The following is a 57,463-nucleotide window of genomic DNA, read 5'->3' on the forward strand; positions in this document are numbered from 1 at the left end:
CAAGCGGTACATGCACCACTACAACTTCCCGCCGTACTCGACCGGTGAAACCGGCCGGGTGGGCTCGCCCAAGCGGCGCGAGATCGGCCACGGCGCGCTGGCCGAGAGGGCCCTGATGCCGGTGCTGCCCAGCGTCGAGGAGTTCCCCTACGCCATCCGTCAGGTATCTGAGGCACTGGGCTCCAACGGCTCCACCTCGATGGGCTCGGTCTGTGCGTCCACGCTGGCGCTGCTGAACGCCGGGGTGCCGCTGAAGGCACCGGTGGCCGGCATCGCGATGGGCCTGGTGTCCGACGATATTGAAGTGGAGGGCGGGGAATCCGAGCGTCGTTTTGTGACCCTGACCGACATCCTGGGCGCCGAGGACGCGTTCGGCGACATGGACTTCAAATGCGCCGGCACCAAGGACTTCGTCACCGCGCTGCAGCTGGACACCAAGCTGGACGGCATCCCGTCCCAGGTGCTCGCGGGCGCCCTGGCCCAGGCAAAGGACGCACGCCTGACCATCCTCGAGGTGATGGCCGAGGCGATCGACGCCCCGGACGAGATGAGCCCCTACGCGCCGCGCGTCACCACCATCAAGGTGCCGGTCGACAAGATCGGCGAGGTCATCGGACCCAAGGGCAAGGTGATCAACGCGATCACCGAAGAGACCGGTGCGCAGATCTCCATCGAGGACGATGGCACGGTGTTCGTCGGGGCCACCGACGGGCCGTCCGCCCAGGCCGCGATCGACCGGATCAACGCCATCGCCAACCCGCAGCTGCCGACGGTGGGCGAGCGGTTCCTCGGAACCGTCGTCAAGACAACCGATTTCGGTGCATTCGTGTCGCTGCTGCCGGGTCGGGACGGCTTGGTTCACATCTCCAAGCTGGGCAAGGGCAAGCGCATCGCCAAGGTCGAGGACGTGGTCAACGTCGGCGACAAGCTGCGCGTGGAGATCGCCGATATCGACAAGCGGGGCAAGATCTCGCTGGTCTTGGTGGAAGAGGACGCGGCCGGCGCCGCGACCGCCGACTCCGGAGCAGCACCGGCCGCCGATGCCGCGACGGTCAGCAGCTGACCCCGGGGGCGCCCCGGCTCCGGAAAAAGGAGGAGTGCGCCGCACCACCCTGCCCGGCGGTCTGCGCGTCGTAACCGAATACCTGCCCGCGGTGCGGTCCGCGTCGGTCGGCGTCTGGGTCGGGGTGGGTTCGCGCGACGAGGGCACCACGGTGGCCGGGGCGGCGCACTTCCTCGAGCACCTGCTGTTCAAGTCGACTCCGACCCGCACGGCGGTGGACATCGCGCAAGCGATGGACGCCGTCGGCGGCGAGCTCAACGCGTTCACCGCCAAGGAGCACACCTGCTACTACGCGCACGTGCTGGACACTGACCTGGCACTGGCCGTCGACCTGGTCTCCGACGTGGTGCTCAACGGCCGGTGCGCGGCCGACGACGTCGAGTTGGAACGCGACGTCGTCCTCGAGGAAATCGCGATGCGCGACGATGATCCTGAGGACGCGCTGGCCGACATGTTCATGACGGCGCTGTTCGGGGACCACCCGGTGGGCCGGCCGGTGATCGGCAGCGCACAGTCGGTGTCGACGATGTCGCGGGCTCAGCTGCACTCGTTTCACCTGCGGCGCTACACCCCGGAGCGGATGGTTGTGGCGGTGGCCGGCAATGTCGATCACGACGAGGTCGTCGCGCTGGTGCGGACACACTTCACCGCCCGGTTGATCCGCGGCCATCGCCCGGTGGCGCCGCGCAAGGGGGCGGGCCGGATTGCCGGCAACCCGGGCCTGGTGCTGGGCAAGCGTGACGCCGAGCAGACCCATGTCTCGCTGGGCGTGCGCACCCCGGGGCGCGGCTGGGAGCACCGCTGGGCGCTCTCGGTTCTGCACACCGCGCTGGGCGGCGGGCTGAGTTCGCGGTTGTTCCAGGAGGTTCGCGAGTCGCGCGGACTGGCCTACTCGATCTACTCGGCGCTGGACATCTTCGCCGACAGCGGTGCGCTGTCGGTGTACGCGGCCTGCCTGCCGGACCGGTTCACCGATGTGATGCGGGTGACCACCGAGGTGCTGGAGTCCGTTGCGCGCGACGGGATCACCGAGGATGAATGCCGCATCGCAAAGGGTTCGCTGCGCGGCGGGCTGGTACTGGGTCTGGAGGATTCCGGGTCACGGATGAGCCGCATCGGCCGCAGTGAGCTGAACTACGGCGCCCATCGCACCATTGAGCACAACTTGCGCCAGATCGAACGTGTCACGCTCGACGAGGTCAACGCGGTGGCCCGGCGGCTGCTGAGCAAGCGCTTCGGCGCTGCCGTCCTGGGCCCGTACAGCGCGAAACGACAGCTGCCGCAACAACTTCGAGCGATGGTAAGTTAGCCCGATGGTATTGGGTTTTTGGGATATCGCTGCGCCCATCGTGGGTGCGCCGATGGCCGGCGGCCCGGGTACTCCCGCGCTGGCCGCGGCGGTGTCAAATGCGGGCGGCCTCGGCTTCGTCGCCGGTGGCTACCTGAGTGCCGAGCAGTTCGCCAAGGACATCGCTGCCGCGCGCGCGGCGACCACCGGCCCGATCGGGGCGAATCTGTTCGTGCCCCAGCCCAGCGTCGCGGACTGGGTGCAACTGGAGTACTACGCCGAAGACCTCGAAGAGGTTGCCGATCATTACCACGTCGAGGTGGGCCACCCAGTCCACGGCGACGACGACGATTGGGAACGCAAGCTCGAGGTGGTGGCCGACGTCCGCCCCGAGATGGTGTCCTTCACCTTCGGGTCGCCGCCACCAGACGTCATCCGCCGGCTGAGCGCGCTTGGGTTGCTGGTGTCGGTCACCGTGACTTCGGCCTACGAGGCCGGCGTTGCCGTTGCGGCCGGCGCGGACAACCTGGTGGTACAGGGCCCCGCGGCCGGCGGGCACCGCGGCACCTTCGCGCCTGATATGGAGCCGGGTACCGAGTCGCTGCACCAACTGCTCGACCGCATCGGCGCCGCCCACGACGTGCCGCTGATCGCGGCGGGCGGGTTGGGCACCGTGGAAGCCATCGCGGCGGTGCTGCGCCGGGGCGCGGTGGCCGCGCAGATCGGCACCGCGCTGCTGCTCGCCGACGAAGCCGGTACGCACCCCGCCTACCGCGTCGCGCTGAAGAACCCGGCATTCGACTCGACCGTGGTCACCCGCGCGTTCTCCGGCCGCTATGCCCGGGGTCTGGCCAACAACTTCACCCGTTTGCTGGATCATGTTGCGCCGCTGGGTTATCCGGAGGTGAACCAGATGACCAAGCCGATCCGGGCGGCGGCCATCCGCGAAGAGGACCCGCACGGCACGAATCTGTGGGCCGGCGAAGCCTACCGGGAGGCCGCCACCGGGCCGGCCGCCGATATCGTCACCGCGCTGGCACCGTACGTGCGGTAGGCGCTCAGGCCGCCAGCACGGAGGCCGGATCGGTGAACGGCAACTTCAGGTCGGCCGCCACCTGCTGCGACACCAGCGCTCCGTCGTGCGTCGAAAGTCCTTTGGCGAGCGCGGGATCCGAGCGGCAGGCGCCCTGCCAACCCTGGTCGGCCAGCTTGAGCACATAGGGCATGGTCGCGTTGGTCAACGCATAGGTCGACGTCTTGGGTACCGCGCTGGGCATGTTCGCCACGCAGTAGAACAGCGTGTCGTGCACCGCGAAGGTCGGGTCGTCGTGGGTGGTGGGCCGGGAATCCTGGAAGCAACCGCCCTGATCGATCGAGACATCCACCAGCACCGCCCCGGGCTTCATCTGTGCGACAAGGGAATTGGAGATTAAACTGGGGGCTTTGGCGCCCGGCACCAAGACCGCGCCGATCACCAGTTCGGCGCGTTTGACTGCACCTTCGAGCTCGTAGCGCGACGAGTAACGGGTGCTGATGCGGCCGGCGAACTCCGCGTCCAGCAACCGGAGCTTGTTGATGTTGACGTCGAGCAGCATGACCGACCCGCCCATGCCGCTGGCGACCCGAGCGGCGTTGTAACCGGCTGTGCCGCCGCCGATCACGACGATGTCGGCGGGCTTGACGCCCGGCACCCCGCCCATCAGTACGCCGCGCCCGCCCTGGGTGCGCATCAGGTGGTACGCGCCGACCTGAGCGGCCAGCCGTCCGGCCACCTCGCTCATCGGCGCCAGCAACGGCAACGCGCCGTCGGCCGTCTGCACGGTCTCGTAGGCGATCGACGTGGTTCCCGCCGACAGCAAGGCATCGGTGCAGGATCGCGACGCGGCGAGATGGAGATAGGTGAAGAGCGTCTGATGCCGCCGCAGGTTGCCGTATTCGGCGGGGATCGGCTCTTTCACCTTGAGAATCAAATCGGCGTCGGCCCACACCTGCGCGGCCGCCGCCAGCATCTGGGCGCCAGCAGCTTTGAATTCGGCGTCGGTGATCGACGATCCTTCACCGGCGCCGGCCTGGATCAGCACGTCGTGCCCGCGGTGGGTCAGCGCGGCGACGCCGGCGGGGGTGATGGCAACCCGGAACTCGTTGTTCTTGGCCTCGGTCGGAATGCCTACTCGCATGCTGGCCTCCTGCCGAAGATCGGGTTGTCCCCTCAATTGTGTAGAAGATCCCGCGGGTGCGCGACTCTCTCGCCGATCGGAGCCGTGGCTATGATCGGCCGATGAGCGAACCGTCAGCCTCCGCAAGCGTGCAGATCGCAGCGACTCCGGAGGCGGTGTACGGCATGATCACCGACCTTCCGACCCTGGCCGAATTGGCGGAGGAGGCGGTCTCGATGCAATGGCGCAAGGGCGACGCGGTCACCGAGGGCGCGGTGTTCGTCGGCCACAACGAAAACGGTCGCAAGCGCTGGACCACCAAGTGCACGGTGACCGACGCGGACCCGGGTCGCGCGTTCGCGTTCGAAGTGCGACACACGGTGCTGCCCATCGCGCGCTGGCAGTACGACATCGAGCCCCAGGCCGACGGCGGCTGCCGCGTCACCGAAAGCACCTGGGACCGGCGGCCCGGCTGGTTCCGCAAGCTCGCCAAACAGGCCACCGGCGTCGCGGACCGGGACGCTGAAAACCGCAAGAACATCGACATCACGCTGCAGCGCCTCAAGGAGCGCGCCGAGAAAAGGTAGTACCGCGGGTACCGCATACCTGCCCGTTTCAGTACACTTGCCTTCAAGCCAGGCAAGGGGGCCGCAATGTCGATCGTCGATGACCGGGCCGTGGGCCCACACTCCAGAGAATCGGACGCCGCTGACCACGAGCGGCTCGTCCTCGAAGCGCGCAACGTCGAATTCGACTGGTCTGACCTGCCGTTTCACTATGTTCCCGGCGAACCGTTGGCCACCCACGTGCTCAACGTCCTGCACCTGCTGCTGCCCGCCGGCGAGGAGTTTTTCGTCCAGGTCTTCAAGAAAACCCTGCCGTTGATCAAGGATGACCAGCTGCGGCTGGACGTCCAGGGCTTCATCGGCCAGGAAGCGATGCACTCGCAGGCGCATTCGGGGGTGTTGGCGCACTTCGACGCGCAAGGCATCGACCTGACCCCGTTCACCAACCAGATCAGGTGGCTGTTCGAGCAGTTGCTCGGCGAGCGGCCGCATCGCAGCGAGCGCCGCCAACACAGCTGGCTGCTTGAGCAGGTTGCGTTCATCTCGGCGATCGAGCACTACACCGCCGTGCTGGGGGAATGGATTCTGGATTCGCCGGCCCTGGACGCGGTGGGCGCGCATCCGGTGATGCTGGACATGTTGCGGTGGCACGGTGCCGAGGAAGTCGAGCACAAGGCCGTGGCGTTCGACACGATGAAGCATTTGCGGGCCGGGTATTGGCGGCAGGTGCGGGCTCAGTTCGCGGTGACACCGGTGTTGCTGCTGCTCTGGATCCGCGGCGTGAAGTTCATGTTCTCGGTGGACCCGTGCGTGCCGGCCGGCACCAAGGCCCGCTGGCGCGACTATTTCAAGGCGGCGCGCCGGGGTCTGGTCCCGGGACCCTTCCGGTTGATCCGGGTGGTCGGGTCTTATTACCGGCCCGGCTTCCACCCCTCCGAGCTGGGCGGGCTGGACCGCGCCGTGAACTACCTTGCCGTGTCGCCGGCTGCGCGGGCATCGCACTGACCAATGACGATCATTACCGCCTCCGACGGTGTCGCCCTGGCTGTGCACCGCTACAACGACATCGATCCCGACCGACCTACGATTCTGGCGATTCACGGCTATCCCGATAACCATCGGATCTGGGACGGCGTGGCCGACGCGCTGTCCCAGCGCTACAACGTGGTGGCCTACGACGTGCGTGGCGCCGGTGAATCATCAGCTCCTGCACAGCGTTCCGGATACCGGCTGCCGCAGCTGATATCCGATGTGGCCACGGTGATCGACAGCCTGGGCGTGGACCGGGTGCACCTGCTGGCGCACGACTGGGGTTCGGTGCAGGGTTGGTCCGCGGTCACCGACGACGCTGTGTCGGCCAAGGTGGCATCCTTCACCTCCATCTCCGGCCCCCATCTGGAGTACGCGGGCCGGTTCCTGCATTCGGCCCGCACGCCGCGGGCCGCTGCGGGGGTGGCTCGACAGATCCTGGCGTCGGGATACATTTGGTTCTTTCTATGTCCGGGGGTTCCCGAGCTGGCCTTCCGGTCCGGGCTGGGCGTGAAAGTTGTTGAGGCATTTGGTCGCATCGGCCAGTCGAGCATTTGTACCCGTCCGGAGTCGCCGCCGCGTTCGATCGGTGACTATGTCAATGGGCTGAACCTTTACCGGGAGAATTTGCCTGGTCCGCTGGTGTCGCCCGGTGATGAGCTGCCGCGGACCGGCGTCCCGGTGCAGGTTCTGGTACCCAGCAAGGACGCGTTCATCACCGGCGCGTTGCAGCGGTTCGTGGGCGCGATGACCTCCGGTGGCAGGGTGGTTCCGGTGCAGGGCGGGCATTGGATGGTGACATCGCGTCCCGATGTGATCGCCCGGTTGGTCTCCGAGTGGGTCGAACGCGTCGACGGTGCTACCCCGGACGGGGGGCCGTCGGAGATGCGCAGTGGTCCACGCGATGTCCGGGGGAAGCTGGCGCTGGTCACCGGGGCGGGCGCGGGCATCGGCCGCGCGACCGCCGTCGAACTGGCCCGCAACGGCGCCCACACGGTGGTGATCGTGGACCGCGACTTGGCCGCCGCCAACGAGACCGCGGATGCCGTACGTGCCGCGTGCGCCGAGGCGGCGGTGTACCAGGTCGACGTCACCGATGAAGCGGCGATGAATGACCTTGCCGCGCAGGTACGTAACAAGCACGGGGTAGTCGACATCCTGGTGAACAACGCCGGGATCGGCATGGCCGGGCGGTTCCTGGAGACCACGCCGGAGCACTGGGACGCCATCATGGCGGTCAATGTGCGCAGCGTCATCACCGGCAGCCGGGCCTTCGGCGCTCAGATGGTGGAGCGAGGCGAGGGCGGAACGATCATCAACATCTCATCGGCGTCGGCGTTCCTGCCGTCGAAATCGATGATCGCCTACAGCACGACAAAGGCGGCGGTGCTGGCCTTCAGCGAGGCGCTGCGTGCCGACTTCGCCGACGAGGGCATCACCGTGACCGCCGTGTGTCCCGGCTTCGTCAACACCAACATCGCCAAAAGCACGGTGTATGCCGGGATGTCGGCCGAACAGCAGGAGCGGGCCCGGGCGAAAGCCGACGCCACGTACCGGCGGCGAAACTTCACCCCCGAAGCCACCGCGCGGGCGATCGTCAAGTCCATCAAGACCGGCCCGCCGGTATTGCCGGTCGCACCGGAGTCATGGCTCGGCTATGCCATGCGGCGGATCAGCCCGTCGGCGATCCGGCTGCTGGCCCGGCTGGACATCCGGCAGAAGTAGGGATCGACGGTGCCGGAAAGCATTTGGGCCAGCAGGCCCGCCGACCTGTACGGCCGGCGGGAGCGTGATCGCTTCTACACCGTGCTCTGGGGTGTCCGCACGGTGATGGGCGGACTATCCGCGGCGTCGCGGTGGAAGCCGACGCGTGTGCCGGTGGTGCGAAGGACCCACCGCGCCAGGGTCGTCGAGCGTGTCCTTGTGGCGCCGGACGTGGTCGCCTTGACCTTGGCCGACCCGGACGGGGGATTGCTGCCGTCCTGGACGCCGGGCGGACACATCGACGTGCAACTGCCTTCGGGCCGGCGACGGCAGTACTCACTGTGCGGCCCGCCCGGGCGGCGCACCGACTACCGCATCGCCGTCCGGCGCATCCCCGACGGCGGTGGTGGTTCGATCGAGATGCACGACGCGTTCGACGTGGGCGACACGCTGGTCTTTGAAGGCCCACGCAATGCGTTCTATCTCGGCACCTGCGAGCGCGACGTGCTGTTCGTGATCGGCGGCATTGGGGTGACACCCATCCTGCCGATGATCCGGGCGGCCGCGCAGCGCGGAATCAATTGGCGGGCAGTCTATGCCGGCCGCAACCGCGAGTACATGCCACTGCTGGACGAGGTGCTGGCGGTGGCGCCCGACCGCGTCACCGTGTGGGCCGACGACGAGCGCGGTGGTTTCGCGTCCATCGAGGACCTACTTGCTGATGCCGGGCCGACGACGGCGGTTTACGTCTGCGGGCCGGCCGGGATGCTGGAAGCCGTCCGCGTCGCCCGTAACCACTACGCCAACGCCCCATTGCACTACGAGCGATTCAGCCCCCCGCCGATTATCGACGGCGCGCCGTTCGAGTTGGAACTCGCCCGATCCCGGGAGGTGCTGAGCGTCCCGGCAAATCGCTCGGCGCTCGAGGTCATGATCGACCACGACCCGACGACCGCCTACTCCTGCCAACAGGGATTCTGCGGCACCTGCAAGGTCAAAGTTCTTGCCGGACAGGTCGATCGGCGCGGGCGCACCGCCGAAGGTGACGACGAGATGCTGGTCTGCGTCTCGCGCTCCGACGGCGAGCGTGTCGTCATCGACGCCTAGAAAACACCCTCGTCCTTGAGGACATCGGCGAACTGCACCAGATCGGCGGCGAATAGCCCGGGTTGTTCGAAGGCGGCGAAGTGCCCGCCGCGCTCCTGCACCGAGTAGTGCACCAGGTTATAGCGGGCGGCGGCCCAGGCCCGCGGTGTCTGCAGAAGCTCGCCGGGGTAGACGGCGTATCCGGTGGGGACATCGACCCGACCGGTCCATTCGTCGAGCGCCGAGGTCCCGGCGCGCCTGGCTTCGCAGTAGAGCCGCGCCGCCGACGTGGCGGTGCCCGTGAGCCAATAGAACATCAGGTTGTCGATGAGCCGATCGGTGCGGATCGGCATGCCTTCCCGGATGTCACACCAGGCGTGGAACTTCTCGAGTATCCAGCCCGCCAGGCCCACCGGTGAGTCCTCGAGGCCAAAGCCCAGCGAATGTGGCCGCGTGGACTGGATTTCCATGTACGCGGTGCCGTCTTTGACCCGTTCTAGGCTGGCCGAGATGGCCGCGAGTTCGGTCTCGGTGATGTTGGCCAGGAGTTCGGCGTCGTTCTGGTCGGGTGGGGCGAACAGCATGTTGGTGTGGATCGCCGCGACGTGCTGTGAGTAGTGCTCGCCGAGGTGCCTGGTGACCAGAGCCCCCCAGTCGCCGCCCTGGGCCACATAGCGCTCGTAGCCAAGTTGCGACATCACCTCGGCGACCGCTGCGGCGATGCGCGCGACATCGACGCCCTTTTCGCGGGTCGGGCCAGAGAAGCCGTAGCCCGGCATCGAAACCAGCACCACATGGAATCGCTTCCGCACCAACGGCATTGTGTCGAGGAACTCGACGACGGAGCCGGGCCAGCCGTGGGTGATGACCAGCGGGACGGCGTCCGGTTCGTCTGACCGGGCGTGCAGGAAGTGCACCCGTTGACCCGCGGCTTCGGTGACGAACGAGCCGATGTCGTTGACTTCGGCTTCGACGGCGCGCCAGTCGTAGCGGTGCAGCCAATGGTCGACGACGTCCTTGAGGAATGCCTGCTCGGTGCCGTAATCCCAGTCGGCGCCGGCAATTTCGGCCGGCCATCGCGCTGTGCTGAGGCGTCGGTGCAGATCGTCGAGCTGATCCTGCGGGACTTGCAGCGGGTACGGCTTGATCGGGGTGACCACGGGTGGTTTTGCCGGCGGTGTGGCGACGGGCTCAACCGTTTCCACCTGCGGCTCTGCCGGTGGGGTTACTTGTGATTCTGCTGCGGCGGCGGGTGGTTCGGCTGGCGGTGGCTCGGTTGGCTCCGCTTCGGGCGACTTGGCGGGCGCGGTCACCTCCGGCTCTGCTGCCGGTGTCTGGGGTGGCGGCGCGATCAGAGAGACAATGGCCGGTGGCCCGGTCACCACCGGCGCCGCGCGATACAGCCGGTAGCCGACGTGGGGCACACTGACGCCCGGCAGTGGCTTCCAGCTGTAGGTGCGGCCGTCGAGCTCGAAACCCTTCTTTTCGTAAAAGTCGCGAGCCTTCTGGTTCTTATCGGCGCACCACAGAATCATGTCGTTGTCGGGGAGGACGCGTAGCGCTTTGTTCAGCAGCAGTCCGCCGATGCCATGCCGCTGATGCTCGTCGGAGATGTAGAGCGCGTCGATCTGAATATCGTTGGGGTTCGAGAGGTCCGGCCCGAACAGGATCATCCCGAGCAGCTTGCCGCGAGCCTCGGCCATCCACATGCTCCACCCGCCGCGCTTGAGGGTAGTGGGGTACAGCGTGTCGACCCAGGTTCTCGGGGTGCCGATCATGTCCAGTACATGGGTGGCCACGATCCCCTTCCAGGACTGACGCCACGCCGGATAATGCATCGACGCCACCCTGGCGTAATCCTTCGGCTTGGCCTCGCGGATCCGGATATCGCTGGACCTCACGCAAGCACCTCCGTTGGTCGCCTCTGCACATCGACCATCTAAGCCTAGAGATGTGCGCGTGCGGCCCAGCGCCTCCCGCCCACTAGACGCCAGGGCCTCCGCTGGGTTGCTCACCCAGGGCAGCTATCGAACACGCGTTCGCAGGTCCGCCAAAGTAGGCTTCGAGACATGCGGGTTGGCGTATTGGGAGCTAAAGGAAAAGTCGGCGCGACCATGGTCCGGGCGGTCGAGAACGCCGAGGACCTCACCCTGTCCGCGGCGGTGGATGCCGGCGACGCGCTGAGCCTGCTGACCGACGGCAACACCGAGGCCGTGATCGATTTCACCCACCCGGACGTGGTGATGGACAATCTGAAGTTTCTGATCGACAACGGGATTCACGCTGTCGTCGGCACCACGGGCTTCACGCCCGAGCGGATCGCACAGGTCGAGGATTGGCTTGCCGCGAAACCCGGCACATCGGTGCTCATCGCTCCCAACTTCGCCATAGGTGCGGTGTTGTCGATGCATTTCGCCAAACAGGCCGCGCGCTTCTTCGAATCCGTCGAGGTCATCGAGCTGCATCACCCCCACAAAGCCGACGCGCCCTCGGGCACCGCCACCCGTACCGCGAAGCTGATCGCCGAAGCGCGAAAAGGTCTGTCGCCCAACCCGGATGCCACCAGTACCAGTCTGCCCGGCGCGCGCGGCGCCGACGTCGACGGCATCCCGGTGCACGCCGTGCGGCTGGCCGGGCTGGTCGCCCACCAAGAGGTGTTGTTCGGCACCGAAGGGGAGACGCTGACCATCCGGCACGACAGCCTCGATCGCACCTCCTTCGTTCCCGGTGTGCTGCTCGCGGTGCGCCACATCGCCGAACACCCCGGGCTGACCGTAGGCATAGAACCCTTGCTTGACCTGCAATGACGCGCACGCTGCGCATCCAACTGCTCATCGCCTTCCTGTGCCTGGCGATGCTGGTGTACTTCGTGCTGCTCGGCCGCATCGCCGTCGGGATGATCGGCTCGGGGCGCGGTGCCGCCGTGGGCCTAGGGGTGGCGATCCTGGTCATGCCGTTCCTCGGGCTCTGGGCGATGGTCGCGACGCTGCGGGCCGGGTTCGCGCACCAGAAGCTGGCCCGGCTGATCGCTGACGACGGGATGGAACTCGACGTCAGCGCGCTGCCACGCCGGCCGTCCGGACGCATCCAGCGCGGCGCGGCCGACGCGCTGTTCGACACCGTGCGCAGTGAACTGGAGGACGACCCGGACAACTGGCGTCGCTGGTATCGGCTGGCGCGGGCCTACGACTACGCGGGGGATCGCCGGCGGGCGCGGGAAGCAATGCGAACCGCGGTTCAGCTGGAGGCCCAAAGGTGACCAAGAAGCTGCTCATCATCCACCACACCCCGTCCCCGCATTGTCAGGAGATGCTCGAGGCGGTGCTGGCGGGGGCTACCGATCCCGACATCGAGGGAGTGGAGGTCGTTCGACGACCGGCGCTGACGGTCTCTCCGGTCGAGATGCTGGAGGCCGACGGCTACCTGCTCGGAAGCCCGGCCAACCTCGGCTACATCAGCGGCGCGCTGAAGCACGCCTTCGATCAGAGCTACTACCAACTGCTCGATTCCACCCGTGGGCGGCCGTATGGCCTGTATCTGCACGGCAACGAGGGCACCGAGGGTGCTGAGCGCGCCGTCGACGGGATCACCGCCGGGCTGGGCTGGGTGAAAGGCGCCGAGTATGTGCGCGTTTCGGGTAAGCCGAGCAAGGACGACTTGCAATCGTGCTGGGAACTCGGCGCGACCGTCGCCGCGCAGCTAATGGACTAGCTAAGGGAAAAGGTAATCGACTAGGTATAAGTCGGCCGGAACGCGTCGGCGGGCTGGCCCAGCGCCAAGGCCGAACTGGTCCCAAGGGGACCGTGCTGGTCGAAAAGTACTGCGCCGCCAGTGGCGACCCCGGCGTTGCCGAAGTGACTCTGCGCCGCCAAGCCGATGTACTCGCCGTCCGGGAGCCGGCTGGCGGTCACCGTGTAATCGGCGTTGATGTAACGCAATCCGCCCGTGCCCCAGTGGGTTAGCGAACTCGTCACGTCGCCGACGAACGCCAGACGCGTAAAAGGGGTCAGCGGATACCCGTGCACCATTGGGCGAAACACCCGCGTCCAAGCGAACTTCTGCGAATGCGCCTGTTCCCATTCGCCCGCCGCGATACCGGGATTGCCCGCCTGGGTCGCACCGTAGCCCCAGATCAGAAACGGCATGTCGGTTGGGAAACCCGCGGAGCTGGTCGGCAGCGGCGGCATCCGCACCGGGGCCGTCCACACCTCTCCGTCGGGATGCTCGCCCTGCCGGAGGAATAGCGCGCTGGCTCGGGCGACGGTCCGACCGTTTTGTAACAACGCACCATCGACGAGCTTGATGCGCCGCCCTTCGCGCTGCACCGAGGTCTCGATCCGAACCGGCTCGAGCAGCGCCGGGCGCAGCAGGTCGACAGTGATCCGGGCCGGCACGAGCTGCGGGTCTAAACCGCTTTGCTCGATACCCCAGCCCAACAGGCCACCGACGATCTGGCCGCCCATCGCCGCCCCCCACGGCCCGCGGGTCATCGGACCTGGCCGGTAGGAATCCCCGTCGACAGTGAAGAACGCCTCGGGCATGATGGCGGCATCGTCGATGGTCACCGGTATCACGATAGGACACCCGAGAGTGAGGTCCGGGCATGGCTCCCAAGCCCCCTGTCATTGAAATCCCACGTAGCCGCAACCCATTCCAGCGATCCGGGATCACCGTCGACGACGCGCACGTCCCGCACTACGCCGGGATCGCGCCCACCCTGCTCGACCTGCTCGCCGAGCAGGTTAAACAACGCCCGGACAGCGAAGCCGTGGTCGAGCTCGGGTCGGATCGGCTGACCTACCGGCAGTTGTGGGACCGCGCGTCGCGAGTTGCCGGCGGACTGCGCGCGGCCGGGCTGCAACGGGGTGACCGCGTCGCGGTGCGGCACCCCGCGGGCATCAACTGGGTGCTTGCCTTCTGGGGCACGGTGATGGCCGGCGGCATCGCCGTCGCTGTCAACACCAGGTCAGCGCAGCCGGAGGTCGAGTTCGTCCTGTCCGACGCCGACGCGCGCATCGACCTCGCCCCGGACAGTCCGATGCCTGACGGACGGCCATATGTGACAGAGCAACTCGACCGCACCGACGTTGCGGCGCTGTTCTACACCTCCGGCACCACCGGTCACCCGAAAGGGGTGCCGACCACGCATGAAGCGTTCGTCACCAATACCGAGAACGGTGTGCGGTGCCTCAACCAGCCCAGGGACATCGGTGAGGACATGCGCACCCTCATCTCGGTGCCGCTGTTCCACGTAACCGGGTGCAACTCACAACTATTGGCGGCCACCGCCCTCGGCGGAGCGGCGGTCATCATGCCTGCGCTCAATCTTGACCAGCTTGTCGCGACGTTGGCAGCGGAGCGTATCTCGGTCATGGTCACGGTACCGGCGATTTACGCCCTTCTATTGCGGCACAAGCAATTCGCCGCGGCGGACGTTTCCGGGGTGCGCTGGGTCGGCTATGGTGGTGCGCCCATCGCCCCCACATTGGTGCGCTCGGTCAAGAACGCCTTTCCGCACGCCACCGTGTTCAACGGGTACGGAATGACCGAAAGCGCATCGCTGATGACGGTGCTGCCGCACGAAGAGGCAGTCGAGCACGCCGACTCGGTCGGCTACGCGGTGCCCTCGGTGGACCTCGGTGTGATTCCACTCGACGACGGTTCCGGTGACCTGATCGGCGAATTGGTCGCCCGAGGGGCAAACGTCACCGCCGGCTATTGGAATCGGCCCGACGCGACCGCGGCCACATTCGTGGACGGTTGGCTGCACACCGGCGACGTGGTTCGTGTCGACGACGCGGGACGGGTGCACATCGTTGACCGGCTCAAGGACATCATCAACCGCGGCGGCGAGAACATCTCCAGCGTCGAGGTCGAGGCCGCGCTGCTGGCCGCGCCCGGTGTCGCCGACGCCTGCGTCCTCGCGGTACCCGACGAGGTGATGGGCGAGAAGGTCGGTGCGGTGCTGGTCGGCGAACAGGTCGACGTGCCGGCGGTGCTCGAACACTGCCGCGAACAACTCGCCGATTACAAGATCCCGCAGTACATCACGGTGACGGCCGCGCCCCTGCCGCGCAACGCCGGCGGAAAGCTGCTCAAGGGCAAGCTCCGCGAACAGGTGCAGTGGAGTCAAGCCCTGCGCTGAATCAAGCGCGGGATGATACCCCCATGCGAAGTCATCAGGCAACGATTGTGATCATTAGAGTTCGCCATGAGTAGTGGTCGGTGCGCCGCCGCCATTTTAATCATGATGGAAAAATGGGTGCCGGGGATGGGCCGGGGGAGCGTCGGCCGCCAAAAACCTCGACTGGAAACGGAATGGGTATTGGATTTTGGCGCGCTGCCGCCGGAGGTCAACTCCGGCAGCATGTATGCCGGCGCGGGTCCTGGGCCGCTGCTGGCGGCGGCGGCTGCCTGGAACGGCGTAGCTTCCGAGCTGAGCGCAGCCGCAGTCGCCGTCGGATCCGTGATCACCCGGCTGACCACCGAGGAGTGGGTTAGTCCGGCGTCGCTGTCGATGGCGACCGCGGTGCAGCCGCTGCTGGCATGGTTTACCCAGACCGCCGAAGCCTCGGCGCATGCGGCGTCGCAGGCCATGGCCTCGGCGGCCGCCTTTGAACGTGCGTTTGCCCAGATCGTGCCCCCGGCCGAGATTGCGGCCAACAGAGCCCGGCTGGCTAGGCTGATCGCGACCAACACCCTTGGTCAGAATGTGCCCGCCATGGCCGCGGCCGAGGCGCACTACAGCCAGATGTGGGCTCAGGACGCAGCGGTCATGTACGAGTACGCAGCAGCCTCCGCCGCAGCCGGCCGCCTCGACCCCCTCAACGGCCCGGCGCCCGTTACCACTCCGGCTGGCGCCGGCAACCAAGCCGCCGCCGTCGCGCAGGCCGCCGCGTCGGGTGCCGCAGCTGTCGAGGGTCTCAGCGCCCTGGTCACCCAAGGCCCGGCCGCCGTGCAGAGCCTCGCCGCACCGGCTGCGTCGGCGGCGCCGGAGGTCACGAATCTGCAGGGCCTGTTACACCGGCTAGACAGTGCCGAGATCTGGTGGTTGGACACATTTCATCACAACAGGGCTACCTACTGGGACTACACCGTGGGCCAGCTCGGTAACGGCGCGGGAGAGGAAGAGGACGAAGCCGAGGAGCTTGCCGATGCGGCCACGCGGCGAGCCACGGCGGCAGCCGCGGTCGCCCGCACGGTAGCGGCGCCGAGCGTGGCAGTATCGGCGGCGCTTGGCAAGGCGTCCTTCGCGGGCAGTTTGACGGTGCCCGCCGGCTGGTCCGGCTCGGTACCGGCCCGGCCCGGTCCGCCGGCTCTGGACGGCACCTACTGGGCAGTGCCGGAGGTCGACAACGAGCAGGGCGTGCTGCCCGCGCCCGGAATGATCGCAGACAGCGGCGACGGGGGGCCGCTGCCGGTTCCGAGGTACGGAGTCAAGCCGACTGTCATGCCTAGGCGCGGCATCTCCTGAAGCAGGCCGTAACGTATCCCGTATGCGGCCCCAACCGCGCGACGGCGACCCGACCCTGCTGATTGCGAACCGTGGCGAGATCGCACTTCGAATCATCCGCACCGCAACCGAATTGGGCCTTCACACCGTCGCGATCTACGCTGACGACGATGCCGACAGCCCGCATGTCCATGCTGCCGACCAAGCGCTGGCAATACCCGCCTACCTCGACCAGGCAGCGATCCTGGCGGCGGCCAAAGACTGCGGTGCCGCGCTGATCCATCCCGGTTACGGATTCCTCAGTGAGAACGCCGAATTCGCCCGCTCCTGCATCTCCGCCGGCCACACATTCGTGGGTCCGGACGCCGACGTACTCGAGCTGGTCGGAAACAAGTCATCGGCCCGTAGCGCCGCGATTGCCGCCGGCGTACCCGTGCTCGCCGCCACCGTAGGGCCGAGCAGCGTCGAGGACGTCCACGCGTTCTTCGCCGACACGGGTGGACCGATCATGATCAAGGCCCTCGCCGGCGGTGGCGGACGGGGGATGCGCAAGGTCGAGCGGGCCGACCAGATCGACAGCGCCTACCGCCAATGCGCTGCCGAGGCGCAACTCGGCTTCGGCGACCCGGCAGTCTTCGCCGAAGCACTGCTGACGGGTGCACGACATATCGAGGTGCAGATCGTGGCCGCACCGGCCAGCCATCAAACCCGCGCGTTGGCACTGGGCGACCGCGACTGCAGCATTCAGCGGCGGTACCAAAAGCTGGTGGAAATAGCCCCCGCGCCAGGACTTTCCGACGACCTACGGCGTGCCCTGCATCAGGCCGCGGCCCGGGTGTGTGCACGCGTGGGCATCCGCGGCCTGGCGACCGTCGAATTCCTGGTCAGCGACGACGAATTCGTCTTTCTGGAGATCAACCCGCGGATCCAGGTGGAACACACCGTGACCGAAGAAGTCACCGGCGTCGACCTGGTCGCGATACAACTGGTCATCGCCGGCGGCGCGTCCTACTACCAGCTCGGCCTGCCATCCGGAATCGCCTCAGACGGAACGGAAGTCATCGGCGAACCCGCCGCGCGAACCGGTATCGCCATCCAGACCCGAGTCAACATGGAGACTTTCGCAGCGGACGGGTCCGTCCTGCCCGCGACCGGCACCCTGACCCTGTTCACACCGCCGAGCGGTCCCGGGGTGCGGGTAGACACCTACGGGCGGGCCGGCCTGGCACCCAGCCCGCGCTACGACTCGCTGCTCGCCAAGGTCGTCACCCACGTGCGGGGCTCCTCGATGGCCGCAGCCGTCCGAAAGGCGCGCACCGCCCTGGATGAGTTCGCCATCGAAGGCATCGCCACCAACATCGACCTGCTGCGAGAATTGCTGTCGGACGATCAAATTCAGCGAGGTGTGGTTTCCACCAGCTTTCTCGACGACAAGCTTCCCGATCTTGCCCGCGCGACGATCCGCGCACAGCAGCACCACCCCCACGTCGGAGTCGAGCTCTACGCCGGTGAGGAGGTGCTGCGCGCGCAGTTGGCCGGCACGGTCGTCGAAGTTGCCGCCGAGGGAGCCGACCTCGACGCCGGCGGGCAAGCGGTCGTGTTGGAGGCGATGAAGATGCAACACGTCCTGTCCGCACCCGAAGCGCTGCGGACCGTCCGCGTTCTCGTCCGCCCGGGCGAGGTGGTGGGCACCGGAGACCCGCTGCTGGTATTCACCCGAACCGGTGCCGGTGGCGACGGCGAATCACACTCCGCCCAAACCGATCTCGACCAGTCCCGCGCCGATCTTGACGAAGTGCGCCAACGCCACCTGGTCACCCTGGACGAGGGGCGAGAGGCCGCCGTGGCCAAGCGCCACAAGCAGGGTCGCCGGACGGCCCGGGAGAACATCGCCGACCTGGTCGACCCCGGCAGCTTCGTCGAGTACGGAGCCCTGGTGATCGCCGCACAGCGCAGTCGGCGCTCCGAAGAAGACCTCATCGCCAACACCCCGGCCGACGGACTGGTGGCCGGCATCGCCACCATCGGTGCCGACCGGTTCGCCCGCGACGCCGCGCAGGCCGTCGTGGTGTCCTACGACTACACCGTCCTGGCCGGCACACAGGGCATGCGTAACCACGCCAAGACCGACCGCGTCTTCGAGCACGCTGCCCGAAAAGGATTGCCGGTGGTGCTCTTCGCCGAAGGCGGTGGCGGACGACCCGGAGACACCGACGTGGGCGGCATGGCTGGACTGGATGTCCCCACCTTCCGGATGCTGGCGGCGTTGGCAGGCAGGGTGCCGTTGGTATCGATCGTCTCCGGCCGTTGCTTCGCCGGGAATGCGGCGTTGGCCGGGGTCTGCGATGTGATCATCGCGACGCCGGACGCCAATATCGGGATGGGCGGGCCGGCGATGATCGAAGGCGGCGGGCTCGGCGTGTATCCGCCAGAGGCGATCGGGCCGGTCGACATACAGCGACGCAACGGCGTCGTGCATTTGGTCGCCCGCGACGAAGCGCATGCGGTGGCGCTGGCAAAGCAGTATCTGGCCTATTTCCAGGGCACCGAACAGGAATGGCAAGCGCCCGATCCGCGGCTGGCCCGGCATGTGGTGCCGCAGAACCGGTTACGGGCCTACGACGTGCACCGCGCGATCGAGTCGATCGTGGACGTCGGGTCGGTGCTGGAACTGCGGGCCGACTACGGCGTCGGCATCGTCACCGCGCTGGTCCGGGTCGAGGGTGCGCCCTACGGCTTGATCGCCAACAGCAGTCACCATCTTGGCGGCGCCATCGACGCCGAAGCCGCCGACAAGGCCGGTGACTTCCTCACCCTGTGTGAGTCGTTCCGGCTGCCGGTCATCTCCCTGTGCGATACGCCGGGGTTTATGGTGGGGCCGGAAGCGGAAAAGGACGCGGCAGTAAGGCGATTCGGCCGGATGTTCGTACTCGGGGCCCGGCTGACCGTGCCCTTCGGCATGATCATCCTGCGAAAGGGCTACGGACTGGGCGCGATGGCCATGGCCGGCGGCTCGTTCCGGGCGCCGCAGTTCACCGTCGCGTGGCCCACCGGCGAAATCGGCGGCATGGGCTTGGAAGGCGCTGTGCGCCTTGGGTTCAGCAAGGAGCTGGCCGCTGCCGCCGACGAGGTGGAACGTCAGGCGCTGTTCGACAAGCTGGTTGCCGCGGCTTACCAGCACGGCAAGGCGCTGCGCGCGGCCACCACATTCGAATTGGACGACGTGATCGATCCGGCAGAGTCCCGGAGCTGGATCACCGGACTCCGGGAACTCTGAACGGTTCGAATATCAGGACTCGTGTATCAGGCGTGACCGGAGCCGCAGCCGACACCGGGCAGACAGCCCTCGCCGCCCGGAAGGCCACCGGGACCCCAGAACTGTCCGCCGTTGCCACAGCCGACACCGGGGATGCAGCCCTGGCCACCGGGACCGCCGCCCGGGCCGCCGTCGAGGCCGCCCGACCCGCAGTTACCGTTGGCGTCGCAGCCGCCGCCGCCCGGGTCCTGCGGAATGAAATGAGTTATGCCGGTACTGGAAGTGCCCGGGCCCGCCGTGACTACGTCAGCTGACGCCATCGGCGCCGCGGCGATTGCTGCAGCGACGGCCCCGGCCACCACCAGTGGTTTCATGAGGTTTAGTTTCGCTAACATACCTGGCGCATACCACGTGCGGCAGGGTTGAAAACCTGAAAAATAGATCGGGATTATCGATATGACTTCATTGGATTTAACCGGCCGCACCGCGATCGTCACCGGCGCTTCACGAGGCATCGGCCTGGCAATCTCGCAGCGGCTGGCCGAGGCCGGCGCCAACGTCGTGCTGACGGCCCGCAAGCAGGAGGCCGCCGACGCGGCCGCGGCGCAGGTCGGCGACCGCGCCCTGGGTGTGGGTGCGCACGCGGTCGACGAGGATGCCGCCCGGCGCTGCGTCGATCTGGCCCTAGAGCGCTTCGGGCGGGTGGACATCCTGGTCAACAACGCGGGCACCAATCCCGCCTACGGTCCGCTGATCGATCAGGATCACGCCCGGTTCACCAAGATCTTCGACGTCAACCTGTGGGCGCCGCTGCTGTGGACGTCGCTGGTAGTCAAGTCGGGCATGGGTGAGCACGGCGGGGCCATCGTCAACACGGCCTCCATCGGCGGCTTGCACCAATCGCCGGCCATGGGCATGTACAACGCCACGAAGGCGGCGCTGATCCACGTGACCAAGCAACTGGCGCTGGAACTTTCACCGCGTGTACGGGTGAATGCCATCGCCCCCGGGGTGGTGCGCACCAGGCTCGCCGAGGCGCTGTGGAAGGACCACGAGGACCCGCTGGCGCAATCGATCGCGCTGGGCAGAATCGGCGAACCCGACGACGTGGCCGGCGCGGTCGCCTTCCTGGTTTCGGACGCGGCCAGCTGGATCACCGGCGAGACGATGGTGATCGACGGCGGACTGCTGCTCGGCCCGGCTCAGGGTTATCAGTCCGGCGGTGCACAGTGAGCGCCCCGGGAGTCGACGTCGACGTCGACGCGCGGGTGCAGGAACTGCTGGACGCACACGACCCGGCCACCACCGAGCCGCGGGAATTCCTCGGCGCGCAGTTCGACGCCGGCCTGGCCTGGGTCCATCTGCCCGTCGGATTCGGCGGGTTGGGGTTGCCGCGGACCGCTCAGGAACGCGTCGACGCCAGACTCGCCGAGGCCGGCGCACCGGTGGGCGGCACCCCGAAGAACTACATCGGCATGGGAATGGCCGCGCCGACGATCGCGGCCTTCGGGACCGATGAACAGAAGCGAAAGTTTCTGCGGCCCTTGTTCACCGGCGAGCAGATCTACTGCCAGTTGTTCAGCGAACCCGGCGCCGGTTCTGACCTCGCGGCGGTGGCCACCCGCGCCGTACGCGACGGCGACGACTGGATCGTCAACGGCCAGAAGGTGTGGACGTCGCAGGCCCAGCACGCGCAGATGGCGATCCTCGTCGCCCGGACCGATCCGGCCGTGCCCAAACACGCCGGGCTGACGTACTTCTTGTGCGACATGACGCAACCGGGCGTTCAGGTCCGGCCGCTGCGTCAGATCACCGGCGAGGCCGAGTTCAACGAGGTCTTTCTCACCGACGTGCGGGTGCCCGATGCCAACCGGCTCGGTCCCGAAGGCGGCGGGTGGCGGGTGGCCACGACCACCTTGAACAACGAGCGCGTGGCCATCGGCGCGCGCGCCGGAGCGCCGCGGGAAGGCGGTCACATCGGCAAGGTCACCGAGGCGTGGCGGAAGCAACCGGGCCTGCGTGATCCGGCGATGCACGACGAACTGATGCGTCTGTGGGTGGAAGCGGAAGTACTGCGGCTCAGTGGCGAACGGCTGCGCCAGCAGGCCGTCGCCGGTCAGCCCGGGCCCGAGGGCGCCGGCATGAAGATCGCGTTTGCCCGCTTAGCACAGGCGATTTCGGGATTCGAAATCGAGATGCACCGCGAAGATGGGCTGCGCTACGACGATTGGACGCTGCGCCGGCCGGAGATCGTCGACCTGACCGGTCGTGAGGCCGGCTACCGGTATCTGCGGGCCAAGGGGAATTCGATCGAGGGCGGCACTTCCGAGATCTTGCGCAACACCATCTCCGAGCGGGTGCTGGGCCTACCCGGGGAGCACCGGGTCGACAAGTCCGTCGCATGGAAGGACCTGCCCCGATGAGCATCGACCTGCTCTACACCGACACCGAGGACGCGCTGCGGGACAGCGTGCGGCAGCTCTTTGCCGACCGGTGTCCACTGGAATTGGTTGTTAAATCCTATGATTCGCCGCCGCCGGACTTCTCCGGGCTCTGGCGCACCCTGAGCACCGAACTTGGGCTGGCCGGACTGCTGGTGCCCGAGTCGCTCGGTGGTGCCGGGGCGACCGTCCGCGAGGCCGCCGTGGTGATGGAAGAGATCGGGCGGTCCATGGCACCGGTTCCGTTCTTGTCCAGCGCCGTGCTGGCCACGGTGGCGCTGACGGTTGCCGGTGACACCGAGACCCTGCCGGCGCTGGCGGCGGGCGAGGTCACCGCGGCGCTGGCGGTGCCGTTATCAACCGCGCCGTGGGAAGTGCCGGCTGGGGTGACGTCGGGGTCCGATGGGCTGACCGGGCAGGTTACCAGCGTCGCGGGCGTCGCAGCGGCCGACGTGCTGGTGGTGCCGGTGGTCGGGGACGAAGGTGTCGAACTGCATACCGTTTCCACCGCCGACGCCGAGGTGTCCCCGGTACTGGCCCTGGACATGACCCGGCCGCTTGCCGACGTGCGCTTCGCGGGCGCCTCGTCCACTCACGTCGGGACCGGCTCGGAGGTGTTGGCCGCGGCGTTGCAGACCGGCGCGGCGCTACTGGCCTCCGAGCAACTCGGGCTGGCGCAGTGGTGCTTCGAGACGACGCTGGCGTACGCCAAGGAACGCAAGCAGTTCGGCCGTGCCATCGGCTCCTATCAGGCGATCAAGCATCGACTGGCCGATCTGTGGTTCGAAGTCGGTTCGATGACGACGGCGGCCCGCTACGCCGCCGACACCAGCGCGCGCGGCGACGGCGACGCGGCAACCGCGGCGTCCCTGGCGCAGGCCTTCTGCAGCGGGGCGGCCGTGCATGCCGCCGAGGAATGCGTGCAGTTGCACGGCGGTATCGGGATGACGTGGGAGTATCCGGCGCATCTGTTCCTCAAGCGGGCCAAGAGCGACCAGCTTGCGTTCGGTAATGCCTACAAGCACCGCTCCCGGCTGGCCGCCCTGGTGGACTTGCCGGTCACCTGAGTTTGGCGAAAAGACGCTAAAGCCCCTGAAAAGTGCCTTTTTCAGGGGCTTTAGCTACTTCGCACGGGGGTCAGGTAAGTGCCTCGCCGAAAATCTCGATCATGGCGGCCCAGTGCCGCTCGTCGGCGACCGCGTCGTAGGGCGGGTTGTCCGGTACCGCGAACCCGTGCGCGGCCTGGTACCACTCGATGCGGTGCTGCACGCCTGCCGCCGTCAGCGCCTTTTCCAGCTGCTCGGCCTGATCAGCGGTGAACGACTGATCGTTCTCGGCGCCGCCGACGTACACCAGGGCGTCCATCTTGTCGGCCAGCAGGTGTGGACTGTGCTCGTTGTCAGTCACCAGTCCACCGCCGTGGAAGGACGCCGCGGCCGCGACCCGTTCGGGGAGGCGTCCGGCCAGCAGTACCGAAATACGGCCGCCCATGCAGTAGCCGCACACGCCAAAACGCTCGCCCCTGACCTCCTCGCGGCCGGCCAGGTAGTCGAACAGCGCACCGGCATCGCGGGTGATCCGGTCAGGGGTCACCGTGCCGATCATGAACATGATGCGCGCGCGCTCGTCGGCGTCGCTGAACGCGCTGCCCATGTCGAATGGCGACCAGTCGCCCTCGCGGTAATAGACGTCGGGCAGCAGCACCGCGTAGCCGAAGCCGGCCAGCTTGGCTGCCATCTGGTGGAAGGTCTCCCGCACGCCACCGGCGTCGGGGAACATGACTACGCCCGGCCAGGGGCCGTCGGCCCCGTCTGGAGTGAACAGGTGGACGGGGCAGCTCCCGTCGGGAGTGGTGACGGTGTCGGCGATTTTCGGCATGGCACCCGTTCTACTCCTGACACCTGGACGTATCCTGACCGCGTGCCGATCGCGACGCCCTACGAGGACTTGCTGCGTGAGGTGCTCGCGAAGGGCACTGCGAAATCCGACCGAACCGGCACCGGTACCCGCAGCCTGTTCGGTAAGCAGCTCCGGTACGACCTGGCCGAGGGTTTCCCGCTGCTCACCACCAAGAAGGTGCACCTCAAGTCGGTGGTTTACGAGTTGCTGTGGTTCCTGCGCGGTGACTCCAACGTGGGCTGGTTGCAAGAACACGGCGTCACCATTTGGGACGAATGGGCAAGCGAGACAGGCGATCTCGGACCGATTTACGGTGTGCAGTGGCGATCCTGGCCGACCCCGAGTGGTGAGCACATCGACCAGATCAGCGCCGCGCTGGAGTTGCTGCGCACCGACCCGGACTCGCGGCGGATCATCGTGTCGGCCTGGAACGTCGGTGAGATACCGCAGATGGCGCTGCCGCCGTGTCACGCCTTCTTCCAGTTCTATGTCGCCGACGGCCGCCTGAGCTGCCAGCTCTACCAGCGCAGCGCCGACCTGTTCTTAGGGGTCCCGTTCAACATCGCGAGTTACGCGCTGCTCACGCACATGATGGCGGACCAGGCCGGCCTCGCCGTCGGGGAGTTCGTCTGGACCGGTGGCGACTGCCACATCTACGACAACCACCTCGAACAGGTCGAGCTTCAGCTCACCCGGGAGCCGCGGCCCTATCCGAAGCTTGTTTTGACCCAGCGGGATTCGATCTTCGACTACACCTACGAGGACGTCGTTGTGCAGAACTACGACCCGCACCCCGCGATCAAAGCCCCCGTCGCTGTATGACCCGCACCGAACTGGGCCTGATCTGGGCCCAGTCGACATCTGGCGTGATCGGTCGCGCCGGCAGTATCCCGTGGCACCTGCCCGAAGACATGGCCCGGTTTAAACAGTTGACATTGGGACACACGGTGGTGATGGGCCGCCGTACCTGGGACTCGTTGCCTGCGCGATTTCGGCCGCTGCCAGGTAGGCGAAACATCGTGTTGTCGCGGCAGCAGGACTTCGCGGCCGACGGTGCCGAGGTGGTCGGTTCGCTGGAGCGAGCTCTGACCGGTGCGGACTTCATGTGGATAATCGGCGGGGGGCAGATTTACGCGCTCGCGCTGCCGTTGGCCAGCCGGTGTGAAGTCACAGAAGTGGACGTCGATCTGCCGCGCGACGACGAAGACGCGCTGGCCCCCCTGCTCGACGAGGCGTGGGTGGGCGAGGCGGGGGAGTGGCTGGTCAGCCGCCAGGGCTTGCGCTACCGGTTTCACAGCTACTCTCGGCCCCGGGGGGCGGCCGCGCCGGATTGACCGAGTTTATGAAGGGGGATTGAGAGTGGTAACCGAACCCACCAGGACCTTTACCCGCAAATTCTGGGGCTACGAGCCCGGGGCGGTAGATGCCCACATCGAGACTCTGATCGCCAAGCAGCAGCTGCTGCGCGATGACGTCGAAAACCTCCGCGCCCGGTTGCGGGACTCCGGTGAGGAGGTAGCCGCACTGCGCAAAGAGGTCGCCAAGCTGACCGAAACCTCCTCCTCACCGCACGCGGTGCAGCAGCGGATGGCGAAGATGCTGCGGGGTGCCGTGGACGAGGTATCTCAGATGCAGGCCGAGGCGCGCGCCGAGGCCGAGGAGCTGATCGCGGCGGCCGAAGCGGAGGCCGACGCCGAGCGGCGCCGCCACGAAGAGCTGGTGGCCGAGATGGTCGCCCAGCAGAAGGCGATGCAAGCCGAGAACGAGGAAGCCCGCAAGAAGCTCGACGAGGAGATGGCCGACCTGCGGGCCGAGACCCGGGCGGCGGTCGACGAAGCCTGGCGGAACGCGCAGCAGGAACGCGACCAGCTTCTGGCCGATGCCAAGCAGCAGGCCGACTTCGAGCGTGAGCAGGCGCGCCGTGCGGTGGATGAGGCGCGTGCGCAACGGATCAGGATCCTTGAGCAGCTGATGGCTGTGTATCGCGACCTGGACGCCGTGCCGGCCGCGCTGGAAAGGGCGTACGAGGACGCGCAGGCAACCTCGGCCGCGCCGACGGAGGAAAAAGTCAGCACGGGCTGAAGTCAGTCGAACCCGTCTAGTAGCCTCCCGCTCAGGGCAGCGAAAGGGGGTGGCTATTCTCGGCGCCGTGTCGACCCGGAACGGCAGGCTCACTGCCGCGCAAGCCCGGCGAATTGCCGTTGCGGCACAAGGGTTTAGCGAGCCGCGCCCGGGGGGCCCCATCACCCGCGCCCACCTGAGGCGGCTGATCTCGCGCATCCAGGTGCTGCAGCTGGATTCGGTCTCGGTGGCCGTGCGGGCGCACTACGCTCCGGTGTTCAGTCGGTTGGGGCCCTATGACCGCGATGTGCTTGACCGGGCGGCTTGGGGTCCGACGACGATGCGGGCCGGGAAGCGGGCCGAGGAGGAGTCGGACAAGTCGAGCGGGGGTCCGACGACGATGCGGGCCGGGAAGCGGGCCGAGGAGGAGTCGGACAAGTCGAGCGGGGGTCCGACGACGATGCGGGCCGGGAAGCGGGCCGAGGAGGAGTCGGACAAGTCGAGCAGGGGTCCGACGAAGGGTCGGCTGCTGGTCGAATACTGGGCGCACGAAGCGGCGCTGATGGCCGTCGACGACTGGCCGCTGTTGCGCTGGCGCATGCGGGAGTACCGGCACGGACGCTGGGGCAAGCACATCGTGCAGGCCAACCCGCAACTGCTCGACGACGTCGTCGCGGCCGTCACCGAGCTCGGGCCGAGCACCGCCGGGCAGATCGAAGCGCACCTGGCGGCCGAACCGCGTCGCGGCAAGGGCCCCTGGTGGAACCGCAGCGACACAAAGTGGGTCGCCGAGGCGCTGTTCGCGTCCGGGGTGCTCACCACTGCCACCCGGGTCGGCTTCGCCCGGCACTACGACCTGGTGGAACGGGTGCTGCCCGCCGAGGTGCTGGCGCGCCAGGTCGACGACGAGGAAGCCGTCCGGGAACTGGCGCTGCGCGCCGCGACCGCCTTGGGCGTCGCGACCGAGGCCGACATCCGTGACTACTTCCGGTTGTCGGCCAAGCAAATCAAACCCGCGATCGCCGACCTGGTGGCGGCGGGCGAGATCGAACCGGTGGGCGTCGACGGGTGGGCGGCGCCGGCCTACCTGCGGGCCGGCCGCACCGTCCCACGCCTGGATCGCGGCACCGCGCTGCTCTGTCCGTTCGATCCGCTCATCTTCTTCCGGCCGCGAGTCGAGCGAATATTCCACTTCCATTACCGCATAGAGATCTACACTCCGGCCGCGCAGCGCCAGTACGGCTACTACGTATGGCCGCTGCTGCTGGACGGCCATCTGGTGGCCAGAGTGGACCTCAAAGCCGACCGTGCCGCGGAAACGCTGCGTGTGGTGGGCGCCTTCGGTGAACCTGATGTGCCGCGTGCGACGGTCGCCGCCGCACTGGCCGGCGAGCTCCAATCGATGGCCCGGTGGCTGGGACTGGGCGACGTAACGGTGTCCGACCGCGGCGACCTGGCCGCCGACCTACGAAGACAATGCCGATGAGTCGCCCGAGGCGTTCGACGGCCGGCCGGGACCTCAAGGACACCCTGTGGAAGGCCGCTGCCAAGCTACGCGGTTCGGTACCGGCCGGCCAGTACAAGGATGTGGTGCTGAGCCTGGTATTCCTGCGGCACTCCTGCGCGGACCAATGGAAACCGTTGGCGGCCAACGCCGAATCTGCTGACATCGGTCAGCAGGTCAACGAGGCGATGCAGTGCGCGATGACGGTCAACCCCGCTTTGGCCGGGACACTGCCGCAGCTCTACCACACCGTCGACTCACGGCGCCTCGGCGAGTTGATCGCCCTGCTGGACAGCGCGGAATTCACCGGCCCGCGTGATGTGATGGGCGAGGTCTACCAATACTTCCTCGGCAATTTCGCGCGCGCCGAAGGACGCCGCGGCGGCGAATTCTTTACCCCGCCCAGCATCGTCCGCGTGATCGTGGAGGTCTTGCGGCCCACGCACGGCCGCGTGTACGACCCATGCTGCGGGTCCGGCGGAATGTTCGTCCAGACAGAACAATTCATCGCCGACCAACGCGGTGACCCGATGCAGGTAGCGATCTACGGGCAGGAGAGCGTCGAGGAAACCTGGCGGATGGCCAGGATGAACCTCGCCGTGCACGGCCTCGACGCCGGCGGTCTGGGTCTGGGGGACACGTTCGTCTGCGACCGGCATGCCGGCGTGCAGATGGACTACGTGATGGCCAATCCGCCGTTCAACATCAAGGATTGGGCTCGCGACGAGCGGGATCCGCGGTGGCGCTTCGGTATTCCACCGGTCGGGAACGCCAACTACGCCTGGATCCAGCACATCCTGGCCAAGCTCGCACCGCGCGGAAAGGCCGCGGTGGTGATGACCAACGGCTCGATGTCGTCAAATACCGCCGGAGAAGGCGATATTCGCGCCCGCATCGTCGACGCGGACTTGGTGTCGTGCATGGTCGCGCTACCCGCCCAGCTGTTCCGCAGTACCGGGATCCCGGTGTGCCTGTGGTTCTTCGAGATGGACAAGAAACGTCCAGGGGAGGTGTTGTTCATTGATGCGCGCGGTCTCGGCCACCTGGTGGACCGGGCCGAGCGGGCGCTGAGCGACGCCGAGGCCGTGTCGATCGGCGACACCTACCACGCGTGGCTCACGAATACCGACGCCTATCAGGATATTCCGGGATTTGTTAAGTCGGTGCCGCTGGCCGGCATCAGGACGGCCGGCTACGTGCTGACTCCCGGACGGTACGTCGACTCCGCACGACCCGACGACTGTGGTGAAGCGCACGACCGAAGAATCCACCGTCTCACAACGGAATTGGTTGCCGCGCTTGACGAATCAGCCCGACTGGATGACGTGGTACGCGGTCGACTGGAGCAGCTGCGGTGGAAGTGAGGCTGGGGGATCAGCTCGAGTTCCGCAGCGGACGAAGCGCACCGGAGCGAAACACGCACGGGCCGTTCGCCGTATACGGTTCCAATGGCGTGATCGGCTACACAACACAACACAACACCGCCGGCCCGGTGATCGTGATCGGGCGGGTCGGAACGTATTGCGGCACGGTGCGTTACTGCCCCTCCGACGCCTGGGTGACCGACAACGCCTTGGCATGCCGAGCGAAAAACCCCCAGGAGAGCCGTTTTTGGTACTACGCGCTGCAGACCTACCAGCTCAACCAGCACCGCACCGGGTCGGGCCAGCCACTGCTCAATCAAGGTATCCTGCGTGACCTCTCGGTGCCGTCGGTCGCCGCGCCGGATCGTCCGCGCATCGGCGCGCTGCTCGGCGCCCTCGACGACAAGATCGCCGCCAACGAACGGGTGATACGGACCGCCGAGGCCCTGATGGTCGCCGTGGTCGAACCGGTCGAAGAGCGCACATCGCTGTCAGGCCTCGCCGAGCGGTCCACCCTCTTCCTCGAGCCGCCCGATTTTGCCGAAGACGTCGCCCATTTCAGCTTGCCCGCGTTCGACGACGGCGCGCAGCCGCTGCTCGTCACGGGCGCATCGGTTAAGAGCGGCAAATACCTGCTGAGGCAGCCGTGCGTTCTCGTCGCCAAACTCAATCCCCGCTTCCCACGGGTCTGGAACGTCCCGAGTCTGCCGCCGGAGATGGCGCTGGCCAGCAGTGAGTTCGTCGTCCTGCAGCCGGCCGGCGTGGACACTTCGGTGCTGTGGGCCGCGCTTCGGCAACCCGATGTGTCGGACATGCTGGCGCAGCGGGTGGTCGGTACCTCGGGGAGTCACCAACGGGTCCGGACGCGCGACGTGCTGGACGTCGGGGTTCGCGACGTCCGGCGGCTGACTTCCGGACAGGCCCGGGCCATCGCGGACCTGGGCGCGCTGTGTCAGGCGCGGCGCATGGAATCGGCGCGGCTGACCGCCTACCGCGACGCGGTGTTGCCGCTGCTGATATCGGGTGAGGTGACAGTGGCCGACGCCGGTTAAGGTGAGCGCCGTGGCCGAGACCGCGCCGCTACGGGTGCAACTGATCGCCAGAACCGAGTTCTTGGCGCCGCCGGACGTTCCCTGGTCGACCGACGCCGACGGTGGCTCCGCACTTGTCGAATTCGCCGGCCGCGCCTGCTACCAGAGCTGGTCCAAACCGAATCCACGGACCGCGACCAACGCCGGCTACATCAAGCACATCATCGACGTCGGGCATTTTTCGTTGCTCGAGCACGCCAGTGTGTCGTTCTACATCACCGGGATCTCCCGGTCCTGCACTCATGAGCTGATCCGCCACCGGCATTTCTCCTACTCTCAGCTCTCGCAGCGTTATGTGCCCGAGACCGATTCCCAAGTGGTGCTGCCGCCGGGCATCGAGGACGACGACGAGCTGCGGGAGATCCTGACCGCCGCCGCCGATGCGAGCCGCGCCACCTACACCGAGCTGCTGGCCAAGCTGGAAGCCAAGTTCGCCGAGCAACCCAACGCCGTGCTGCGCCGCAAGCAGGCCCGTCAGGCCGCGCGTGCCGTGCTGCCGAATGCCACCGAGACCCGCATCGTTGTGACCGGCAATTACCGGGCCTGGCGGCACTTCATCGCTATGCGGGCCAGCGAGCACGCCGACATGGAAATACGGCGGCTGGCCATTGCGTGCCTGCGCCAGCTCGCCGACGTCGCGCCGGCGGTGTTTGCTGACTTCGAGGTGTCGACGCTCGCGGATGGGAGTGAGGTCGCCACCAGCCCTTTAGCGACCGAAGCCTGAGGCCGCGTCAGCGGGGGAAGGTTGAGGTCGCCATCGGGTCTAGCTACCGAAGCCTGAGGCCGCGTTAGCGGGGGAAGGTTGAGGTCGCCATCGGGTCTAGCGACCGAAGCCTGAGGCCGCGTCACTGCAAATGCCCTTGCCGCAGGCAGGTAATCTGGACAACCGTGAGCACCGTCGGATTTGATGCCCCAGCCCGGCTGGGAACTCTTCTGACCGCGATGGTGACACCGTTCGACTCCGAAGGCGCCCTGGACACCGAAGCCGCCGCCCGGGTGGCCAACCATTTGGTGGACCAGGGCTGCGATGGCCTGGTCGTCTCCGGAACCACCGGCGAGTCGCCAACCACCACCGACGACGAGAAGCGTGAGCTGCTGCGGGTCGTGCTGGAGGCGGTCGGTGATCGGGCACGTGTCATCGCCGGCGCCGGCACCTATGACACTGCCCACAGCATCAAGCTGGCCAAGGCTTGCGCCGCCGAGGGTGCCCACGGACTGCTGGTGGTCACCCCGTACTACTCGCGGCCGCCGCAGAGCGGGCTGCAGGCACACTTCACCGCCGTCGCCGACGCCACCGACCTCCCCGTCGTGCTCTACGACATCCCGCCGCGATCGATCGTGCCAATCGAGCCGGACACGTTGCGCGCGCTGGCCGCGCATCCCAATATCGTCGGCGTCAAGGACGCGAAAGCCGACCTGCACAGCGCGGGGCAGATCATCGCCGAGACCGGACTGGCCTACTACTCCGGTGACGATGCGCTCAACCTGCCCTGGCTGGCCATGGGGGCCACCGGTTTTATCAGCGTGATCTCCCACCTGGCCGCGGGGCAACTGCGAGAATTGTTGTCCGCCTTCAATTCCGGGGATATCGCCACGGCCCGCAAGATCAACGTCGCGGTGAGCCCGCTGTGTAATGCGATGAGCCGCCTGGGCGGCGTCACGCTGTCCAAGGCGGGCCTGCGTCTACAGGGCATCGACGCCGGCGACCCACGCCTGCCACAGGTCGCGGCCACACCGGAGCAACTCGACGCGCTGGCCGCCGACATGCGTGCGGCCGCTGTGCTCAGGTGAGGCACCGGTGAACGAGGAACTCGCCCCACCAGGTCCCCTGACCGCGGGCGGGTTGCGCGTCACTGCGCTGGGCGGTATCAGCGAAATCGGCCGCAACATGACGGTTTTCGAACATCTGGGCCGGTTGCTGATCATCGACTGCGGCGTGATGTTTCCCACCCACGACGAGCCCGGCGTCGATCTGATCTTGCCCGACCTCCGCCACATCGAGGACCGACTCGACGACATCGAGGCGCTGGTGCTCACGCACGCCCATGAGGACCACATCGGGGCAATCCCGTTCCTGCTCAAGCTGCGTCCCGACATCCCGGTGGTCGGCTCCAAGTTCACTCTGGCGCTGGTCGCCGCCAAATGCCGCGAGCACCGCATCAAGCCGGTATTCGTCGAGGTCAAGGAGGGTCAGAGCAGCAGGCACGGGGTGTTCGAGTGCGAGTACTTCGCGGTCAACCATTCCATCCCCGACGCGCTGGCCATCGCCGTCTACACCGGGGCGGGCACCGTGCTGCACACCGGCGACATCAAGCTCGACCAACTTCCGCTCGACGGCCGCCCCACCGATCTGCCGGGCATGTCGCGACTCGGCGATGCTGGCGTGGACCTGTTCCTGTGCGATTCGACCAATGCCGAGCATCCCGGCGTCGGGCCGTCGGAGAGTGAGATCGGTCCCACGCTGCACCGGCTGATCCGCGGCGCCGACGGGCGGGTCATCGTGGCGTGTTTCGCTTCCAACGTCGACCGCGTGCAGCAGATCATCGATGCCGCGGTCGCTTTGGGCCGGCGGGTGGCGTTCGTCGGGCGATCCATGGTGCGCAACATGAGCATTGCCCGCGATCTCGGTTTCCTGCGGGTGGCCGACTCCGACCTGGTCGACATCGCCGCGGCCGAGATGTTGCCGCCGGATCAGGTGGTGCTGGTGACCACAGGCACGCAGGGTGAGCCGATGGCCGCCCTGTCCCGTATGTCGCGTGGGGAGCATCGCAGCATCACGCTGACCGCAGGCGATCTCATCGTGTTGTCGTCGTCGCTGATCCCCGGCAACGAGGAAGCCGTGTACGGGGTCATCGACGCGCTGGCCAAGATCGGGACTCGCGTCGTCACCAACGCTCAAGCGCGGGTACATGTTTCGGGTCACGCCTACGCGGGTGAATTACTGTTTCTGTACAACGGGGTACGGCCGCGGCACGTGATGCCGGTGCACGGCACCTGGCGGCACCTGCGGGCCAACGCGAAGCTGGCCGCCAGCACCGGGGTGCCCGAGGACTCGATCCTGTTGGCGGAGAACGGCGTCAGCGTCGACTTGGTGGGGGGCAAGGCCACCATCGCGGGCGCGGTGCCGGTCGGCAAGATGTTCGTCGACGGCCTGATCACCGGTGACGTCGGCGACATCACCCTGGGCGAGCGGCTCATCCTGTCTTCGGGTTTCGTCGCCGTCACCGTGGTGGTCAAGCGGGGCACCGGCAAGGCGGTGGCACCGCCGCACCTGCATTCGCGCGGGTTCTCCGAGGACCCCAAGGCGCTGGAAGCCGTCGTGCCCAAGGTGGAAGCCGAGCTGGAACAGTTGGCCGCCAACAACGTCACCGACCCGATCCGGATCGCGCAGGGCGTGCGTCGGACCGTCGGCAAATGGGTGGGTGAGACCTACCGGCGCCAGCCGATGATCGTGCCGACGGTGCTCGAGGTCTAGGCTTCGCTGATCTTCTCGGCGTACGCCGACCACTCGATCTGGGACGCCTTGAGGTTGCGGCCCGTCGGCTCGACATAACGCTCGATGAGGTCGTCCGGCCCGACCTGTTCGATTAGCCGCCACCCGTACTCCGCCAGAAAATCCGCCACCTCTTCGGGCTGAATACCGAAGTGCCACAACTGCCGTCGCTTCCGCACCGACCGATACAACGTGCGGGTGCCGTACCGGTTGGTGCCGTCGATGAAGTCGCGGCGAACGTAGCTGAACACCATGCGACTGCCCGGTGCCGTCGGCCGCAGCCCCTCCAGCGTGGTGCGGACGGCCGCCTCGGTGAGATATTGGGTGACGCCCTCCCAAATAAGGAAAACCCGGTAGTCGGTGAGGTAGCCGTGTTCGGCCAGCGCGGTCAGCAGGTCGTCCCGCTCGAAGTTCAACGCCACCAAGCGAACCGACAGCGGCAGCTCGCCGAGCACCCGGCGGACCGTCTTGGCTTTTCGGGCGATGTTGACGGGCAGATCTACTTCGAACACCGGTTTGCGCACCCGTCGATTGAGTTGATATGCGCGAGTGTCCAATCCGGCGCCGAGGATGACCACGGCGTCGATCTCACCCACCGCTTCGGCGAGCTTGTCGCCGATGAAACGCTTGCGGCAGGCCAGATTCGCCCACAAGCCGCGGCCGGTGAACTCCGATGCGCCGATGAACGCCCGCCGGATCGCGGGCACCCGCGTGCCGGCCGCCAGCCAGCGCAGTGGCGCCGGGAGGAAGAGTTCGGCCAGGTCGTCGTCCACCAACCGACGGTCGGGCGGTTCGTGCTGCTCGACGGCCGCCAACAACATCGGGCCGAATGCGGTGCTTGCCGCGGGGTTTCGCGCCATGATTACCGCTTGTTCACGCAGCCCGCATCGACGGGCAGCGCGACCCCGGTGATGTAGCGGGCTTGTTCGGACACCAGCCACGCCACCGCGTTGGCGATGTCGTCGGCCTGCAGGATCTGCACCGGCAACGCGTTGCCGCCACCGGATCCCGCGCCCGAGGCGGCCATGTCGGCCAGCCACTTCATGGTGAACTCGTTGTTGATCATGGGTGTAGCGACGCCGCTGGGATGGACGGAATTGACCCTAATATCGTGCGGAGCAAGCAGATTGGCGTATACCCGCATCAATCCCACCAGCCCGTGCTTGGAAGCGGCGTAGCCGATCGCGCCCGCGTCAGCGCTGCCCATGCCGGCCAACCCCGCCGCCGAACTGATCAACACGATCGAGCCGCCGTCGCCTTGTTGCTTCAGGGGCGGTATCGCGACCTCGATCGTGTGATAGACGCCGGTGAGGTTGACGTCGATGACGTCGTGCCAGCCGTCGTCACCCGATTGCATGGGTGCGATACCGGCATTGGCGACGACGATGTCGAGGCGGCCAAGTTCGTCGATGCCGGCCTGCAGGGCTGCGCCGAGCGCGGCACGGTCACGGACGTCGGCCTGGCGCGCCACGATCCGAGCCCCGGTTTCCTCGACGAGCTTGACGGTGCCCGCCAACTCCTCCGAGGTGCCCAGCGGATAGGGCACGCTGGCGATCTGGTCGCACAGGTCGACCGCGACGATGTCCGCGCCGTCGGTGGCAAGTCGCACCGCATGCGCGCGCCCCTGACCGCGGGCGGCGCCGGTGATGAAGGCGACCCGGCCTTCCAGCGGACGGGCCATCAGGGCCGGATCTGGCCTTTGTCCGCGTCGCCTGCCGGAACCGGCTGCAGCATCTTGATGTCCGGGGCTCCGGCCAGGTGCTCACCCGCGGCGGTGAACATCTTGGCGACCGCGGGTGCGGTGCTGTGCGCCTTGAGCGCCTCCTCGTCGGCCCACTGCTCGACGAAGACGAAGGTCTCGCCGGACTGGTGCAACGAATACAACTGGCATCCCGGCTCGCCGTGCACCTCTTCGACCGCGGTGGTCAGGATGTCGCGGACCGCGTCTACCGATTCGGGCTTGACGGTCAGTGTGGCGACGACGACGACGGGCATGCTGAGCCTCCTGACGGCAGTGGGATTCGGTTGTCACCCTACTCACAACGGCGGGGACACGGAGCGGTGAAGGTGCCGTTACCAGTGTGGCGGGTGGTGCAGATGTTGTTTCTGCGACTACGCTTGCGGGCATGGCCAGTAAGACCGCAGCACGCTCCGGAAGTCGAACGAGCAGGTCTCGGCAAGTTTCTCGACAGGACGCGAAGGCCACCCCGCGGTCCGGGGGCCGCAGTGGGCAAGCGACGGGGCGCTCGAGCGGTGCGGCGCGCAAGCCCAGAAAGCCCGCGACCAGGCCCGTCAAGCGGGCAGCTAGGCCCACCAAGCGGCGTAATCGATCCCTGTTGGCGCTGGCCGGCCGATCCGCGCGCGCGACCTGGCTGATCGCCGCCAGGGGCACGGGCCGGGCCGCGAGGTCGGTTGGCCAGGCCCGCAACATCGAGGCCGGCCACCGCCGTGACGGCATCGCCCTGGTGCTGCTGGGCGTGGCGGTGATCGTGGCCGCCAGCTCCTGGTTCGACGCCGCCCGGCCGGTCGGCGCCTGGGTGGACGCCGGCCTGCGTTTCTTCGTCGGCGCAGCCGTGGTGTTGCTGCCACTGGTCGCCGCCGCCATAGCGGTAATACTGATGCGCACCGAGCCGAACCCCGAGGCGCGCCCGCGGCTGATCCTGGGTGCCAGCCTGATCGCTCTTTCGTTCCTGGGTCTGCGTCATCTGTGGTCGGGATCCCCGGAAGCCCCCGACTTGCGGCAGCGGGCCGCGGGATTCGTCGGCTTCGCCATCGGTGGCCCGCTGGCGGACGGCTTGACCGCCTGGATCGCAGCGCCCCTGCTGTTCATCGGCGGCTTGTTCGGGCTGTTGCTGCTGACCGGCATCACCATCCGTGAGGTGCCCGACACCCTGCGAAGCATGTTCGGCACCAGGTTGTTCGCCCGCCACTACGACGACGAGGACGAATACGAAGATTTCGCCGGTGACGACGCGGACACCGTCGAGGTCACACCGGCGGAAGACTTCTCCGACGGCTACTACGACGAGGCGATCGACGACATGCCGAAGGCGTGGCCCTCGGCCCAAGCGGTGGCGCCGGCAGAGCCCATCGCGGACGACACGCCCACCGTTCCGGAGCCGCGCCGTCGGCGCGCCGCCAAGAAGACGGACACCGCACCGCTGGATCGGGTCGTCGAAGGTCCCTACACGTTGCCATCGATGGATCTGCTGGTGGCCGGGGATCCGCCCAAGAAACGCAGCGCCGCCAACACCCACATGGCGTCGGCCATCGGCGAAGTCTTGACCCAGTTCAAGGTCGACGCGGCCGTCACCGGCTGCACCCGAGGGCCAACCGTGACCCGATACGAGGTGGAACTCGGGCCCGGGGTCAAGGTGGAGAAGATCACCGCGCTGCAAAAGAACATCGCCTACGCGGTGGCCACCGAGAGTGTGCGGATGCTGGCCCCGATCCCGGGCAAGTCCGCCGTCGGGATTGAGGTGCCTAACACCGACCGGGAGATGGTCCGGCTGGCCGACGTGCTCACCGCGCCGTCCACCCGTCGCGACCACCATCCGCTGGTCATCGGGCTGGGCAAGGACATCGAGGGCGATTTCATCTCGGCCAACCTGGCCAAGATGCCGCACCTGCTGGTCGCCGGCTCCACCGGCTCCGGCAAGTCCAGCTTCGTCAACTCGATGCTGATCTCACTGCTGACCCGGGCCACCCCCGAAGAGGTCAGGATGATCCTGATCGACCCGAAGATGGTGGAACTGACGCCCTACGAAGGCATTCCGCACCTGATCACCCCGATCATCACCCAGCCGAAGAAGGCGGCCGCGGCACTGGCGTGGCTGGTCGAGGAGATGGAGCAGCGCTACCAGGACATGCAGGCGTCCCGGGTGCGTCATATCGACGACTTCAACGCCAAGGTCCGCTCGGGCGAGATCACCACTCCGCTCGGCAGCCAGCGGGTGTACCGGCCCTACCCGTACGTGCTGGCGATCGTCGACGAGCTGGCCGACCTGATGATGACGGCGCCGCGCGACGTCGAGGACGCCATCGTGCGGATCACCCAGAAGGCCCGCGCGGCCGGCATCCACCTGGTGCTGGCCACCCAGCGCCCATCGGTGGACGTAGTCACTGGCCTGATCAAGACGAACGTGCCGTCGCGGCTGGCGTTCGCGACGTCGTCGCTGACGGACAGCCGGGTCATCCTGGACCAGGCGGGCGCGGAGAAGCTGATCGGCATGGGTGACGGGCTGTTCCTGCCGATGGGTGCGAGCAAACCGATCCGGTTGCAGGGCGCCTACATCACCGACGAGGAGATTCAGGCCGTCGTCGCCGCCTGCAAGGACCAGGCCGAACCGGAATACGCCGAGGGTGTCACCACCGCCAAGCCCACCGGCGAGCGCACCGACGTCGACCCCGACATCGGCGACGACATGGACGTCTTCTTGCAGGCGGTCGAGCTAGTGGTGTCCAGCCAGTTCGGTTCGACCTCGATGCTGCAGCGCAAGCTGCGGGTGGGCTTTGCGAAGGCCGGCCGGTTGATGGACTTGATGGAAACCCGCGGCATCGTGGGGCCCAGCGAGGGGTCCAAGGCCCGTGAGGTGCTGGTCAAGCCGGACGAGCTGGCCGGCACGCTGGCGTTGATCCGTGGCGGCGCCAACGCCGACGGCGGAGACGCCGAGGAGTAGTCGCCGAGTAGCGCGAGCAGACGCAGAATCGCACTGAAATGCGCCTTTTGATGCGATTCTGTGTCTGCTCGCGGAGGAAGGTGCCCCGGGATTCGCGGGGTTAGAGCACCAACAGCATCCGGGAGTTGCCCAGGATGTTCGGCTTGACGTAGCTCAGATCGAGAAACTCCGCGACGCCGATGTCGTAGGAGCGGCACATCTCCTCGTAGACCTCGGCGGTCACCGGCGTGCCCTCGATCTCGGTGAACCCGTGTCGGCCGAAGAACTCCGTCTCGAACGTCAGCACGAACAGCCGCTCGAGTTGCAATTCGCGCGCCACCTCGAGCAGCTTGTTCACGATCGCGTGGCCGATCCCGTGGCCGGTGAACGCGGGATCGACCGCCACTGTGCGGATTTCGCCTAGGTCGGACCACAACACGTGCAACGCGCCGCAACCGACCACCTGACCCGGTACCTGCGGCAGTTCAGCCACCCAGAATTCCTGGACCGCCTCATAGAGCGTCACCAGATTCTTTTCCAGCAGGATTCGTCCGGCGTAGGTGTCGACGAGATGCTTGATAGCGGGAACGTCTGATGTGCGCGCTCGCCGAACCACCGGCCGGTAATCCCCAGGACTTTCGGTCACGTCGCCACAGTATCGACGTCGAGGTTCGCTTGAGCTGGTCAACAGCTATTCTGTTGCCGTGTCGGGGCAGCCTGAAACCGGTGAGATGGCGGGTGCTGTCCGTATTGCGAATCTGGCCAACATTCTCACCCTGCTCCGCCTTTTGCTGGTCCCCATTTTTCTGTTCGCACTGTTCTATGGCGACGGTCATCACACCACTGCCCGCATCGTGGCGTGGGCGATATTCGCGGTCGCCTGCATCACCGATCGGTTCGACGGGCAACTGGCCCGCAACTACGGCATGGCAACCGAATTCGGCGCATTCATCGACCCGATAGCGGACAAGACGCTGATCGGTGCGGCCCTGATCGGACTGTCCATGCTCGGCGATCTGCCCTGGTGGGTCACCGTCCTGATCATGACCCGTGAACTGGCGATTACCGTGCTCCGGCTGGCGGTGATCAGGCGCGGCGTCATCCCGGCCAGCTGGGGCGGCAAGCTTAAGACCCTCACCCAGGCGGTCGCGATCGGATTATTCGTGCTGCCGCTGTCCGGCCTGCTGCACACCGCCGCTCAGGTCGTGATGGTGCTGGCGATCGTGCTCACGGTCATCACCGGAATCGACTATGTAGCCTCGACGGTCCGCGAGATTCGCCGCGCCAGACGGACGGCCTGACTGCCCGGGGAACCATCGCGGCCACTGATGGCGTTGACCTAACGTCTGATGCTTTTTCCAATGATGACCGGATAGAGGAGAGCACGATGGCGTCATTAGTGCGCGAGGTCGTTGGCGACGTGCTGCGGGGGACCCGGACATCGCAGGGCCGGACACTGCGTGAGGTGTCCGATTCGGCGCGGGTGAGTCTCGGGTATTTGTCGGAGGTCGAGCGCGGCCGCAAGGAACCCTCGAGCGAGTTGCTCAACGCAATCTGTGACGCACTGCAGGTGCCGCTGTCGCAGGTTCTGATCGATGCCGGTGAGCGGATGGCCCGCGAGGAGCGCGCCCGCTACACCGTGGGGGCCACCATCGACGCCAGCACCAAGGTCGTCATTCCTCCGGTGGCCTCCCTGGCGGTTGCGTAAGCTTCGGCGTTTCACTAGATATGCACCATGGGTGGGGCGATCGGGGCTGACCCACTAAATTGAGCTGCAGGGTAGTGTTCGCGCGCCCATCCTGCACACAAGAAGCGAAGGCGGAGCTAACTGATGGCCAATCCGTTCGTCAAAGCGTGGAAGTACCTCATGGCGCTGTTCAACTCCAAAATCGACGAACACGCCGACCCGAAAGTGCAAATCCAGCAGGCCATCGAGGAAGCGCAGCGCACCCACCAGGCGCTCACCCAGCAGGCCGCCCAGGTGATCGGTAACCAGCGTCAGCTGGAGATGCGCCTGAACCGCCAACTCGCCGACATCGAGAAGCTGCAGGTCAACGTGCGCCAGGCGCTCACGCTGGCCGACCAGGCCGTCGCCAGCGGCGACGCCGCCAAGGCGACCGAATACAACAACGCCGCCGAGGCGTTCGCGGCTCAGCTGGTCACCGCCGAGCAGAGCGTGGAAGACCTCAAGAGCCTGCACGACCAGGCGCTGCAGGCAGCTTCGCAGGCCAAGAAGGCCGTCGAACGCAACGCGATGGTGCTGCAGCAAAAGATCGCCGAGCGCACCAAGCTGCTCAGCCAGCTCGAGCAGGCCAAGATGCAGGAGCAGGTCAGTGCGTCGCTGCGCTCGATGAGCGAGCTCGCCGCCCCTGGCAACACCCCGAGCCTCGACGAGGTACGCGACAAGATCGAGCGCCGCTACGCCAACGCGATCGGCTCCGCCGAGCTCGCCCAGAGTTCGGTGCAGGGCCGCATGATGGAGGTCGAGCAGGCCGGCATCCAGATGGCCGGGCATTCGCGGCTGGAGCAAATCCGCGCGTCTATGCGCGGTGACGCCCTGCCCGCCGGCGGTGCCGCCGCACCCGGCGCAACCCCGGCGACGCCGGCCACCGAACCCGGCGGAGCGGTACCCGAGAAACCGTTCGGTCAGTAGCAGAGCAACACGATGGCGGTGCGATCCAGTCGGCGCGGGCCCCTGCGGGCCCTCTGGCAGCGCGGCTTTGACACCGTCGTCGACCTGTCCGGATTCGTCGTCGACAAGATCAACGCCGCCACCGATCCGCGGGCGCGGCAACTTCGCCGGCGCCGACGCGCGCTGCGCTGGGCCTGGATTTTCACCGTCGGGGTGATCTTCTGGGCCCTGGTGACCGCGATCCTGGCGGCCTGGGGTTGGTTCACGCTGCTGCTGCAGATCACCGGTGCTGTGGCCGTGGTGATGGTGATCCCCGCGACGCTGCTGTTCTTCCGCTATTACTGGCTCAAGTCCGAACCGCTGCCCTCGCAGCGGCCCGCCGTCTCCCGGCGGTTGCCGCCGCCCGGTTCGGCCGCGCGACCGGCGATGTACGCGCTGGGCGCCTCCGAGCGCGGATTCTTCTCGCTGCTGGGTGTGATCGAGCGCAGCGCGATCCTGCCGCCCGACGAGATCGGCGAGCTGACCGAGGCGGCCAAGCGGACCTCGGCGGCGATGGCGGCTACCGCGGCCGAGGTGGTGTCGATGGAACGGGCCGCGCAGAACTCGGAGTCCTCACGCGAATACCTGGTCCCGACCATCAATGCGTATACCGCGCAGCTGGGCGCCGGAGTTCGTCAGTACAACGAGATGGTCACCGCCGCGGCCCATCTGGTCTCGTCGGTCAATGGCGAGAACGCGGGCGGTGTGACCATGCTCGCCCAGCAGCGCTACCGCGACGAACTCACCGGCGCGACGGATCGGCTGCTGGGCTGGGCGCAGGCGTTCGACGAACTCGGCGGCCTGCGCCGCGCCCAATAGCTCTAGAGCGTCGCGCGCAGGGACGGGATGACCACCCCGACGAGCCCGCGCACCGTCGCCTTGAGGAAGTCGTACGAGTCGAAGTAGTCCCGCCACAGGATGATTCGCCCGTCCTGGATTTCAAAGACGCCGCATACCCAGAACTGCAGGCGCAGCGGGCCGAAGATCAGCGCGTCGGTGCGCTCGGTGAGCACCGCGCTGCCGTCGGCGGCCACCCGGTGGAACTTCACCTCGAAGCCGAACTTGCCCTCCATCTTGCGAAAGAGCTTGGCCACCTTGCGTCCGCCGCGGATCCGCGAGTACCCGTAGTTCTCGTACACCAGGTCGTCGTGCAACGCGGCATCCGCAGCCTCGAAATCCTGGTCTTGCAGGGCATACAGGAAGCCCTCGACCGTGCGAATGTTGTCATTGGTTGTCGTCTGAGTCAGCTCAGTCATGGTTGCCAGCGTAGGCGAGCGCCGCTGTGGCAGGGTAGGGCCGATGCGCGTCGCCGTGGTTGCCGGGCCGGACCCCGGGCACTCGTTTCCGGCGATCGCGCTGTGCCGACGCTTCCTCGCCGCGGGTCACCAACCCACCCTGTTCACCGGCGTGGAGTGGCTGGACGCCGCCCGCGCGGTAGGGATCGACGCCGTGGAGCTGGACGGGCTCAAGGCCACCGACGAGGACCTCGACGCCGGGGCCAGGATTCACCGGCGGGCCGCGCGGATGGCGGTGTTGATCGCGCCGACCGTGCGCGATTTAGCGCCGGATTTGGTGGTGTCCGACGTGATCACCTCCGGTGGAGGCATGGCTGCCGAGCTGCTCGGTATCCCGTGGGTCGAGCTGTGCCCACACCCGCTCTACCTGCCTTCGAAAGGGCTGCCGCCGATCGGCAGCGGCCTGGCGCCTGGCACGGGGTTGCGGGGCAGACTGCGGGACGCGGTGATGCGGGCCCTGACGGCGCGGTCGGTGCGGGCGGGCCAGCGCCAGCGCGCGGCTGTGCGCGTCGAGATCGGCCTGCCGGCGCGGGATCCGGGGCCGGCGCGGCGGCTGATCGCCACGCTGCCCGCCCTGGAGGTGCCCCGCCCGGACTGGCCGGCCGAGGCCGTCGTGGTCGGCCCGCTGCACTTCGAGCCGACCGAACGGGTGCTGCCGATCCCGCCCGGCTCGGGACCGGTGGTGGTGATCGCGCCGTCGACCGCCTACACCGGCACCACCGGGCTGGCGCAGCTTGCCCTGGACAGCCTGAAGCCGGGGGAGACACTGCCGGCCGGTTCGCGGCTGGTCGTGTCCTGGCTCGGCGGTGCGGATCTGCCGGCACCCCCCTGGGCGGTGGTGGGGCTGGGCCGTCAGGACGAGCTGCTGCGCCACGCCGATCTGGTGATTGCCGGCGGTGGTCACGGCATGGTCGCCAAGACACTGCTCGCGGGCGTACCCATGGTGGTGGTGCCCGGCGGTGGTGATCAGTGGGAGATGGCGAATCGGGTGGTCCGCCAGGGCAGCGGGCGGCTGATCCGGCCGCTGACCGCCGACGCACTGGTGGCTGCGGTGGGGGAAGTGTTGGCGTCGCCGGACTACCGGGCCGCCGCACAGCGAGCTGCGGCCAGCGTCGCCGGAGTGGCCGACCCGGTGCGGGTGTGCCGCGAAGCGATTGATTGAGCGGGGCAGCCCGCTGGGTATGTTGCTGTGCGTGCGGCTGACGGAGTTCCACGAGCGGGTGACGTTGCGGTTCGGCGCCGCCTACGGCGCGTCGGTGCTGGTCGATCACGTCTTGACGGGCTTCGCCGGGCGCACCGCCGCCCAAGCGATCGAAGACGGCGTCGAGCCTCGCGACGTGTGGCGGGCACTATGCGTCGACTTCGATGTGCCGCGCGAACAGTGGTGAGTTGCTGGTTGCGTTGACTCCGCGCTGAGGGCGTGTTTTTGCGGGAAAACGCCGCCGCCAGCGCAGAGTCAACGCGGACTAGAGCGGGCAGTCGCCGCACTTTCCACCGCCCGGAATGCGGTAGAAGAGGCAGCAGCTGTTGCGCCGGAAGCCGAGGTCGGTACCGGTGACGATGCCGGTGCCGGTGAGCCGGTCGGCGTCGAGCAGCTCACCGGTGAGCCGCGTGATCGGCTCGCGCAGGTCGGGCCGCGCCACCAGCAGCATCCGCGAGGTGCCGACCAGCGCGGACGCGATGTTGCCGTAGAGCAGACCGGTCGCCAGATCGGCCCGTAGCCCGGCGGCGAACCGCTCCATGTGCTCGCGCACCACGACGCGATACAGGACCCGATACAGCAGCTCGGGGGAGGGCGCGACGGGTTCGCCGATGGGTTCGGGCAGCCGCAGCCGTGCGTCGTCGTCGGCGCGTTGCAGCCCGGTGAGGTCCGGAAGCACGCCGTGAGCCAGCACGCAGGCGAGCACGGGCGACCAGAGCCGCGCGGCGTGGCCGAGGTGGACCAGTGAGGCGCCCACCCGCAGTTCGGTGGTGCGGTAACGGGCGGCGGTCGCGTCGACAAGGTCGGCGAATCCGTCGGCGTAGGACGCGGCTACCGGATGCCACCCGGTCGGGTCGCCGCCCACGGTCAGCGCGAAAAAACCGCCGTAGGAGGCCACTTCGGCGAGCTCGGTGGAGATGTCAATGCCGGACATATTGCCCGGACATGTTGCCACACGCGGCGTGTCGAACTTGAGTCGAACAAGTGTTCGGCTACTGTGGTGAGCATTCGGCGACCTCGACTTGTCAGACCCCGCGCCTAGTGTCACGGCCAACCGACCAACACCGGTCACCGAACACCGACTACAGGAGAGGCATCATGGCTCAAGCCCCCGACCGCGAGAAGGCTCTCGAACTGGCGATGGCCCAGATCGAGAAGAGTTACGGCAAAGGTTCGGTGATGCGCCTCGGAGACGAGGTACGCCAGCCAATTTCGGTCATCCCGACCGGGTCCATCGCGTTGGATGTCGCCCTGGGTATCGGCGGCCTGCCGCGTGGCCGGGTCATCGAGATCTACGGTCCGGAGTCCTCGGGTAAGACCACCGTGGCGCTGCACGCGGTGGCCAACGCCCAAGCCGCCGGCGGTGTCGCGGCGTTCATCGACGCCGAGCACGCGCTGGATCCGGAATACGCCAAGAAACTCGGTGTCGACACCGATTCACTGCTGGTCAGCCAGCCGGACACCGGTGAACAGGCGCTCGAGATCGCCGACATGTTGATCCGCTCAGGCGCGCTGGACATCGTGGTCATCGACTCGGTGGCGGCGCTGGTGCCGCGCGCGGAACTCGAAGGCGAGATGGGCGACAGCCACGTCGGCCTGCAGGCCCGGCTGATGAGCCAGGCGCTGCGGAAAATGACTGGCGCGCTGAACAATTCGGGCACTACGGCAATCTTCATCAACCAGCTGCGGGAGAAGATCGGGGTGATGTTCGGCTGCATGAGTTACTCCACCCGCGTGACCCTGGCAGACGGCAGCACCGAAAAGATCGGCAAGATCGTCAACAACAAAATGGACGTCGAGGTGCTGTCCTATGACCCGGTGGCGGACAAGATCGTCCCGCGCAAGGTGGTCAATTGGTTCAACAACGGGCCAGCCGAACAGTTTCTGCAGTTCACCGTGGAGAAGTCCGCTGGCAACGGCAAGTCGCAGTTTGCCGCCACGCCCAATCACCTCATCCGCACGCCCGGAGGCTGGACCGAAGCTGGAGACCTCAACACCGGCGACAGGGTGTTAGCCGCCGAACCCCGTCTGCTGAGTGACCAGCAGTTCCAGGTGGTGCTGGGTTCGCTAATGGGTGACGGGAACCTGTCGCCCAACCCGCGGGGTCGCAACGGCGTCCGGTTCCGACTGGGGCATGGTTCTAAGCAATTGGAGTACCTGCGCTGGAAGACCGCATTGTTGGGCAATATCCAGCACACGGTGCGGGAGAACGCCAAGGGTGCGAGCTTCGTCGACTTCACCCCGTTGCCAGAGCTCGCTGAGTTGCGGCGGGCGGTGTACCTGGGGGACGGAAAGAAGTTCTTCTCGGAGGAGTACCTCAAGGCGCTGACCCCATTGGCTCTGGCCGTTTGGTACATGGATGACGCTTCATTTAGCTTGCGCTCCAAGGGATTGCAGCAGCGCACTGATGGCGGCACCGGGCGCATTGAGATCTGTGTCGAGGCTATGACCGAAGGCACGCGGGTGCGGTTGTGTGACTACCTGCGCGACACCTACGGCATGGATGTGCGTCTGCGTACCGCGGGTTCGGCCGGCAAGGCGGTATTGACGTTTTCAACGGCGTCCTCGTCCAAGTTCCAGGAGTTGGTGGCGCCGTACATGGCGCCATCCATGGAGTACAAATTGCTGCCCCGGTTCCGAGGCCAAAGCAAAGTGGTGCCGGAGTTCGTTGAACCGACTCAAGCGCTGGTCCCGGCCCGGATTCTCGACGTGCACGTCAAGCCGCATACCCGCTCTATGAATCGCTTCGACATCGAGGTTGAGGGCAACCACAACTACTTCGTCGACGGTGTGATGGTGCACAACTCACCCGAAACAACTACGGGTGGAAAGGCATTGAAGTTCTATGCGTCGGTGCGTATGGACGTGCGCCGGATCGAGACGCTGAAGGACGGCACCAACGCGGTCGGCAACCGGACCCGGGTCAAGGTCGTCAAGAACAAGGTGTCGCCGCCTTTCAAGCAGGCCGAGTTCGACATCCTCTACGGCAAGGGCATCAGTCGCGAGGGCTCGCTGATCGACATGGGCGTCGACCAGGGCTTCATCCGCAAGTCCGGCTCCTGGTTCACCTACGAGGGCGAACAGCTTGGCCAGGGCAAGGAGAATGCCCGCAACTTCTTGATGGAGAACGCCGACATCGCCAACGAGATCGAGAAGAAGATCAAGGAAAAGCTCGGCATTGGCGCAGTGGTGACCGATGACAGCGTCCTGCCCGCCCCCGTCGACTTCTGAGTCGTCTCGTCGCGACGAGCAGGCGCGGGCGTTGTGTCTGCGCCTGCTCACCGCGCGAGCGCGCACCAGGGCCGAGTTGGCCGGGCAGCTGGCCAAGCGGGGCTATCCCGACGACGTCAGCAACCGGGTGTTGGACCGGCTGGCCGCCGTGGGCCTGGTCGATGACACAGACTTCGCCGAGCAGTGGGTGCAGTCCCGGCGGGCCAATACGGGAAAGAGCAGGCGCGCGCTGGCCGCCGAGTTGCACACCAAAGGCGTGGACGACGAGGTGATCACCGCGGTGCTAGCCGACATCGACGGCGGCGCTGAGCGCGCGCGGGCCGAGCAGCTGGTGCGGGCCAAGCTACGGCGGGAGGTGCTGGGCAAGGACGACGCCAAGGTGAGCCGGCGGCTGATCGGGATGCTGGCCCGCCGCGGCTACAGCCAGAGTGTGGCATGCGAGGTGGTCTTCGCCGAGTTGGCCGCAGAACGCGAACGCCGCCGCGTCTGATCAGCGGGCCGGCTAGCTGCGGGTTAAAGCCGCGGCCAGCCCTCGCCGTACCATGGCCCCGTGACTTCGACGGTGGCGGCAGGCCGGACTGCGGGCGACGCGGCGGGGTCGGCGCGTACCTATCAGGTCCGCACCTACGGCTGCCAGATGAACGTGCACGACTCCGAACGGCTGGCCGGCCTGCTCGAAGCCGCCGGCTATGAGCGCGCCACCGACGGAGCCGACGCCGACATCGTCGTCTTCAATACCTGCGCCGTGCGGGAGAACGCCGACAACAAGCTGTACGGCAACCTCAGCCACCTGGCACCGCGCAAACGCAGCAACCCCGACATGCAGATCGCCGTCGGCGGCTGTCTGGCGCAGAAGGACCGCGACACCGTGCTGCGCAAGGCGCCGTGGGTCGACGTGGTGTTCGGCACCCACAACATCGGATCGCTGCCTACGCTGCTCGAACGGGCCAGGCACAACAACGCCGCACAGATTGAGATCGCCGAGGCGCTGCAGGAATTCCCCTCTTCGCTGCCCAGTGCACGCGAATCCGCTTATGCGGCTTGGGTTTCCATTTCCGTTGGCTGCAACAACAGCTGCACTTTCTGCATCGTCCCGTCGCTGCGGGGTAAGGAGGTGGACCGCAGCCCGGATGACGTGCTGACCGAGGTGCGCTCGCTGGTGGAGGCCGGCGTGCTCGAGATAACCCTGCTGGGCCAGAACGTCAATGCTTACGGCGTTTCCTTCGCCGACCCCGCGATACCGCGCAACCGTGGTGCCTTCGCCGAATTGCTGCGCGCCTGCGGCGGCATCGACGGGCTGGAGCGGGTCCGATTCACCTCCCCACATCCCGCGGAGTTCACCGACGACGTCATCGAGGCGATGGCCGAGACGCCCAACGTCTGCCCCGCGCTGCACATGCCGCTGCAGTCCGGGTCGGACCGGATTCTGCGGGCGATGCGGCGCTCCTACCGCGCCGAGCGCTATCTGGGCATCATCGAGCGGGTCCGGGCGGCCATGCCGCACGCCGCGATCACCACCGACCTGATCGTGGGCTTCCCAGGCGAGACCGAGGAAGACTTCGCGGCCACCCTCGATGTGGTTGAGCGGGCACGGTTCGCGGCCGCGTTCACCTTCCAGTACTCCCAGCGCCCCGGAACCCCCGCCGCCGACCTTCCCGGCCAATTGCCCAAGGCCCTAGTCCAGGAGCGCTACGAGCGACTGATCGAGCTGCAGGAGCGGATCTCGCTCGAGCACAACCGCGCGCTCCTCGGCCGGACCGTCGAACTGCTCGTCGCCACCGGGGAAGGCCGAAAGGACTCCCGCACCGCGCGGATGACCGGGCGAGCCCGCGACGGCCGGTTGGTCCATTTCACCGCCGGTGACCAAGTAATACGTCCGGGGGACATCGTCACCACCCGAATCACCGACGCCGCGCCGCACCATCTGATCGCCGACGCGGGCATCCTCAGCCATCGCCGCACCCGCGCCGGTGACACTCACGCGGCGGGCCGGCGCCCGAGCGGTGTCGGCCTGGGCATGCCGGGCGTCGGGCGGCCCGCTGCGCCGGCCGAACCAGCCGGATGCGGCGCATTGACCGGAGCAGCCCAATAGATGGGTGGGATTGGAGACGTAGACGTGGGGGATTTCGACGCCTACCGGTCGGAGATCGAGGCGGCCGAACGTCGCGTCGCGCGTGAGATCGAGCCCGGCGCCAGGGCACTGGTGGTCGCGGTGCTGGTGTTCGTGCTGCTCGGGGCGTTCATCCTGCCGCATACCGGCAGCGTGCGGGGGTGGGACGTGCTGTTCGCCGGCCAGGGCGCCGACGCGGCCGGGTGGCGCTGCCGTCGCGGGTCTTCGCCTGGCTCACGCTGGTGTTCGGCGTCGGCTTCTCGATATTGGCGCTGCTGACCCGGCGGTGGGCGGTGGCCTGGGTGGCGTTGGCCGGCTGCATGTTGGCCAGCGGCACCGGCATGCTGGCGGTGTGGTCGCGTCAGACGGCGCCGGCGGGGCATCCCGGTCCGGGCGTCGGCCTGATCGTCACCTGGATCACCGTCATCCTGCTGACGTTCCATTGGGCGCGGGTGGTGTGGCAGCGCACGATCGTGCAGCTCGCCGCTGAGGAGGAGCGCCGTCGCGTGGTTGCCCAGGACCAGTCCAGGACGCTACTGGACAACCTGCCCAAGGACACACCCGACGAACCGGGCGGGGGCCAAACGCCAAGCGACCGCTAGGAGCGGCGGGTCAAAGCCTGGGCGGCGGCGTCGGCCCACTGACGCCACTGCTCGGCGTTGGCCCTTGCCTCGTCGGCTTCCTTGGTCTTGCCGGCCGCAGCGGCCTTCGCGGCCTGCTGTTCGAACTGCTCGGCGCGGGCGCGGAACTGCTCGGCGCGGGCCTGCGCTTGCGGGTCCGCCCAGTCCGACTCGCCGGCCTCGCGCACCTTCTTCTCGACCGCACGCAGCCGTCGCTCCAAGTCGGCGGACCGCTCCCGCGGGACCTTGCCGATGGCATCCCACCGGTCGGCGATCGAACGCAGCGCCGCGCGGGCGGCGTCGTGATTGCTGGTGTCCAGCTTCTCCGCCTCAGCCAATAACGCCTCCTTCGCCGCCGCATTGGCGCGCAGCTCGGCGTCCTTCTCCGCGGTGGCGGCGTTGCGCGCCGTGAAGAACGAGTCCTGCGCGGCCTTGAAGCGGCGCCACAACGCGTCGTCGACGTCCTTGCTGGCGCGCCCGGCCGCCTTCCATTCGGTGAGCAGCCGCCGGAATTCCGCGCTGGTGGCTGCCCAGTCCGTCGAGTCGGACAGCGCCTCCGCCCGCTCACACAGGCGTTCTTTGGCCTGGCGGACCCCGGACCGCTCCCGGTCCAGCTCGGCGAAATGCGACCCGCGCCGCCGGTTGAAGGTTTCCCGCGCCGCCGAATACCGCTTCCACAACGCGTCATCGACCTTGCGGTCCAGCCCGGTGATCGTCTTCCACTCGTCGAGGATCGCCCGCAGCCGGTCCCCGGCGATCTTCCACTGCGTCGAGTTCGCTGCCAGGTCTTCGGCCTCAACGGCCAGTGCTTCCTTCCGGGCGGTCTGGGCGGCCCGGTGCTCTTCGCGACGGGAGCGGTTCGCGACGACGTAGACGTCGATGCGCGCCTGGATGTCGGCCAGCCGGTTGCCGATCGCGTCCACGTCGCCCAGCACCGCCGCCGTGGGCAGCGTCTCGGCCAGCGCGGCGGCGTTCGCCCGGATCTTGCGAGGATCCCCGGTCCCCGACACCAGCCGCTCCTCCATCAGGGCGACCTCGGTGCTCAGGTCCTCGAAGCGCCGGCCGAAGTGCGCGAAGGCGGCTTCGGGGTCACCGGCCTGCCAGGAACCGATGATGCGCTCACCGGCCGAGCTGATCAGCCACACCGTGCCGTCGTCGTCGACCCGTCCGAACCGGTGGGGATCGTTGCGCGGGGGGCTAGGCGCCGGGTGGGTCACCGAAGCGCCGGGCCGCGGTGTGGGCCGGGGACCGGGTCGTGGTCCCGGGCGCGGCCCGGGAACCGGTCTCGACACTGGTTCAGCCGCCGGACCTGCGAAGTCGTTGCCACCCGTCATCGTGCTCGTCACCTACCCTTTAGCCGGTCGCGCGGTCCACTTCCCGCGCAGCTGCCGCGCGAAGCGGCACCTGTCCGGTCGGTACTTCTGGTGTTGCCTGAGCCCGTAGTCAGGTCCCCGACCGGTTCCACAGATATTGAAGCAGTTCGTGCAGTCCTCCGCTGCCACCTTCGTCCGATGCCTTCGGAAACGCGGTAACGAAAGGATTCCCGTTGGGTTGCGCACGATAGCGACTCGGCCAGCGCGGGTACCGTTACCAAAGGACGTCGGTGGCCTGGGCCGCCACATCGAATCAGGTTTTCACAGCTGCCACATAGCTGGCTCTGGGCGCCGCTTAGGTCGATGGGCGAGTGTGGGGATGCGACGAGAGGCTAAATCACTGTTCAGAGCGTATATAGGGCCATAGAGTGTTCGTTGAACTACCAGCGAACGGCCGGGGGAATGCTGGTAGCGAAGTCGGGAATTGAGGGTCGCCCATGTCGATGGTTGGAATCGCCGGAATAATCGCGCTGTTTGCGGCGCTCGCGTCGGCGACCGGCGATGTGATCCGCCAGCGCTCGGCGCACGAGATCACCGACCAGCATGTCGGCCACCTCAAGCTGTTCGGCATGTCCCTACGGGACACCCGGTGGTGGCTGGGCGGCCTTTGCGCGATCCTCAACTACAGCCTGCAGGCGGTGGCGCTGGTGTGGGCGTCGGTCATGTTGGTGACAGCACTGCAGGTCACGGCGTTGCTGTTCGCGTTGCCGATCTATGCGCGTCTCACCCATCACAAGACCACCCGCTCGGAGTGGCTGTGGGCCGTCACCCTGGCCGCCTCCCTCGCCGTGGTCATCATTGTCGGCGACCCGACGGCCGGCCACGACCGCGCGCCGCTGAGCACCTGGATCATCGTGGCCGCGGTGATGGGTCCGCTGCTGGTGGGGTGTGTGATCGCGGCCAAGGTGCTGCACGGCCGACCCGCGGCCGCTGTGCTGCTCGCGCTGACCGCGGGTTCCTCGCTGGCATTGTTCGCGGTGCTCACCAAGGGCGTCGTCGACGTGCTGCACCTGCAGGGGCTGGGCGCCGCAGTCACCGCCCCGGAGTTCATTCCTTGGCTGATCATGATGCTTTGCGGGATGATCTTCCAGCAGTCGGCCTTCCGCGCCGGGGCACTGACGGCGTCATTGCCGACCATGACGGTGGCCAAGCCCACGGTTGCCACGATCCTGGGTATCACCGTGCTGGGCGAGACGCTGGTCTGCGACGGACCCGAGTGGATCCTGCTGATCGCTGCCGTCGCCGTGGTGATCATCGCGACCGTCGGACTTGCCCGCGGCGAGGCCGCCACCATCGTGGCCGAAGCCGGTGGCGACCGTCCGGACCAGTTGGCCGAGGAGGAAGCGGACGCCGCCGCGGTATCAGCCGCCGAAGGCCCGGCTTGGGGCTCCACCTCCGCCTGACGCTGCCGCGGCGTTAGTTTGGTAGCGTGCTGAGCGCCATCGCCATCGTGCCTTCCGCGCCGGTGCTGGTGCCCGAACTCGCCGGCGCCGCCGCCGGTGAACTGTCCGACCTGACCGCGGCGGTTGGGGCGGCGGCCGCCGGGTTGCCGGACCGCTGGATCGCGGTCGGAGTCGGCCCCGCGGACGACGTGGTGAACCCAGAGAGCGCCGGCAGCTTCGCAGGATTCGGCGTCGACGTGCGGGTGCGGCTCGCGCCGCAGTCCCGCGCTGAGGTCGAGATGCCCCTGAGCGCGCTGATCGCTGCCTGGGTGCGTGGGCAGGTCCGGCCCGATGCCAGCGTGCAGGTGCGGGTCTACGCCCACAGTCACGAACCGACCGCCGCGCGGACCCGCGGCCGTCAGTTGCGCGTCGAGATCGACGAGCAGCCCGACCCGATCGGTGTCCTGGTGGTCGCCGACGGCGTCAACACCCTGACACCGGCGGCCCCAGGCGGCTACGACCCGAGCGGCGCCGACGCCCAGCAGCTGCTCGACGACGCGCTCGCCGCCGGCGATGCCGGCGCGCTGGTCCGGTTGCCCCCGCGGGTGCTGGGACGGGTGGCATTCGGGGTGCTGGCCGGCCTGACCGACCCCGGCCCGCGCTCGGCCAAGGAGCTCTACCGTGGAGCGCCCTACGGCGTGGGCTACTTCACCGGCGTCTGGCAGCCGTGAGACCGCTCGCGATCATCGGTCCGACCGGTACCGGCAAGTCTCAACTCGCCCTCGACGTCGCTGAGGCGGTGCGCCACGAGTTCGCGGTCGAGATCGTCAACGCCGACGCCATGCAGCTCTACCGCGGGATGGACATCGGCACGGCCAAGCTACCCCTCGCCCAGCGCCGCGGCATCCGCCATCACCAGCTCGACGTCCTCGACGTCACGCAGACCGCGACCGTCGCGCACTACCAACAGGCGGCCGCCGCCGACATCGAAGCCATCATCGCCAGGGGAGCGGCCCCGGTGATCGTCGGTGGGTCGATGCTCTACATCCAGTCACTGCTGGACAACTGGTCGTTCCCGGCCACCGACCCGGCGGTGCGGGCCCGCTGGGAGCAGCGTCTCGCCGACGTCGGGGTAGGCCGGCTGCACGCGGAGCTCGCGCGACGGGACCCGGCGGCGGCGGCCACCATCTTGCCCACCGACGGCCGGCGCACCGTGCGGGCGCTGGAGGTCATCGAGCTCACCGGGCAGCCGTTCGCCGCCTCCGCACCGCGCATCGGCGCCGCCCGTTGGGATACCGTGATCGTCGGGTTGGACTGCGAGACAACGCTTCTCGACGAACGCCTGGCGCGGCGCACTGACACGATGTTCTCCGACGGGTTGGTCGGCGAGGTTCGGACGCTGCTTGAGCGTGGGCTGCGGGACGGCGTTACCGCATCCCGGGCGCTCGGCTATGCCCAAGTGATCGCGGCCCTCGATGCCGGCGGGACGGCGGACTTGTTACGCGAGGCGCGCGAGCAGACCTTCGTCGGCACCCGCCGCTACGTGCGACGCCAACGGTCCTGGTTTCGTCGGGACCACCGGGTGCACTGGCTGGATGCCGCGGCGGCCGACGCCGTCGAGGACGCGGTGCGGGCCTGGTGGCACGTATCCTGATCGGGTGCTATTCGCCAAGGGCCACGGCACCCAGAACGACTTCGTGGTGTTGCCCGACCTCGACGCCCGGCTGGCCCTGACGGCTGACCGGGTGGTCGCGCTGTGCGACCGGCGCCGGGGCCTCGGTGCCGACGGCGTCCTGAGGGTCACCACCGCCGGCGCCGCCCGCAACGCCGGCGTGCTCGACCGGTTGCCCGACGGCCTCAGTAGCGACGACTGGTACATGGACTATCGCAACGCCGACGGATCCCGGGCGCAGATGTGCGGCAACGGCGTCCGGGTGTTCGCGCATTACCTGCGTGCCAGCGGCTGCGAGTCGCGCGACGAGTTCGTCGTCGGGTCACTGGCCGGACCCCGGCCCGTCACGCTGCATCACTGCGACGAGACGACGGCCGAGGTCACCGTCGACATGGGCAAGGTCAGCAGGTTGGGTGCCGGTCACGCGGTCGTCGGGGGCCGGCGCTTCGACGGAATCGCCATCGACGTCGGCAACCCGCACCTGGCTTGCGCCGACCCACACCTCACCATCGATGACCTGGCCGCTCTGGACGTCGGGAGCCCGGTCGAGTTCGACACCACCCAATTCCCGGAGGGCGTCAACGTCGAGGTCCTCACCGTCCCACTCGACGGCGCCGTCACCATGCGGGTGCACGAACGCGGCGTGGGCGAGACCCGCTCGTGCGGCACCGGAACGGTGGCGGCGGCCGTCGCGGCGCTGGCCAGCACCGGCGCCGATACCGGCACCCTCACCGTGCGCGTCCCCGGTGGGGATGTCGTCGTTACCGTCACCGACGCGACCAGCTTCCTGCGCGGACCGTCGGTGCTGGTGGCACGCGGCGAGCTGGACGACCGCTGGTGGGACGCGCCGGCGTGATTTATTCGAGTGCACGGATCTGCTCGACGTGCCACCATCGAAATCAGCTATGACATATCCAGATTCGCCCGAGACGGGCATCCCTGAAACCGCCCCGAGCCTGGGTGAGCTCGCACTCGAAGACCGATCGGCGCTGCGCCGCGTCGCCGGGCTGTCGACCGAACTCGCCGACGTCTCCGAGGTCGAGTACCGCCAGCTGAGGCTGGAACGGGTCGTGCTGGTCGGCGTGTGGACCGAGGGCACCGCGGCCGACAACCAGGCCAGCCTGGCCGAGTTGGCCGCACTCGCCGAAACAGCCGGCTCCCAGGTCCTCGAGGGCCTGATCCAGCGTCGCGACAAGCCCGACCCCTCGACCTACATTGGCTCGGGCAAGGCGCAGGAACTACGCGAGGTGGTGCTGGCCACCGGCGCCGACACCGTCATCTGCGACGGCGAGCTGTCCCCGGCCCAGCTAACCGCGCTGGAAAAGGCGGTCAAAGTCAAGGTGATCGACCGCACCGCGCTGATCCTGGACATCTTCGCTCAGCACGCCACCAGCCGGGAAGGAAAGGCGCAGGTAACGCTGGCGCAGATGGAATACATGCTGCCGAGGCTGCGTGGCTGGGGTGAGTCGATGTCCCGGCAGGCCGGTGGTCGTGCCGGCGGGAGTGGCGGCGGCGTGGGTCTGCGCGGCCCCGGTGAAACCAAGATCGAGACCGACCGGCGTCGCATCCGGGAGCGGATGGCCAAGCTACGGCGCGAGATCAAGGCGATGAAGCAGGTCCGCGATACCCAGCGCAGTCGCCGGCTGCACGCCGAAATGCCCTCGATCGCCATCGTCGGGTACACCAATGCGGGCAAGTCCAGCGTGCTCAATGCGCTGACCGGCGCGGGTGTGCTGGTGCAGGACGCACTGTTCGCGACGCTGGAGCCCACCACCCGGCGGGCGGTGTTCGACGACAGCAGGCCCTACGTGCTCACCGACACCGTCGGCTTCGTGCGGCATCTGCCGACGCAGCTGGTCGAGGCGTTCCGGTCCACGTTGGAGGAAGTGGTTGACGCCGACCTGCTGGTGCACGTCGTGGACGGTTCCGACGTCAACCCGCTCGCGCAGATCAGCGCCGTGCGCGAGGTGATCTCGGAGGTGATCGCCGAGTACGGGGCCGACCCGCCGCCGGAGTTGCTGGTGGTCAACAAGGTCGACGCCGCTGGGGATTTGATGCTGGCCCGGCTCCGCCACGAACTGCCGGGCGCCGTGTTCGTCTCGGCACGTACCGGCGAGGGTATCGACGCCCTGCGTCGGCGCATGGCAGAGCTCGCGGTGCCCACCGACACCGCCGTGGATGTGGTCATTCCGTACGACCGTGGCGATCTGGTCGCCCGCGTGCACTCCGACGGACGCGTGCAGCAGGAAGACCACCAGGCCGACGGCACCCGGCTGCGTGCCAGGGTCCCGGTGGCGCTGGCCGCTGCGCTGCGCGAATACGGGCCGCGGACGTAATCGAAGCGGCTCGGCCCCGCCCGATGCCTACCAACCACCCGGTTGGTATATCTTGGGCAGGAGTCCCGCATCTATCTCAGACCAACGGAGGTCGTCCGCATGGGCAGTGCCGTCAAATTCCAGCGCACTCTCTTCGAACCCGAGCACGATCTGTTCCGCGAGTCCTATCGCGCCTTCCTCGACCGGCACGTCGCGCCGTACCACGAGGAGTGGGAGAAGGCCAAGATCGTCGACCGGGGGGTGTGGCTGGAGGCCGGCAAGCAGGGCTTCCTGGGCATGGCTGTCCCCGAGGAGTACGGCGGCGGGGGCAATCCCGACTTCCGTTACAACACGATCGTCACCGAAGAGACCACTCGCGGCCGCTACAGCGGCATCGGATTCGGCCTGCACAACGACATCATCGCGCCCTACCTGTTGCATTTGGCCAACGACGAGCAAAAGCAGCGGTGGTTGCCGAAGTTCTGCTCCGGTGAGTTGATCACCGCAATCGCGATGACCGAACCGGGCACCGGCAGCGACCTGCAGGGCATCAAGACGCGGGCGGTCAAACAGGGCGATCATTACGTCTTGAACGGGTCAAAGACGTTCATCACCAACGGAATCAACTCTGACCTGGTGATCGTGGTGGCCCAGACCGATCCCGAAAAGGGCGCGCAGGGGTTCAGCCTGCTGGTGGTCGAGCGGGGCATGGAGGGTTTCGAGCGCGGACGGCACCTGGACAAGATCGGCCTGGACGCCCAGGACACCGCGGAACTGTCGTTCACGGATGTGAAGGTGCCCGTCGAGAACCTCCTCGGTGAGGAGGGCATGGGCTTCATCTATCTGATGCAGAACCTGCCGCAGGAGCGGATCAACATCGCGGTGATGGCCGCCACGGCCATGGAAACCGTGTTGGAAGAAACGATCCAATACACCAAGGAGCGCAAGGCGTTCGGCAAGCCGATCGGTAGTTTCCAGAACAGCCGGTTCCTGCTGGCGGAGTTGGCGACTGAGGCCACGGTGGTGCGCATCATGGTGGACAACTTCCTGGCCCTGCACCTGGAAGGCAAGCTGACGGCTGAACAGGCCGCCATGGCCAAGTGGTACTCCACCGAGAAGCAGGTTCATCTGATCGACCGCTGCTTGCAGCTGCACGGCGGATATGGCTACATGCGCGAATACAACGTCGCCCGTGCCTATCTCGACGCCCGCGTGCAGACCATCTACGGCGGCACGACCGAGATCATGAAGGAAATCATCGGCCGCACCCTGGGTATTTAGCTCAGCCGTGCGCCTCGTGGGCGTCGTGCACGCTGCGCAGTAGCGTCGCGAGTTCCTCGTCCTGCCTGATCTCTGCGCTGTATTTGTCTGGGAGCGAGTCAATTTGGCGCTCGACCTGTAGCAGTGCGGCGTAGGTGCTGTGCCGTTGGTCGGGGTTGTCCCGCGACGGCAGGTTGCCGAAGAGGTTCAGGTATTCCTCC

54 protein-coding genes and 1 pseudogene (1 of these 55 running past the window's edge) are annotated in these 57,463 nt (G+C 67.5%); 42 read left to right on the top strand and 13 right to left on the bottom strand.

The window, feature by feature from the left end; genetic code table 11:
• The 3 genes from BN972_RS07960 to BN972_RS07970 form a co-directional block, all read left to right on the top strand.
• A partial coding sequence (locus tag BN972_RS07960; RefSeq protein ID WP_036354823.1) for a polyribonucleotide nucleotidyltransferase occupies positions 1-1,063 on the top strand: 1,063 nt, incomplete at its 5' end.
• A complete protein-coding gene (locus BN972_RS07965; protein WP_036354826.1) occupies positions 1,041-2,372 on the top strand; it encodes a M16 family metallopeptidase in 1,332 nt (443 codons plus the stop codon). The genes BN972_RS07960 and BN972_RS07965, both read left to right, overlap by 23 nt.
• A 4-nt stretch (positions 2,373-2,376) precedes the next feature.
• Complete coding sequence (locus BN972_RS07970; RefSeq protein ID WP_036354829.1) at positions 2,377-3,405, top strand: nitronate monooxygenase; 1,029 nt, start codon at positions 2,377-2,379, stop codon at positions 3,403-3,405.
• A 4-nt stretch (positions 3,406-3,409) separates the two neighbouring features.
• Here the strand turns inward: BN972_RS07970 and ald are convergent, their stop codons facing one another.
• Positions 3,410-4,528, bottom strand: a complete 1,119-nt coding sequence (gene ald, locus BN972_RS07975; protein WP_036354832.1) for an alanine dehydrogenase — start codon at positions 4,526-4,528, stop codon at positions 3,410-3,412.
• Between the two features lie 101 nt (positions 4,529-4,629).
• Here ald and BN972_RS07980 point away from each other — a divergent pair, with 101 nt between their 5' ends.
• From BN972_RS07980 to BN972_RS07995, 4 genes are all read left to right on the top strand, one after another.
• Positions 4,630-5,094: an SRPBCC family protein gene (locus BN972_RS07980; protein WP_036354834.1), complete on the top strand. Its 465-nt coding sequence runs from the start codon at positions 4,630-4,632 to the stop codon at positions 5,092-5,094.
• Between the two features lie 66 nt (positions 5,095-5,160).
• Entirely contained in the window at positions 5,161-6,078 is a 918-nt protein-coding gene (locus BN972_RS07985; RefSeq protein WP_036354837.1) for a metal-dependent hydrolase, read from the top strand.
• A gap of 3 nt (positions 6,079-6,081) precedes the next feature.
• Complete coding sequence (locus tag BN972_RS07990) at positions 6,082-7,827, top strand: SDR family oxidoreductase (RefSeq protein ID WP_036354841.1); 1,746 nt, start codon at positions 6,082-6,084, stop codon at positions 7,825-7,827.
• A gap of 9 nt (positions 7,828-7,836) precedes the next feature.
• Positions 7,837-8,913, top strand: coding sequence for a PDR/VanB family oxidoreductase (locus BN972_RS07995; RefSeq protein ID WP_036354843.1), 1,077 nt, complete (start codon positions 7,837-7,839; stop codon positions 8,911-8,913).
• On the opposite strand, the gene BN972_RS29905 is transcribed toward BN972_RS07995, so the two are convergent.
• Positions 8,910-10,793: an alpha/beta fold hydrolase gene (locus BN972_RS29905; protein ID WP_200869700.1), complete on the bottom strand. Its 1,884-nt coding sequence runs from the start codon at positions 10,791-10,793 to the stop codon at positions 8,910-8,912. The genes BN972_RS07995 and BN972_RS29905 overlap by 4 nt on opposite strands.
• Before the next feature lie 168 nt (positions 10,794-10,961).
• On the opposite strand from BN972_RS29905, the gene dapB reads away from it, so the two are divergent.
• The 3 genes from dapB to BN972_RS08015 are packed head-to-tail and all read left to right on the top strand — an operon-like array spanning position 10,962 to position 12,603.
• Complete coding sequence (gene dapB, locus BN972_RS08005) at positions 10,962-11,699, top strand: 4-hydroxy-tetrahydrodipicolinate reductase (RefSeq protein WP_036354846.1); 738 nt, start codon at positions 10,962-10,964, stop codon at positions 11,697-11,699.
• Complete coding sequence (locus tag BN972_RS08010; RefSeq protein ID WP_036354848.1) at positions 11,696-12,151, top strand: tetratricopeptide repeat protein; 456 nt, start codon at positions 11,696-11,698, stop codon at positions 12,149-12,151. Before dapB ends, BN972_RS08010 begins: the two co-directional genes overlap by 4 nt.
• Positions 12,152-12,201: 50 nt before the next feature.
• Entirely contained in the window at positions 12,202-12,603 is a 402-nt protein-coding gene (locus BN972_RS08015) for a flavodoxin family protein (RefSeq protein ID WP_200869720.1), read from the top strand.
• Between the two features lie 20 nt (positions 12,604-12,623).
• Here BN972_RS08015 and BN972_RS08020 read toward each other — a convergent pair whose 3' ends face one another.
• A complete protein-coding gene (locus BN972_RS08020) occupies positions 12,624-13,457 on the bottom strand; it encodes an acyl-CoA thioesterase domain-containing protein (protein WP_036356930.1) in 834 nt (277 codons plus the stop codon).
• A gap of 38 nt (positions 13,458-13,495) precedes the next feature.
• On the opposite strand from BN972_RS08020, the gene BN972_RS08025 reads away from it, so the two are divergent.
• The 3 genes from BN972_RS08025 to BN972_RS08035 all read left to right on the top strand — a co-directional run bounded on the left by BN972_RS08025 (position 13,496) and on the right by BN972_RS08035 (position 19,622).
• Positions 13,496-15,037 carry a class I adenylate-forming enzyme family protein gene (locus BN972_RS08025; RefSeq protein WP_036354854.1) on the top strand — a complete coding sequence of 514 codons (1,542 nt, stop codon included), beginning with the start codon at positions 13,496-13,498 and terminating at the stop codon, positions 15,035-15,037.
• A 180-nt stretch (positions 15,038-15,217) separates the two neighbouring features.
• The gene (locus tag BN972_RS08030; protein WP_036354856.1) at positions 15,218-16,366 is read left to right on the top strand and encodes a PPE family protein; all 1,149 of its coding nucleotides are present in this window, start codon (positions 15,218-15,220) and stop codon (positions 16,364-16,366) included.
• A 22-nt stretch (positions 16,367-16,388) separates the two neighbouring features.
• Positions 16,389-19,622, top strand: a complete 3,234-nt coding sequence (locus BN972_RS08035) for an acetyl-CoA carboxylase family protein (protein ID WP_036354859.1) — start codon at positions 16,389-16,391, stop codon at positions 19,620-19,622.
• 26 nt (positions 19,623-19,648) lie between these two features.
• On the opposite strand, the gene BN972_RS08040 is transcribed toward BN972_RS08035, so the two are convergent.
• Complete coding sequence (locus tag BN972_RS08040; protein ID WP_036354862.1) at positions 19,649-19,975, bottom strand: hypothetical protein; 327 nt, start codon at positions 19,973-19,975, stop codon at positions 19,649-19,651.
• An 82-nt stretch (positions 19,976-20,057) separates the two neighbouring features.
• Here BN972_RS08040 and BN972_RS08045 point away from each other — a divergent pair, with 82 nt between their 5' ends.
• Genes BN972_RS08045 through BN972_RS08055 form a run of 3 tightly spaced genes read left to right on the top strand, consistent with a single transcriptional unit; the run spans position 20,058 to position 23,109 of the window.
• A complete protein-coding gene (locus BN972_RS08045; protein ID WP_036354865.1) occupies positions 20,058-20,834 on the top strand; it encodes an SDR family oxidoreductase in 777 nt (258 codons plus the stop codon).
• Positions 20,831-22,024: an acyl-CoA dehydrogenase family protein gene (locus BN972_RS08050; RefSeq protein WP_036354868.1), complete on the top strand. Its 1,194-nt coding sequence runs from the start codon at positions 20,831-20,833 to the stop codon at positions 22,022-22,024. The genes BN972_RS08045 and BN972_RS08050 overlap by 4 nt, the downstream gene beginning before the upstream one ends.
• Positions 22,021-23,109, top strand: coding sequence for an acyl-CoA dehydrogenase family protein (locus BN972_RS08055; protein ID WP_036354871.1), 1,089 nt, complete (start codon positions 22,021-22,023; stop codon positions 23,107-23,109). The genes BN972_RS08050 and BN972_RS08055 overlap by 4 nt, the downstream gene beginning before the upstream one ends.
• A 70-nt stretch (positions 23,110-23,179) precedes the next feature.
• Here the strand turns inward: BN972_RS08055 and BN972_RS08060 are convergent, their stop codons facing one another.
• Positions 23,180-23,920 (bottom strand): alpha/beta fold hydrolase, encoded by a 741-nt coding sequence (locus BN972_RS08060; RefSeq protein ID WP_036354874.1) that lies wholly within the window; start codon positions 23,918-23,920, stop codon positions 23,180-23,182.
• A gap of 42 nt (positions 23,921-23,962) precedes the next feature.
• Between BN972_RS08060 and BN972_RS08065 the strand changes: the two genes are divergently transcribed.
• From BN972_RS08065 to BN972_RS08105, 9 genes are all read left to right on the top strand, one after another.
• Entirely contained in the window at positions 23,963-24,763 is an 801-nt protein-coding gene (locus tag BN972_RS08065) for a thymidylate synthase (protein ID WP_036354877.1), read from the top strand.
• Positions 24,760-25,275: a dihydrofolate reductase gene (locus tag BN972_RS08070; protein ID WP_036354881.1), complete on the top strand. Its 516-nt coding sequence runs from the start codon at positions 24,760-24,762 to the stop codon at positions 25,273-25,275. The genes BN972_RS08065 and BN972_RS08070 overlap by 4 nt, the downstream gene beginning before the upstream one ends.
• Positions 25,276-25,300: 25 nt before the next feature.
• Positions 25,301-26,023: a coiled-coil domain-containing protein gene (locus tag BN972_RS08075; RefSeq protein WP_036354884.1), complete on the top strand. Its 723-nt coding sequence runs from the start codon at positions 25,301-25,303 to the stop codon at positions 26,021-26,023.
• Positions 26,024-26,090: 67 nt separating this feature from the next.
• Positions 26,091-27,488 (top strand): winged helix-turn-helix domain-containing protein, encoded by a 1,398-nt coding sequence (locus BN972_RS08080; protein ID WP_036354887.1) that lies wholly within the window; start codon positions 26,091-26,093, stop codon positions 27,486-27,488.
• Positions 27,479-28,870, top strand: a complete 1,392-nt coding sequence (locus tag BN972_RS08085; protein ID WP_051545126.1) for an N-6 DNA methylase — start codon at positions 27,479-27,481, stop codon at positions 28,868-28,870. The genes BN972_RS08080 and BN972_RS08085 overlap by 10 nt, the downstream gene beginning before the upstream one ends.
• On the top strand, positions 28,861-29,922 hold the full coding sequence (locus BN972_RS08090) for a restriction endonuclease subunit S (protein WP_036354890.1): 1,062 nt from the start codon (positions 28,861-28,863) through the stop codon (positions 29,920-29,922). Before BN972_RS08085 ends, BN972_RS08090 begins: the two co-directional genes overlap by 10 nt.
• Positions 29,923-29,932: 10 nt before the next feature.
• On the top strand, positions 29,933-30,685 hold the full coding sequence (thyX, locus tag BN972_RS08095; protein WP_036356933.1) for an FAD-dependent thymidylate synthase: 753 nt from the start codon (positions 29,933-29,935) through the stop codon (positions 30,683-30,685).
• A gap of 164 nt (positions 30,686-30,849) precedes the next feature.
• Positions 30,850-31,752 carry a 4-hydroxy-tetrahydrodipicolinate synthase gene (gene dapA, locus BN972_RS08100; protein WP_036354893.1) on the top strand — a complete coding sequence of 301 codons (903 nt, stop codon included), beginning with the start codon at positions 30,850-30,852 and terminating at the stop codon, positions 31,750-31,752.
• 7 nt (positions 31,753-31,759) lie between these two features.
• The gene (locus tag BN972_RS08105) at positions 31,760-33,436 is read left to right on the top strand and encodes a ribonuclease J (RefSeq protein ID WP_036356935.1); all 1,677 of its coding nucleotides are present in this window, start codon (positions 31,760-31,762) and stop codon (positions 33,434-33,436) included.
• On the opposite strand, the gene BN972_RS08110 is transcribed toward BN972_RS08105, so the two are convergent.
• From BN972_RS08110 to BN972_RS08120, 3 genes are read right to left on the bottom strand one after another with little or no spacing between them, the layout of a single operon-like run.
• Positions 33,433-34,314, bottom strand: coding sequence for an SAM-dependent methyltransferase (locus tag BN972_RS08110; protein WP_051545128.1), 882 nt, complete (start codon positions 34,312-34,314; stop codon positions 33,433-33,435). The genes BN972_RS08105 and BN972_RS08110 overlap by 4 nt on opposite strands.
• A 2-nt stretch (positions 34,315-34,316) precedes the next feature.
• Positions 34,317-35,135 (bottom strand): mycofactocin-coupled SDR family oxidoreductase, encoded by an 819-nt coding sequence (locus BN972_RS08115; RefSeq protein WP_036354896.1) that lies wholly within the window; start codon positions 35,133-35,135, stop codon positions 34,317-34,319.
• Entirely contained in the window at positions 35,135-35,449 is a 315-nt protein-coding gene (locus tag BN972_RS08120; protein WP_036354901.1) for a putative quinol monooxygenase, read from the bottom strand. Before BN972_RS08120 ends, BN972_RS08115 begins: the two co-directional genes overlap by 1 nt.
• 131 nt (positions 35,450-35,580) lie before the next feature.
• Here BN972_RS08120 and BN972_RS08125 point away from each other — a divergent pair, with 131 nt between their 5' ends.
• Positions 35,581-38,133: an FtsK/SpoIIIE family DNA translocase gene (locus BN972_RS08125; protein WP_080696736.1), complete on the top strand. Its 2,553-nt coding sequence runs from the start codon at positions 35,581-35,583 to the stop codon at positions 38,131-38,133.
• A 100-nt stretch (positions 38,134-38,233) separates the two neighbouring features.
• Here the strand turns inward: BN972_RS08125 and BN972_RS08130 are convergent, their stop codons facing one another.
• Entirely contained in the window at positions 38,234-38,758 is a 525-nt protein-coding gene (locus tag BN972_RS08130) for an amino-acid N-acetyltransferase (protein ID WP_036354904.1), read from the bottom strand.
• A gap of 85 nt (positions 38,759-38,843) precedes the next feature.
• Here BN972_RS08130 and pgsA point away from each other — a divergent pair, with 85 nt between their 5' ends.
• From pgsA to pspM, 4 genes are all read left to right on the top strand, one after another.
• The gene (pgsA, locus tag BN972_RS08135) at positions 38,844-39,413 is read left to right on the top strand and encodes a CDP-diacylglycerol--glycerol-3-phosphate 3-phosphatidyltransferase (protein WP_036356943.1); all 570 of its coding nucleotides are present in this window, start codon (positions 38,844-38,846) and stop codon (positions 39,411-39,413) included.
• Positions 39,414-39,499: 86 nt separating this feature from the next.
• Positions 39,500-39,820, top strand: a complete 321-nt coding sequence (gene clgR / locus BN972_RS08140; RefSeq protein ID WP_036354907.1) for a transcriptional regulator ClgR — start codon at positions 39,500-39,502, stop codon at positions 39,818-39,820.
• A gap of 123 nt (positions 39,821-39,943) precedes the next feature.
• Positions 39,944-40,765: a phage shock protein PspA gene (pspA, locus tag BN972_RS08145; RefSeq protein ID WP_036354908.1), complete on the top strand. Its 822-nt coding sequence runs from the start codon at positions 39,944-39,946 to the stop codon at positions 40,763-40,765.
• A gap of 12 nt (positions 40,766-40,777) precedes the next feature.
• Positions 40,778-41,602, top strand: coding sequence for a phage shock envelope stress response protein PspM (pspM, locus tag BN972_RS08150; protein ID WP_036354911.1), 825 nt, complete (start codon positions 40,778-40,780; stop codon positions 41,600-41,602).
• 2 nt (positions 41,603-41,604) lie between these two features.
• Here pspM and BN972_RS08155 read toward each other — a convergent pair whose 3' ends face one another.
• Positions 41,605-42,039 (bottom strand): limonene-1,2-epoxide hydrolase family protein, encoded by a 435-nt coding sequence (locus BN972_RS08155; RefSeq protein ID WP_036354913.1) that lies wholly within the window; start codon positions 42,037-42,039, stop codon positions 41,605-41,607.
• 43 nt (positions 42,040-42,082) lie between these two features.
• Here BN972_RS08155 and BN972_RS08160 point away from each other — a divergent pair, with 43 nt between their 5' ends.
• Together BN972_RS08160 and BN972_RS08165 are read left to right on the top strand one after the other, a co-directional pair.
• Entirely contained in the window at positions 42,083-43,240 is a 1,158-nt protein-coding gene (locus tag BN972_RS08160) for a glycosyltransferase (RefSeq protein WP_036354916.1), read from the top strand.
• A 31-nt stretch (positions 43,241-43,271) separates the two neighbouring features.
• Complete coding sequence (locus tag BN972_RS08165; protein ID WP_425311912.1) at positions 43,272-43,466, top strand: DUF3046 domain-containing protein; 195 nt, start codon at positions 43,272-43,274, stop codon at positions 43,464-43,466.
• Positions 43,467-43,544: 78 nt separating this feature from the next.
• On the opposite strand, the gene BN972_RS08170 is transcribed toward BN972_RS08165, so the two are convergent.
• Complete coding sequence (locus BN972_RS08170) at positions 43,545-44,204, bottom strand: (2Fe-2S)-binding protein (RefSeq protein ID WP_036356946.1); 660 nt, start codon at positions 44,202-44,204, stop codon at positions 43,545-43,547.
• A 173-nt stretch (positions 44,205-44,377) separates the two neighbouring features.
• On the opposite strand from BN972_RS08170, the gene recA reads away from it, so the two are divergent.
• From recA to BN972_RS08190, 4 genes and pseudogenes are all read left to right on the top strand, one after another.
• The gene (gene recA, locus BN972_RS08175; protein ID WP_036354921.1) at positions 44,378-46,510 is read left to right on the top strand and encodes an intein-containing recombinase RecA; all 2,133 of its coding nucleotides are present in this window, start codon (positions 44,378-44,380) and stop codon (positions 46,508-46,510) included.
• Positions 46,476-47,000 (top strand): recombination regulator RecX, encoded by a 525-nt coding sequence (gene recX / locus BN972_RS08180; protein WP_036354925.1) that lies wholly within the window; start codon positions 46,476-46,478, stop codon positions 46,998-47,000. The genes recA and recX overlap by 35 nt, the downstream gene beginning before the upstream one ends.
• A 147-nt stretch (positions 47,001-47,147) precedes the next feature.
• Positions 47,148-48,602 (top strand): tRNA (N6-isopentenyl adenosine(37)-C2)-methylthiotransferase MiaB, encoded by a 1,455-nt coding sequence (miaB, locus tag BN972_RS08185; RefSeq protein WP_235192422.1) that lies wholly within the window; start codon positions 47,148-47,150, stop codon positions 48,600-48,602.
• A pseudogene (locus tag BN972_RS08190) lies at positions 48,603-49,222 on the top strand (Rv2732c family membrane protein).
• Here BN972_RS08190 and BN972_RS08195 read toward each other — a convergent pair.
• Positions 49,219-50,574 carry a DUF349 domain-containing protein gene (locus tag BN972_RS08195; protein WP_051545130.1) on the bottom strand — a complete coding sequence of 452 codons (1,356 nt, stop codon included), beginning with the start codon at positions 50,572-50,574 and terminating at the stop codon, positions 49,219-49,221. The pseudogene BN972_RS08190 and the gene BN972_RS08195 overlap by 4 nt on opposite strands.
• 476 nt (positions 50,575-51,050) lie before the next feature.
• Here BN972_RS08195 and BN972_RS08200 point away from each other — a divergent pair, with 476 nt between their 5' ends.
• The 6 genes from BN972_RS08200 (at position 51,051) to BN972_RS08225 (ending at position 57,263) form a co-directional block, all read left to right on the top strand.
• Positions 51,051-52,016: a DMT family transporter gene (locus BN972_RS08200; protein WP_080696737.1), complete on the top strand. Its 966-nt coding sequence runs from the start codon at positions 51,051-51,053 to the stop codon at positions 52,014-52,016.
• A gap of 26 nt (positions 52,017-52,042) precedes the next feature.
• Positions 52,043-52,726 (top strand): class III extradiol ring-cleavage dioxygenase family protein, encoded by a 684-nt coding sequence (locus tag BN972_RS08205; protein WP_036354933.1) that lies wholly within the window; start codon positions 52,043-52,045, stop codon positions 52,724-52,726.
• Positions 52,723-53,649 (top strand): tRNA (adenosine(37)-N6)-dimethylallyltransferase MiaA, encoded by a 927-nt coding sequence (gene miaA / locus BN972_RS08210; RefSeq protein ID WP_036354935.1) that lies wholly within the window; start codon positions 52,723-52,725, stop codon positions 53,647-53,649. The genes BN972_RS08205 and miaA overlap by 4 nt, the downstream gene beginning before the upstream one ends.
• Positions 53,650-53,653: 4 nt before the next feature.
• Positions 53,654-54,523, top strand: a complete 870-nt coding sequence (gene dapF / locus BN972_RS08215) for a diaminopimelate epimerase (protein WP_036354938.1) — start codon at positions 53,654-53,656, stop codon at positions 54,521-54,523.
• Between the two features lie 49 nt (positions 54,524-54,572).
• Positions 54,573-56,003, top strand: a complete 1,431-nt coding sequence (hflX, locus tag BN972_RS08220) for a GTPase HflX (RefSeq protein WP_036354940.1) — start codon at positions 54,573-54,575, stop codon at positions 56,001-56,003.
• Positions 56,004-56,102: 99 nt separating this feature from the next.
• A complete protein-coding gene (locus tag BN972_RS08225) occupies positions 56,103-57,263 on the top strand; it encodes an acyl-CoA dehydrogenase family protein (RefSeq protein ID WP_036354943.1) in 1,161 nt (386 codons plus the stop codon).
• A gap of 1 nt (position 57,264) precedes the next feature.
• On the opposite strand, the gene BN972_RS08230 is transcribed toward BN972_RS08225, so the two are convergent.
• Positions 57,265-57,463 carry the 3' portion of a TerC/Alx family metal homeostasis membrane protein gene (locus BN972_RS08230; RefSeq protein ID WP_036354945.1) on the bottom strand. Its footprint extends 995 nt past the window's final position, so 199 of the gene's 1,194 nt are visible here — the last part of the coding sequence; its start codon lies off the right edge, out of view; its stop codon occupies positions 57,265-57,267.

Origin of the sequence: Mycobacterium asiaticum DSM 44297 (assembly GCF_000613245.1) — a bacterium.
Taxonomy (GTDB): domain Bacteria; phylum Actinomycetota; class Actinomycetes; order Mycobacteriales; family Mycobacteriaceae; genus Mycobacterium; species Mycobacterium asiaticum.

Bases quoted from the DNA above. Each gene is read 5' to 3' on its own strand.
- BN972_RS07965 (WP_036354826.1), top strand. From the start codon at position 1,041: ATGCCGCGACGGTCAGCAGCTGACCCCGGGGGCGCCCCGGCTCCGGAA.
- BN972_RS07970 (WP_036354829.1), top strand. From the start codon at position 2,377: ATGGTATTGGGTTTTTGGGATATCGCTGCGCCCATCGTGGGTGCGCCG.
- ald (WP_036354832.1), bottom strand. From the start codon at position 4,528: ATGCGAGTAGGCATTCCGACCGAGGCCAAGAACAACGAGTTCCGGGTT.
- BN972_RS07980 (WP_036354834.1), top strand. From the start codon at position 4,630: ATGAGCGAACCGTCAGCCTCCGCAAGCGTGCAGATCGCAGCGACTCCG.
- BN972_RS07985 (WP_036354837.1), top strand. From the start codon at position 5,161: ATGTCGATCGTCGATGACCGGGCCGTGGGCCCACACTCCAGAGAATCG.
- BN972_RS07990 (WP_036354841.1), top strand. From the start codon at position 6,082: ATGACGATCATTACCGCCTCCGACGGTGTCGCCCTGGCTGTGCACCGC.
- dapB (WP_036354846.1), top strand. From the start codon at position 10,962: ATGCGGGTTGGCGTATTGGGAGCTAAAGGAAAAGTCGGCGCGACCATG.
- BN972_RS08010 (WP_036354848.1), top strand. From the start codon at position 11,696: ATGACGCGCACGCTGCGCATCCAACTGCTCATCGCCTTCCTGTGCCTG.
- BN972_RS08015 (WP_200869720.1), top strand. From the start codon at position 12,202: ATGCTCGAGGCGGTGCTGGCGGGGGCTACCGATCCCGACATCGAGGGA.
- BN972_RS08025 (WP_036354854.1), top strand. From the start codon at position 13,496: ATGGCTCCCAAGCCCCCTGTCATTGAAATCCCACGTAGCCGCAACCCA.
- BN972_RS08035 (WP_036354859.1), top strand. From the start codon at position 16,389: ATGCGGCCCCAACCGCGCGACGGCGACCCGACCCTGCTGATTGCGAAC.
- BN972_RS08040 (WP_036354862.1), bottom strand. From the start codon at position 19,975: ATGAAACCACTGGTGGTGGCCGGGGCCGTCGCTGCAGCAATCGCCGCG.
- BN972_RS08045 (WP_036354865.1), top strand. From the start codon at position 20,058: ATGACTTCATTGGATTTAACCGGCCGCACCGCGATCGTCACCGGCGCT.
- BN972_RS08055 (WP_036354871.1), top strand. From the start codon at position 22,021: ATGAGCATCGACCTGCTCTACACCGACACCGAGGACGCGCTGCGGGAC.
- BN972_RS08060 (WP_036354874.1), bottom strand. From the start codon at position 23,920: ATGCCGAAAATCGCCGACACCGTCACCACTCCCGACGGGAGCTGCCCC.
- BN972_RS08070 (WP_036354881.1), top strand. From the start codon at position 24,760: ATGACCCGCACCGAACTGGGCCTGATCTGGGCCCAGTCGACATCTGGC.
- BN972_RS08085 (WP_051545126.1), top strand. From the start codon at position 27,479: ATGCCGATGAGTCGCCCGAGGCGTTCGACGGCCGGCCGGGACCTCAAG.
- BN972_RS08110 (WP_051545128.1), bottom strand. From the start codon at position 34,314: ATGGCGCGAAACCCCGCGGCAAGCACCGCATTCGGCCCGATGTTGTTG.
- BN972_RS08115 (WP_036354896.1), bottom strand. From the start codon at position 35,135: ATGGCCCGTCCGCTGGAAGGCCGGGTCGCCTTCATCACCGGCGCCGCC.
- BN972_RS08120 (WP_036354901.1), bottom strand. From the start codon at position 35,449: ATGCCCGTCGTCGTCGTCGCCACACTGACCGTCAAGCCCGAATCGGTA.
- BN972_RS08125 (WP_080696736.1), top strand. From the start codon at position 35,581: ATGGCCAGTAAGACCGCAGCACGCTCCGGAAGTCGAACGAGCAGGTCT.
- pgsA (WP_036356943.1), top strand. From the start codon at position 38,844: ATGGCGGGTGCTGTCCGTATTGCGAATCTGGCCAACATTCTCACCCTG.
- clgR (WP_036354907.1), top strand. From the start codon at position 39,500: ATGGCGTCATTAGTGCGCGAGGTCGTTGGCGACGTGCTGCGGGGGACC.
- pspA (WP_036354908.1), top strand. From the start codon at position 39,944: ATGGCCAATCCGTTCGTCAAAGCGTGGAAGTACCTCATGGCGCTGTTC.
- pspM (WP_036354911.1), top strand. From the start codon at position 40,778: ATGGCGGTGCGATCCAGTCGGCGCGGGCCCCTGCGGGCCCTCTGGCAG.
- BN972_RS08155 (WP_036354913.1), bottom strand. From the start codon at position 42,039: ATGACTGAGCTGACTCAGACGACAACCAATGACAACATTCGCACGGTC.
- BN972_RS08160 (WP_036354916.1), top strand. From the start codon at position 42,083: ATGCGCGTCGCCGTGGTTGCCGGGCCGGACCCCGGGCACTCGTTTCCG.
- recA (WP_036354921.1), top strand. From the start codon at position 44,378: ATGGCTCAAGCCCCCGACCGCGAGAAGGCTCTCGAACTGGCGATGGCC.
- recX (WP_036354925.1), top strand. From the start codon at position 46,476: ATGACAGCGTCCTGCCCGCCCCCGTCGACTTCTGAGTCGTCTCGTCGC.
- miaB (WP_235192422.1), top strand. From the start codon at position 47,148: ATGAACGTGCACGACTCCGAACGGCTGGCCGGCCTGCTCGAAGCCGCC.
- BN972_RS08195 (WP_051545130.1), bottom strand. From the start codon at position 50,574: ATGACGGGTGGCAACGACTTCGCAGGTCCGGCGGCTGAACCAGTGTCG.
- BN972_RS08200 (WP_080696737.1), top strand. From the start codon at position 51,051: ATGTCGATGGTTGGAATCGCCGGAATAATCGCGCTGTTTGCGGCGCTC.
- hflX (WP_036354940.1), top strand. From the start codon at position 54,573: ATGACATATCCAGATTCGCCCGAGACGGGCATCCCTGAAACCGCCCCG.
- BN972_RS08225 (WP_036354943.1), top strand. From the start codon at position 56,103: ATGGGCAGTGCCGTCAAATTCCAGCGCACTCTCTTCGAACCCGAGCAC.